Source organism: Ruegeria sp. PrR005 (assembly GCF_010500245.1).
GTDB classification, from domain to species: Bacteria; Pseudomonadota; Alphaproteobacteria; order Rhodobacterales; family Rhodobacteraceae; genus Ruegeria_B; species Ruegeria_B marisflavi.
In genome coordinates this window covers 1-43,756 of the sequence record NZ_JAAGOX010000017.1, presented here as the reverse complement: position 1 = coordinate 43,756, position 43,756 = coordinate 1, and the positions used below count along the sequence as shown (strand labels likewise).

Here is a 43,756-nt window from a genome sequence, read left to right as displayed (position 1 = left end):
CGGGGAAAGGTTCACATGGCTCAGTTCTCAGTGGAAATTATCCGCCGGCCCGGCTCACTTCTGGGTGGAAATCAACAATCTGACGTACAACATCACCGCCAGACGAATGATCTCTGGGCTGCTGTGGAAATATTTGAACAGATCACGTTTCGGCATGCCGAGAAGCCACGAGAGTGCCCTGCCCGTCTGAACCGGATTCCTTCTGACACCGCCGTCTGGAGCCGACAAGATCCTCAGCTGCTATAGTCCTCGACCAGCAGCGGCTGCATCGAATAGCTGACAGAAACCGGAGCCTGTCCGTCGACATAGCCAACCGTCTGAACCGAACTCTGGGCGACCATGGTCCCGGTGATCCATACCGGGGTGAAGAGACCGCTAACCTCGATGCCCTCGGGATACACGACATGGACGATCTGGTTGGCGGGCGGCGGCGGAGTATGGATACAGGCGCCGACTGTGGGCACGAGAAGAAACTCGACAACCTTGCGACCCTTAAATTCCAGAGGGAGAACATAGCCCGGCAGGCGGACGCTCATGCCAACAAGGTCTTCGTTCACCTCGGTGGCCGCAGCTTCACGTTCTTCCATGATCGCGAGGCGCGCGGCGAACAACCCGTCGACATCGAGACCGTCCTCGGCCAATTGTTTGCGCAACGCTTGCGCTTCGGCGCGAGCTTCAGCGTCATCACTCCGCTCCGCCCGTGCTTCGAACCGCAGGATCTGGCGCAAGCTGTCCATCTGGTCATCGGTGAGGTTCTCGAACGGGTTTTCAATCACGGTGGCCGGAGGTGCAAGCGTATCCCACGAGATTTCCTGAGGTTCAGTCGCCTGTACGTGACCCGGAGAAACGGCAAGCGAGAATATCAAGACGAAGCGGGCGAACATGGTCATGGAGGAATCCCCTTCATTTATCATAGCCGAACCGACAGCCCGTCGGCCAGCGTCATGCGGTAGACCCGGACGGCCGGGATGAGCGAGGCGAGGAGCCCGGCCCAGAAGATGACGAAAAGGGTGGCCAATTCGCGCGCACCGAAGACATTCAATCCCAACCTCAGACCGAAACGGGCAGACAGGATCGGGTCGGTCACGAACGTGGCCACCGTGAGCAGAACAAGGCCGATGATCAGCCCCGCCGCGGTGAGGATGGCAGCCTCGGCGACGATTAGCGCAAAGATACGGGTGGGCGTGGCGCCAACAGACCGCAGGATCGCGAATTCGCGGCGGCGGGTGTCGAGGGTCGCAGAGAGCATGACCACCATGCCAATCATCCCTGCCAAAGCCACGGCCCACGCCATCAGTCGCATCGCGCGCTCCGCTGTCCCGGTAATCCCCCAGAGCTCGGCGAGCGCGACCGCCGGGAGGACTGCGCTAAACGCATCGGAGGAGCGTTCGTTGATGGCCCGCTGCAGACCGAGTACATTTGTCCGATCGACCAGCCCAACGTAGACGGCATTGATCCGGTCCGGTTCGTGACTGTGTTTGACCTCCGTGCCTTCGTGTTCGCCGTGATCTTCATGATCGTCATGATCTTCATGATCGTCGGTGGGCATGGCGGCCGGGTCGAGGGGGTCGGCGGCAGGCGCATCTTCTTCCGCATGCAGAGCGTCGAACCCTTCGAGCGTGACGAAGACCATCCGGTCGACGGCGGTACCCGTCGGCGCGAGCACACCCGATATTGTGAAGGGCGCGTCGTCGTGCAGGTCGAAAGAAACCTCGCCCGAGCCGTGGGCGTTGACGATCACCGCACCGGGGGCATAGTCGAACCGCACCGCGACCTCGGCCCCGACCACGGCGGCATCCGCCCCGTCACCGGTAAGGATCGTGCCTGCGGCGAGGGAGAGAAGCTGACCGCCGGAGTGCCGGAAATGCTCGAAATACGATGCATCCGTCCCGATCACCGGATAGCCGCGATGATTGTCGCCCATCTGGATCGGGACCGCCCAGGCCACCTCGGGCCGATCTTCCAGCCACTCGAAGCTGTCCCATGTCATGCCCGTCCCGGTGCCGCCGACGCCGAAGACGGTGGCCATCAGGATCTGCACCGAATTGCCGCGCGGCGCCACGATCAGGTCGATCCCTGACGCGGAGTTGGCAAAGCTGTCGCGCGCGCCGTCCCGGAGCCGCTCAACACCGAGGATCAACGCGACGCTGAGGCTGATGGCCAGCACGGTCAGGCCGGCCACGAAGCGGCGGTTCCACAGGCTGCGCAGGCTGAACACTAGCATCAGGCCGCGCCCCCGTTGAGGGCGACGAAATCAACACTGCGGTCGAAATGATGCTCCAGGCTGCGGTCATGGCTGACGAAGAGCAGCGCGCTGCCCGCTTCGGCGCATTCCCTCGCCAGCAGATCGACAAAGACCGCCTTGGCCGCCTCATCGAGCGCCGAGGTCGGCTCGTCCGCCAGGATCAGGTCCGGCTTGCCGATCAGCGCGCGCGCGGCGGCAACCCGTTGTTGCTGGCCCACGCTGAGTTCGTTGGCTGGCTTGGATACCAGGGACGGATCCGACAGGCCCAATTCGTCGAGCAGATGTCGGGCCGTTCCCGCAGGATCCTCACCCGCGCGCGCAAGCCGACGCTTGGAAAATGTACAGGGCAGAAGGACGTTCTCGAGCGCGCTCAGCCACGGAATCAGATTGAACACCTGAAAGATCATGCCGATATGGTCCACCCGGAACCGATCCCGCGCACCGCCATTCAACGCGCCTACGTCGTTGTTCGCGACCAGGATAGCCCCCGGTGAAACATCCACCACGCCTGCGATAGCTGAGAGGAGCGTGGATTTTCCGCACCCGCTGGGGCCAAACAAGAAATTCCGCTCACCCTGAGCTAGCGACAGGTTTGGTATTCGCAGCGTCGCATTTTCCGACCCTGGCCAATTGAAAGTCAGGTTTTCGACGTGCAACGCCCTCATTCGATACACTCCCCTCGGTTATTTTGACACAGCCCCAACAGTGTTAAAATACTGCTCTCAAACGTACTCCGAAGACCGCGATGCCGTCAGAGCTCGGATCGCCGATCGGATTCACAACATATTGAACCTGAGGCGTGATCTGGAAGAAATCGTTCAGATCATAACGGTAAAACGCTTCCAGCGTGTACTGATTCAGCGAACTTCCAGGTGCACGTCCCCAATTCAATCCAAGGCCGGCTAAGTCCTTACCACCGCGTGCCTCGTATGCAGTCGCAAAGCTGATCGAACGATCCAGCGCAGTACCACCACCGTTTGCATAACCGACGCGGAACGTACGATGCCAGGAACCGGAACGGCCACTTGCGGCAAATGAGATGCCATGACCCTCCGGAACGCCGGCTGCAGTGCGTTCATCAACCTGCCAGACTGTAAGCTGCAAGAGCCGATCAAAGAGTGCCCCCCAATCAGGGGTCCAGCCGATTGCGAAATGCTTGAAGGTTTCGCCGGTCTCGAAAAGGTCTTTTGCGCTTCGACCTAGGTCAGATGGATCTCCATTTGCGTGTGCGAAACCAGCCAGAATGACCCAATTATTATCGACCCGCCACCTGAGTGCAGCGCCCAAACCCTGACTGGGGGCCGGAAAGGTTGATTGCTGCTGAAACTCAAGATTTGTAAACGCCGTCCAGGGGTTCGCCAGCCCATCGACATTCACATAGTCGGTGACATCGACCTGTCCGATCACGAAACTGCCGCGACCGCTCGCAAAGCGCTGGCGCCAATAGAAATTGGTCAAGACCCAGCCCGCATCGCTGAAGGTGGATGAGAACAGACCGGCATACCCAAGAGACGGCCCAAGCGCCTGTGTGGACATCCTGTTTCCGATGGCGGATCGGTTCTCGACCTTGAAAACCAACGTACCGTCGTTCGACGTGTTCTGACCCACGGCCCTCCATGTGCCATAGATGCGAAACGCATTCGAAGATGCGTCAGAAGGTTTTTTGCCGGAATTCGTGCCCAAGTATTGGATTTGATTGTCGATACCGAAGGAGACGCCGGTTCGAGCTTCGAAGTTCTTTCTCTGGGCGATTGCCCCCTCAAGGAGACCAGTTCTCTGACCCTCGGCCTCAGCCGCGAGTGTGCCAGCTACACTGAGGTGCGACTCGAATCCGAGGTTCTCCAAGCTTTGTGCATGCGGTTGCGCCGGATATGCGAAAAGCAACAAAAGAGAAAAAATCACCAGTCCCGCCCTGCTCCTGCAGGGACGAGGGCCGAGCAAAGACCCAGGTTGCGCAAAGATCATCTGTCAGCGCCCAAAGGAATTAAGTTGGTGAAACACATCCAGGCTTCGTTTCAGGCTGTTCATTCCGAACCCTGCACGACGGCCAAAGGATCGATACCGCCCTGCGCGCCTTGGCCGACCTCGACCTCCGCGACTGGTCCCTGCACGGTGATCCTGTAAGCAGACAAATTCCACATGCTGGTCATGCGCACGGTGCCATCCAACATGAATATTGTCTGATCTTTTGGGTCCGTAGACAAGGTGCCCATAACGCGGACTGGCACATACAGGTTCCTGGTTGGAAAACTTCCCTCATAACGGACGCGCACCAACTGGTTCGGCGGCGGTGCCGGTTTGTGACTGCATAGCCCGATCTCGGACACCAGGTAACCTACCGCAGCACCGTCCGGGTCGGTTTCAGCGGGTATCAGGAACCCATTCAGGACAACTTCGGCACTGTCAAAAGCAGGATTGGTTGCGAGCTTGGCGCGTTTTCGTTGAATTGCCACCTCCCAACGGGCCGCCAGCAGTTCCTCAATGTCATGGCCTTCTTGCGCCAGCGATCTGCGGGCCTCATTGACCTGAGCAGCAAGCCTGTTTCGCGTGTTGGTGTCAAACGTCTCGCTGTTCAATCGCTCTTGCAAGCGCACGACAGTGCGTAGGTCTTCCAGGTCCTTCAGTTCCATCTCGAGGAATGGATCTTCGAAGGCCAACGCGGCAGGATCCGGCAGTTGGTCGAAATCGATGGCGCGGGGATCGGCCAACATCGGCGTTGCGGCCAGAATGGCCGCCACAGTTGTCAAAAAGAACCGCATTCCAAACCTCTCAAACAAACAAGGCAGTTTCAATTGCCACCTTTCGGAGGAATACCCGGTGCCACATCCGGCATCCCGGTCGAGAATTCTCGGTTCCACGCCTCTTCCGAGACCGGCTCGAAACGCGGCTTGTCTTCAGGCTCGAAACGGATCGGTTGACCAGCGAAAACCTCTATCAGCTCATCGTCACGCACCGTCACCGCGCCGTTCACGATCACCGCCTTGAACCCAGTCGAGGGGACCGAGCCCTGTTCATAGGTCGCATTGTCGGCAACGGTTTCGGGGTCGAACACCACGATATCGGCAACCATGCCCTCCTGAATCCGGCCCCGCTCCTGCATGGCCTTCAGCCCCGTACGGCCCAGATGGTGCGCTGCGTTGTAGCTGAGGATCGACAAAAGCTGCATCATCGGTATGTCGTTTTCGCGCCCAAGGCGCAGTGTTGCAGCGCGCGCCCCGGCGCCGCGCGGATGCATGTTTCCCAACTTCTCAAATGGAGTATTCCAAGGCGCCATAAGAGGTTCCGCGAACATCGCATCGCTGGCCATTGTTGTCCCCCTGAGAGTCAACCATTTGACTGAGTCCTCTGGCGGAGTCTTGAACAACAGAATTTCCTGGGTCGGATTATCCTTCAGGACCTGATCGTATTTTTCCTGCGTATAGAAATCACCTGTAATCGGATCCTGCATCGTGTCTTCGTAGCGATGCCCCTGTCTTTCAACCCAGTTTTCGGGTTTGAGGAAGACTGCGTTCACCGTGGTCGATCCGGCGGAATAGGGGTAGATCTCGCCCCAGATATTATGGCCGTTTTCCTGAAGCCGCGCGATGAGTTCATGCGTGAGTCGCCAGCCGGGATTGTTGAAGTGCTGCAGTATTGCGGGCGCGTTCAGAGCCAATGCATTGGCAATGACTTCTTGCGCACCGACGTTTTCCAACACGTCGCCATCGGGTGTGAAACGCGTATGAACGGCAGTTTGGCGACCATATCGCGCGCCAACCTTCTGCACCTCGAACAACTCACGCGTGGTGACACCATCGCGCATGTATCCCAATGTCGATCCGATACCGAGCGCGCCAGCCTGAAGGCCTTCGTCGATGATCTGCAGAATCTTGTTACCAGCGTCGTAATCAGCCTTGTCCAAACTCCAACCCGATCCCTTGCGGGAGGTAAGCGCCGCCGCCGGCCCCAGCAGAAGGGTTTCCTCGTCGTCGAAACCGTCGAGCACGATGGCGCGGGCTTGTTCGTGGCTGGAGGCGCACCCGAAATTCGCCTGGTTCTTGCCTTCGCGTTCTTCGTACCACCGCGCGATGAATGTTCCTGCGCAGCCCTCCTCGAGGTCCATACTCGACGTCAGTCCGTCACGCAGGCCAAGCGCATAGCCCATCGGTTGTTGCCAGTGGAAATGGGTGTCGATAAAACCTGGTGCCACGATGTGTCCGGTTGCATCGATTTCTTCTTTTCCCGTCAGTGAATCCTTAGAAATCTCGACAATGCGACCGTCCTTGATGCCAACATTGGCGACACTGTCATACAGCGTTTCGGGGTCCATGACCCGACCATTCAGGATGACGAGATCGTATTCCTGGGCGTGAAGGGCGCTGGCCACAAATAACGCGGATGCAACAGCCGCCGCGGCAAAGGACGAATTCAGTTTCATTGGTATCTTTCGCTCTTCCTGGTGTCTTTCGGGGTTCTGTCTCACTGCGCCGGTTCCCTTCGGATCGGCTGTCCGTGCGGCGCGTCGAGGAGGAGGCTTCCGTCGCGAACGACAAAGCCGCCGTTCACGAGCACGGTCTGCACGCCGACGGCCGGTTGGTTGGCGTTCTCAAAGGTCGCGCGGTCCGCCACTGTCTTGGGATCGAACACCACGATATCGGCGTCCATACCCACCTGAAGCCGGCCCTTTCGGCGCATCTGTGGCACGAAGTCTTCCAAAGTCTGCGCCGGCATCAGAGACATCTTGCGGATCGCCTCGCTTAGCGACAGCACGCCGCGCTCACGCACGTATGAGCGCAGGATCTTGGCGAAGGTCCCGGCCGAGCGCGGATGGGCAAACACGTTGTCCGGCAGTGGCCACTCATCGCCGGTATAGGTCTGAATATTGCCGTCGTCGTCGAAATAGGACCAGAACGTCGCATCCGAAGCGATCAATGTGGCGGGATGCGTCACCGACATGTCAAGCATGGCGAGATCCTCGGACTTGCTTTCATCCAGGAAGTGCCAGGTGATGAAGGTGCCGGGCTTGTTGGCCTGGTAATCGGCGAGTTCGTCCTCGGTCATCCGGTCGGCGCCAAGCTGAAAATTCTCCGAGGTCGATTGCATTCGTTCCCGCCAGTCCGGCCCGGTGAACATGGCGGCGCCGACGACAGTGCTTGCCGCGCCGTAGGGATAGGCCTCGACGGTGATGTTGATGCCCTGCGCCATCGCCTCTTCCACGAGGGCCAGCGTTGCCTCGATGTCCGCCATCGAGGTACTGTTGATGTGGCAGATGTGCATATGCGCGCCGGTAATCGCCGCGTTGGAAATCAGTTCCTTCAGCGCCTCGAACGAGCTTTGCGGTTCAATGACGCTGGCATAGCGGACATGGGTGTAGGTCGCGACGCCGTATTCATTGGCCAGTTCGGCCAACGCGAAGTATTCTTTTTGACCATATCCAGGCGCGTATCCGGCGTTGACCCCGATACCCAGTCCGCCCTCCTTCAGCCCCTGTTCGACCAGCGACAGGATTCTCCCGGTCTGGACTGGGTCGGCGATGTCCATCTTCCAGCTGTTTTCGGCCTGGGCCTGTTGGAAGAATTCGACGGTTGCCAGCGGGTCAGTGTTGTCGAAGGTGGCAATCCGGCCATAGGTCCAGCCCGCCGCCGCACCGTAGTTGATCGGCAGGCTCTTGGCAGCCTGTCCGTCGTACCAGTCGCCGATTGGCAATACGCCGGATTCAAGCTCGAGCGCTGTCGTCACCCCCTGCATGGCCTGCATCCGATAGTCGCCGATGCTCTGCCCATGTGCATGCAGGTCGATGAAACCGGGAGATACGACATGACCCGTGGCATCGACCACGATATTGCCCTCAAGCGGGAATTCGCTGATCGCCGAGATACGGCCATCTTGGATCGCTACGTTGCGAATTGCATCCAAGCCCGTCTCAGGGTCTATCACACGACCGTTCATGATGACGATGTCGTTGGCCAGGGCCGCGCTGGCTGTGGCGACCAAGATGGCAAAGGCGCAGCTAGAGTGGAGTGCGTTTTTCAAGAACATAAGCGTTATCTGTCAATGTTGATGGGCTTCAAGAGTCGTGGCGTTCGCGTTAGACCATACATGTTTCCGACACACATTATCGTACCGCTGATGGACAGCTGCAGTTGATTTTCGTCCTCAAGAGATAATTAAATAGAAGCAATGCAAAAGCTTGCGTATCGCCGGGTCGAGTTTTCATACGTAGGACAGCTGAATGATTAATGATGGGATCGCATTCAACCGTGCACTGCAGCTTCAGCCGTTTCTTGAACTATTCGAACAGCTAGGCGGCAACACCGATCGAGTGCTCAGGGCCGCTCACCTCGAAAGCTTCGACCTCTCGGACCCCGCGACACTCATTACAGGCAATGCGCTTTACCGTGCGGAGCAGGAAATGGCTGATGCGCTCGGTGATCCCTACTTCGCGGCCCGCGCCGCAGCGGTGTTCGTGGAGGCTGGTCCAGTTTTTGTTCGAGAAAGCTTCAAAGCATCACGCACGCTGGCCGAGTTTCTTCCTCGTGCAATCCTCGAAATCGATCGGCAGATCAGCAATATCCACTATTCCCTTGAGATTAATGTGGATTTCACCGTGATCTTGGGCAAGAGAACTTTCAACCCGTCGGCACCGATCATTCAGGCCGATGCCGCACTCGCGAGTATTTGGGTAACCTTACTGAGATTGGCGGTCGCCCAAGAGTTCGACCGCTCGCGGATCTTGATCGTAGTGCAGGAAGACGCCGGCATTCCACCAGACCTTGTACCAAAGCCTTCGATCTTGAAACAAAAGTGGAACGGCGTAAAGATCCGATTTCCCACGGAATGGTTACAGCTGCCATTGGAATTGAACTGGAAAATCCCGTCTGCCAGGCGCGGAGAGTTCGATGATATATCCCGACGCGAGGCCATAAAAGTTTGGTTGGAAATCGCTTGTCACAAAGGGATCTGCGAAGGATCCTTTGGCTTGAAAGACCTTGCCCATCGCATCGATGTGCATCCAAAGAGCTTGCAGCGCACCTTCACTTGGCTGGGGACGTCGTTCCAGAAGACTCGAGACAATGTTCGAAAACAGAAGGCACTAGAGATCCTTGGCAGCGAGCGATCCATGAAGAACGAGGAAATCGCCGAAATGCTCGGGTTTTCGAACGCCCCAAGTTTCTCTCGAGCATTCAAGAGATGGACCGGCGTCACACCTACCGAGTTTCGGTTGAAGCTGTGATCGGAGCTGTCATTTGAAGACGTATATGGACCCCGCCAGATTGCAACGGCCTGGTTGGACGTGGTTCGTTGATCAAGCTTGCTGAAGTATACCCGAAGGAAGCTTCGCGTTGCAGATCTGTGACCTGATCACTCACCCCCCCGTCAGTTAGGGGTCGGTGGTTAAAGAACTGGCCCGACGGTTGCCAAAACGTTGTTCCAAAGCCGCTCATGCCAAGGCCAGCCCTGTACCTGTTCCAGGGTGACCGCCATGCTTGCGGCTATGTATAGCTTCTGGCGCGCACGCAGTTCGGCGGTTAGCGTGGCATCATGGAAAAGGATGTTGTTTTCGTAGTTCAGGTCGAAACTTCGCCGGTCCAAGTTCGCCGATCCGATCAGCGCTATCTCGCCGTCCACGGTCATGGATTTCGTGTGCTGAAGGCCGGGCTGAAATTTGTAGATCTTTACGCCCGCGGTCAGCAGATCCTCGTAATAGGACCGGCTCGTCGCCCCGACCGCGAAATCGTCGTTACGTGCCGGGAACACGATGGTCACATCGACACCCCGGTTGGCCGCGGCACAGAGTGCCGCCTGTATTGCCTCGGTCGGCACGTAGTAGGGCGTCGTGATGACAAGCTCTCGCAGTGCAGTGTACATGATGCTCTCGAACATCTCGGGCATCGCAGAATTTCGTACCGTCGACCCCGTCGCCACCACCTGTGCGGTGAAGCCAGGCGTTTGCGGGCCCAACGGCGCGTCGAGGACATCGCTAATGTCCTCGTCGAAGTTGGCCATCCAGTCGCTGACGAAGAGGTGCTGCGCCTGTCGTACCACTGGCCCCTCGAACCGCATGACCGCATCAACCCAAGGCGCGTATTTCGCCTTGGGCAGAAAGGCAGGGTCGGCGCAGTTCAGGCTGCCGCAATAGGTGACGCGGTTGTCTATCACGAGGATCTTGCGATGATCCCTAAGATCGACCCGGCCGTCGAAAACCCGCCAGAGCGGATTTCCGATCTGCAAAGCACGGGCCAGCTTCACGCCGGCATCGCCCATCGCCTTCCAATGCGGACTTCGGATCAGGTCCCGCGAGCCGAGATCGTCGACCATGGCGCGGCAAGTCACACCGCGCGCAGCCGCGCGCTTCAGTGCCTCGACCATCTTGCAGCCGTTACCGTCGGGTAACCAAATGTAGAACATCAGATGGACGTGGTCCCGAGCCCCGTCGATATCGGCGATCATCTCGTCGATCGCAGCATCGGAGTCTTTCATCAACCTGGCCCGGTTTCCGCCAACAGGGTCGTATCCGCTGATCGAGCGGCCAATGTTGAATAGCTGCGCGTATCGGTCCGGAACAGGGGGCGCGAGAACCTCGTTCTGCGCCGGTTTAGGTCCGCGCGGCTTCGGCAGTTCCCGAAGAATTCGTCTCAGCCGCTCGACACGCTTTTGGCCAATGCTCGTTTCGCCAAGGAAAAAGTAGGCGACGACGCCCGCGACCGGCAGCGCGAAAAGCACCGCTAACCATGCGACGCGCGCAGACGGATCACGGTGCGGCCGCAGAAGAACGCGCACCGCGCAGGCGAGCACCAAGGCGTAGTGCAGGGCGATCCAGATCATAGGTTCGTGCCTCCTCGCTTGCGCCAGACGCTGCAAATGCCGCCCCTGCGCGAATGCGCAACTTCTCTCAGCCGAAATCCGTCTGACGCCGCTGGTGGCCGAACTCCTCCGGAAGCGTGCCGGTCGCCCGCCACAGGGCCCGCGCGCCGGTGTTCAGCTTGCCAACGGTGACCTTGTCGGATCTCAGTTTCATGTCTTGTTCCCCGGTCAGGCCGCGTTGGCGGTGGGGTTGGTGACTGCTGCCTTGAGCGTGGCGCGGCGTTTGTCGGCGGCTTCGGCGTGGCGCTCGCGGACAGGACCGTAGCCGCGGATGTGTTCGGGCAGGTCGAGCAGTTCGGTCAGCGTAGCAGCAGTGGCGTCGGACCAGTTGGCCAGCGCGAAAGCGATGTCCGCTTCGTAGTCGGCGAGCAGCTTGCGGGCGAGCTTGGCTTCGGCATTGTTGCGGAACGGGTCCAGGAGCGTGCCGCGCAGCCTCCGGAACCGGTTCATCAGCCCGAAGAAGCGCATCGCCGTCTTGCCCTTGACCGCGCCCTTGACATGCTTGCCCGTCTTGGGATCGACGCCGCCATAGGGCCAGGCGCCGAAATAGAAGGTCAGTTCCATGTCGCCCTCGAAGGCCTCTTCAAGCTGCGCGCGGAACTCGGGCTTGCTGTAAAGCCGCGCCACTTCCCACTCGTCCTTCACGGCCATCAGCTTGTAGTAACCCCTGGCGACGGCGCGCTCTGCGGCAGCGCCCAGGCCCGCGGTCTTCACCCGGCCGAGCATGTCGGTGTAGCGCCTGGCAAAGGCCGCGTCCCTGTAGGCGGTCAGTTCCTTGACGCTGATGGCGATCACCTCCTCCAGCGGGGTCTCGCGACGGCTCTCCAGCAGGATCGGCGCGGCGTCGCCCGCCAGTTTCGCGGCGGCCTCGGGGTCGGCCATTGCAAGACGCCCAAGGTCGAAGGCGCGCCTGTTCTTCGCGACCGCGACGCCGTTCAGTTCGATCGCCCGGTGGATCGCCTCGAGCGAGAGCGGAATGCCGCCCTGCTGCCAGGCCGCGCCCATCAGCAGCATGTTGGCAAAGACCCGGTCGCCCATGACCTTTTCCGCCAGATGCTGGGCGTCCATGCTGCGCACCCCGTCCCCCAGGACGCGGGTCAGCCGTTCCAGCTGTTCGGCGCCGGAAAGCCGCCAATCGGGGTTCTTGGAGAACTCCGAGGTCGGCACCACCGTGATGTCGGTCACCGCGACCGACTTTCCCGGCGTCAGCTTGGACATCGCCTCGTCCCCGGCGGCGACGACAAGGTCGCAGCCGATCAGCGCATCCGCCTCGCCAGCGGCGATGCGGGTGGCGCGCATCTCGTCGGGCGAGAGCGCGATCTTGATGTGGCTGTGGACCGCGCCGTATTTCTGCGCCAGTCCGGTGATGTCGAGGTTCGACGAGTAATAGCCGTCGGCATGCGCCGCCACGGCCAGCGTCTGGCCCACGGTCACCACGCCCGCGCCGCCGATGCCCGAGACCAGGATCGACCACGACCCGTCAATGGCGCGGGGCGTCGGGGCAGGCAGGTGGCTGACGTCGATCTCGGCGCTGCTCGCCTTGGCCTTGCGCGGCTCAGCGCCGCTGATCGTCACGAAGGAGGGGCAGAAGCCCTCGACGCAGGAGAAGTCCTTGTTGCACGACGACTGGTTGATCACGCGCTTGCGGCCGAATTCGGTCTCCAGGGGTTCGATCGCCATGCAGCCCGACACGGTCGAGCAATCGCCGCAGCCCTCGCAGACGGCGGGGTTGATGAACACCCGCTTGTCGGGGTCGACCCTTTTGCCGCGCTTGCGCAGACGGCGGCGCTCGGTGGCGCAGGGCTGGTCATAGATCAGCACGGTGACACCGGGCAATTCGCGCAGTTCCTTTTGCACCAGTTCCAGCTCGGTGCGCGGATGCAGGGTGACACCGCCGCCAATGAAGGACTTGCCTTCGAACTTGTCGGTCTCGTCGGTCAGCAGCGCGATGCGCTCGATGCCCTCGGCCCTGAGCTGCGCGACCATCATCTCGGGAGTGATCTCGCCGTCATGCGGCTGACCGCCGGTCATCGAGACAAAGCCGTTGTGCAACAGCTTGTAGGTGATCGGCGCCTTGGCGGCGATAGCCGCGCGGATCGCCATCAGGCCGGAATGGAAATAGGTGCCGTCGCCCATGTTGGTAAAGACGTGTTTCTCGTCGGTGAAGGGGAACTGCCCCAGCCACATCGCGCCTTCGCCCCCCATGTGGCTAATCGAGTTGGTCTTGGTCGGATCGCGCATCACCGCCATGGTATGGCATCCGATCCCGGCCAGCGCCCGGCTGCCCCCCACGACTTGCGCCGAACGCCCGTGCGGGCAACCGGCGCAGAAGGACGGCGGGCGGATCGTGCCTCCAGCAAGCGCGGGCGGAGCATCCGGCCGGTTCGGCATGGAGATACCGCAATCGGGGTCGGTTTCGTTCGCCACCCGTACCAGGACGCGGGTGACCATATTCGGGTCGATCTCGCCCGTCATGGGAAAGGCGCAGTCATCCGTCGCCGCCGAATATGCATGACCGTGGAACGTCTTGCCGACGATACGGGGGGTGAGGCCCGAGCCGTAAAGGATCGACCTGATCTGGTCTTCCAGAAGGGCGCGTTTTTCCTCGACGACAAGGATCGTATCAAGCCCTTTGGCAAAGCTGCGGATTTCCGCGTCATCCAGCGGCCAGACCATGCCGAGCTTCAGTCGCCGCACGGCCATGTTGCCGATCTTGCCGTCGAGATACCCCAGGCTGGCCAGCGCCTGGTTCAGATCCTGCCAAGCCTTGCCGGCGGCCACAATGCCGATCCGGGCCGCGTCCGAACCGTCCTGACGGTTCAGCCCGTTGGCACGGGCATAGGCAAGGACCTTGCGCAACCGGACCTCCCACAAAAGGCGTTCCTGATCCAGGATCGGCACGAAGGGCTTGATCGAAGTGTCGGGACCGGTGTCGTCGGGCACGGTGATCCTGAGGCTGTCAGGCGCGATAAGGACTGATCCGCCCCCTTCGACCACATCGGTGACCAGCTTCATCCCCACCAGGGTCGAGCCATACCGGCTCAGCGCAATGCCATGCAGGCCCAGGTCCAGCACATCCTGCGCATTGGCGGGCGCCAGCAAGGGCATGCCCAGTGACGCAAAGTTCATGTCCGAATAGCAGGCCACCGTCGAAGACTTGGCTCCGTGGTCGTCCCCCACCAGCAGAAGCGTGCCGCCCTTGGGGTTGGTGCCCGCAAGGTTGGCATGGCGCAAAGGATCCATTGACCGGTCCATGCCCGGGGCCTTGCCGTACCAGATCGAGAACACGCCATCGACCTTGGCCCCGGGGAACAGACCCACCATCTGCGCCCCCCAGGTCGCGGTGGCGGCCAGATCCTCGTTCACACCGGGTTGGAAGTAGATGTTGTTTTCCTTCAGCATCTTGGCCGCCTGCCAGAGGTTCATGTCATAAGTGCCGACCGGAGAGCCGCGATAGCCCGAAATATAGCCGCCCGTGTTCAGCCCCGCCGCCACATCCCGCTTTCGCTGCTGGATCGGCAACCGCACCAGGGCCTGCATGCCGGTCATGTAAACCCAACCCTCCTCCTGATGCAGCCGGTCCTCCAGCGTCATTTCAAGGCGTTTTACAGAGAGGTGCTTGTTCATTGGTGCGTTCCTTTCGCAGCCGGGTCACGTGACAAGTTCCGTGATAGCAATTCGACGAACCGGAAGATTCATCCACGGCTTCAGATTGGGCCAAACCATTTGACCGTGTGTCTCAGTTTTTAGGGTTCCAGAATACCATTCCGAGCCATCTCATCCGACCGGTTCAATCGTCTTGCCCGGGTTCAGGATACTATCCGGATCCAGCACGTTGCGGATGGTTTGCATGAGGGAGATGGCCGATGAGGTTTTCCCCATTTCGAACCAGGGCAACTTGTCCATCCCTATGCCGTGCTCAGCCGAGATGCATCCATTCATCACCGTGACCCTATCATAGACGATATTACTGATGTCGGCCTTATGGGAGATCGTATCCTGACCGATACTCACGACGATATGCAGGTTGTTGTCGCCCATGTGCCCGAAGCGCGCAAATCGGGTTTTCGGCCATCGAGTGGTCAGTGTCGTCTCCAGTTCCTGGACACAAAGCTCCATCTTGGAAACCGGCAGCGAAACATCAAAAGCCAGGAAAGGAGACAAGTTTCGAATGATAGCATCTATGTCGTTGCGGATTGCCCACATGTCCCAGCGATCCGCTTCGGACGCGGCGATGGCCATATCCTCGACAAGGCCATCTTGATAAAGCGCGGCCATAGCGGTTTCAAAGGCTTCCGGATCGCGGGCGGTCCCTGCTTCGCTTTCGAACAGAAGATAGATGCCAGAGGCAACCGGGAGCGGAAGCCGCCCGGTCCTGTGACGTGTCGCTATTTCATAGAATTCCGGCCACATCACCTCGAATGCCGTCAGATCGTTGCCTAGTGCCGCTTCGACCCGGTTTCGCACCTCCAGGGACGAAGCAAAATCTGGAATGAGTGCGAAGGCGGTATTCACATTCGCCAGGTGCGGGCGGAGCCGCAATTGAGCGCGGGTAACGATGCCAAGCGTCCCTTCGGCACCGATGAACAGATGCTTGAGGTCGTAGCCGGTATTGTTCTTGATCATGGAGTTGGACAGATCGAGGATCTGACCCGAGGCGGTGACGACCTCCAAGCCCAGGACCTGCTCGCGCATCATGCCAAAGCGAAACGCTTTTTCTCCCCCGGCATTAGTCGAGATCAACCCGCCGACCGTTGCGCTGCCTCGGGAACCAAGGTCCATCGGGAAAGAGAGGCCTGCGTCTTCTGCGGCCTGTTGCAGGTTCTGCAACACCACCCCGGCCTGAACCGTCGCCACGCGGTTGACGGGATCGATGCTTTCGATCTGGTTCATCAGTTCCAGCGACAGGTACAATTCCTTGCCGGTATGGCGAAGGCCGCCGACCAGCCCCGTGCTGCCGCCCATCGGGATGACAGGCGTCTTGTAGGCAGAGCAGATTTCGAGGGCCTTGGCCAATTCCTCTGTATCGCGCGGACGCAGGATAGGGACAGGTGGCATTGCCTCGCCAGTGACCGAGATCAGACGACCCTCCGCATCTTCAGGCCCGACTATGCGGTCTTTGCCAATTTGTTTCGAAATGGTTTCGCAAACCGTTGTCCACATGGGTCAGCTTTTCTTGTCAGTCTCTGGGATCGCTGCGACAGCTTCGATCTCGACCAACGCACCGGGGATAGCCAGGGTAGAAGTAACTGTTGAACGTGCGGGGAAGGTATCGCCAAATTCCGCGCTGTAGGCGGCGTTAAACTCGGCGAAATTGGCCAGATCGGTCAGCCAGACGGTTGTCTTGGCAACATCGGCAAGCGTCGCTCCTGCCTCGGCCAGAACGGCTTTGAGGTTGGTGATTGCCTGACGGGTCTGCGCCCCGACGCCGCCATCGACAAGTTTGAAACTGGCATCCACGCCAAGCGCACCCGAGCAGAAGATCAGGTTTCCGACGCGGGTTGCCGGAACCAGTGGAACCTTGGCTCCGTTCGGCAGGACGGGGGGGAGACCGATGCGGTGAACTGTCATTGCTTGATCCTTCAGTTGAACGGGTTTTCGACCTTGGGCCAGAAGTTTCCATCGCGCTTTGTAAAAGGAATGATGGTCATGTCGGGTGTCACGGTGCCGGGGGTGCGCACATGGACCACCTGCGGGCTGATCCGCTCGAAATTCTGGTAGAAATGGTTGGTCGATTTCGGGATCAGGGCGCGCATCTGGGTGATGTCGATGCCCAGATCGGTATAGACCGAGGGCGAGAAATTCTGCGTTCGCAGCGAGGACACGACCAGGTGCACCCCGTCAGCGTCGAGCCAGACGCCGGTGCCCATGGGCATATCTGTCTCACCCAGCTTCTGTGTCATGTTCTCGCGGATGGCACGGACGGTCACATCCAGATCCACCGCCTCGCCGGATTCCTTGCAGATCTTGCCGCCCAGTCGCACCCGCATCCGCGCGCCGACACCGGCATCCTGGCACATGGTCACCAGCACCGGGTCCCAGAAGATGCCATGGGCAATATCCTTCATCCCGCGCCTGAGGATCTCTTGCAGGAAGAAGGTAGAATCCGCAGGCGCGCCGCCGCCGGCATTGTCCCCCATGTCCGCAAGCGCGATCGGGCCATGGTTCGAGGCGGCAACGATGTCCAGCGCCTCGGAGATATCGGGGTAGTCCATCCGCAACCCATCGCGGATATTCCAAAGCTTGTCCGCAAACTCCTTGGCCACGCGCGCGGCCTTGTCTGCATCTCCATCTGCGATCACCAGCGTCCTCGCACCCACGTCGGCGACATCGGCCCAGGGGAAGCCATGGGTGAGCGATACCGACAGGATACCATCCTTGCCCTCGGCGTCCTTCATGGCCTGCACATAGGTCTTGGAAGGCTCTTTCATGGTCTCGATGATCGTCAGCATCCGGCAGTCCTGCGCCCGCATCACCGGCTTGGTCTTGCCCTCGGCGGCGTCGGCGGCCATCACGAACAGCTCGCGCGCGCGCTCGGGCGCATCGACATGCGGGTATTCCTTGAAGTTGATGATCAACGTCGCGTTGTCCAGCATCGTCTGGGTGAGATGGTTGTGCGGGTCAAGCTCCAGCCCGATCACCTTGTCCGGCCCCATGACCGCGCGGGCACGCGCCATCATGTCTCCTTCGCAATCGTCATAGCCGTCGGCGACCATGGCGCCGTGCATCGACATCAACAGGACATCGGGTTGAGACCGTTCAATATCGGCGAGGATCTCGTCGCGGAAACCTTCGTAGACCGCGCGCACAGTCGGGCCCGCCGGCTGCGCAGCAGCAGTCAGGCTTTCGATGACCTCCCAGCCTTTTTCCTCTGCCATACGCCGCCATTCGTGCAGGGGCGCGCTGAACAACATGGCAGGCTGGCGCGTCGCCTCACGGGAGACCATGCCGGCCTCGAAAGCGAGCCGGCCAGTAGGCATCGGTGAAAACGTATTGGTTTCGGTTGCAAGGCAGGCAATAAGCAGTTTCACGGCAGTCAGTCCTCGGTCTTATGCTAGGCGATCAGGCGAAGGGGTTCTCGACCCTGGGCCAGAAGTTTCCGTTGCGCTTGGTGAAAGGAATATTCGGGATGTCCGGCGTAACCGCACCGGGCGATCCGACATGGATTACCTGCGCGCTGACGCGGTCGAAATTCTGGTAGAAATGGTTCGTGGACTTCGGGACCATGATCCGCAGGCGCCCGATATCCAACCCGAGATCGGAGAAGACCGATGGCGAATAACACTGCCCGCGCTTGGACGACAGGATTAGGTGAACACCATCGGCCTCCAGCCAAACGCCCGTGCCCATCGACATCGACATTTCATTTACCGTCTGAAACATGTCCTCGCGAATGCCGCGCACGGTAACGTCGAGATCTATCGCCTCGCCCGACTCGGCGCATATCTTGCCACCGATCCGAACCCGCATTTGGGCGCCGACGCCCGCGTCCTGGCACATGGCTACAAGCACGGGATCCCAGAATTGTGCGAGGCCAACATCCTTTGTCCCGCGCCTCAGGATTTCCTTTAGAAAGTAGGTGGAATCCGAGGGTGCGCCGCCCCCTGCATTGTCACCCATGTCCGCCAATGTGACTGGAAACTCGTTGGCTGCTTCGGCCATGTCGAGCGCGGTGGAAAAATCCGGGTAGTCCAGACGCAGACCATCGCGGATATCCCAAAGCCGAGCGGCGAATTCTTCGGCGACACTTGCCGCCTTGTCCGCATCACCGTCGGCGATCACCAGTGTCTTGGACCCGACATCGGCCACGTCCCCCCAGGGAAATCCGTGCGTGAGCGAAACCGACAGGATGCCATCCTTACCCTCGGCGTCTTTCATCGCCTGCACATAGGATTTGCCCGGTTCCGTCAGGGTGCGGATGATGGTCAGCATTCGACAGTCATGCGCGCGCATCACTGGGCGGGTCTTTCCTTCGGCGGCGTCAGCAGCCATGTTGAACAGCTCGACCGCGCGGTCCGCCGGGTCGATATGGGGATATTCCTTGTAGTTGACGATCAGGGTCGCGTTGTCGAGCATGGCCCGGGTCAGGTGATTGTGGGGATCGAGCTCGAGCCCGATCACCTTGTCTCTGCCCATGATGGCCCGCGCGCGCTGCATCATGTCACCTTCGCAATCGTCATAGCCCTCGGCCATCATCGCCCCGTGCATGTTGATCAGGAAGATGTCCGGACTTTGCGCTTCGAGGTCGCGCAGGATCTCATCGCGAAATTCTTCATAGACGGCGCGGGTCGTCAGCCCCGCGGGCTGTGCCGCCGCGGTCAGGCTTTCGGCGACCTCCCAGCCCCGTTCCTGCGCCATACGGCGCCAGACATGCAGCGACACATTGTGCATGCGCGGCTCTACCTTGCTTCCTTCGCGCGTTAGAAGCTGTGCTTCGAAGGCAAGACGTCCGGTCGGGATCGGCGAGAAACTGTTGGTTTCCGTGGTCAGCGCCGCAATCATCAGCTTCATGTCATGTCTCTTTCGGCTGCATCAGTGCTGTCGACAGATTTGCCAGCAAGTGAAGCATGATCAGGCCAAAGCCGATTGGAATGGCCATTGCGAAAACGGACATCGGTAAGTCGAGGGTTTCCGCCGTGACCCGCGCGTTCCGAGCGATATACCCCGAGGCAATCTTTCCGTTCAGCCCGTAGAGGCTGTACCAAAGGATCGGCGCGACAAAGATGAACGCGCCGATCGCACGCACCACCGCATAGACGCGGCCCACCCCGTCAGTACGCTCTCGCGCGGCGGGAAACAGCGACGGATCGACCTGGAACCGGAAGGCACAGGATGCGCCGAGCAATCCGGCCCAGACCATGAGGTAGCGTGCAAGCTCCTCTGTCCAGGCCGGCGGTTGATCGAGAAGATAGCGCGCGGCGGCCTGCCATCCCGCGATCAGCACCAGCGAAGCCACCGCCAGCACCGCCCCCCAAAGCGCAACGCGGTTCAGGAATGCCGAAATGCGATCAAGCCAGGAAATCGCCGCACGCATCGTATTATTCTCCGATCGCAGCCTGCCAGGCGGCCAACGCGCCTTCGGGCAGGGGCACCATGTTGTGCAGGGGCGCGCTCAGTGCCTTGAATTCGGTCCAGGCTTCAGGGGTCAGTTCGGTCACCTCGATGCCGGCTTCGCGCAGCTTGTCCATCTCGGCCGACCGGGTCGCGAGCCACGCACGGTTGGCCTCGGTGGCGGCCTTGGCAGCGTCCATCACGATCGCCTGCTGTTCGGCGGACAGCCCCTGGTACCAGTCCTCGGACACGATGATGGTGCGGCTTCCCAATCCGACCTTGGCGTTGGTGAAATACTTGATGAACCCGGTATGCCCGAACATGATCGGAACCATCGGCGGGTTGATGTAGCCATCCGCGATGCCGGTCTGAAGAGCGTTGGGCACTTCGTCCCATGCCACGATGGTGCCGTTGGTGCCCCAGAGCTTGTAGACGCCGATCTGGTTTTCATCCAGAGCCCGCATCCGCAGATCGGCGAGATCAGCCGCCTTTTCTACAGGGTGTTTGGTGTTGAAGATCCCGGCGGCAGACCCCAGCGCGGCCATGCCGATGACGCGCACGCCTTGCGGAACTGTACCTGCGTTGATCTTGTCCATCATGCCGTTGGCAAGACCGCGATCGAGGCTTTCCCAATCCGGGAAGAGATAGGGCAGCGTGGTCGGAATGAGGTGCCCGTCCAGGGCGCCGACGCCCTTGGTGTCGGACAGGGACACTTCGAGCAGCCCTTGCTGCACCTGGTCCATCTTCTCGGCCTCGCCACCAAGCGCACCGCGCTCATATTCCACGGCTTCCATACCATTGGCATTGAGGTATTCCGAGAACGCATTCGCCCAGACATAGGATCCGGAGTTTTCCAGGTCCTTGGCTGAATCGAGCGCGATTTTGATCTCTGCGGAAACGGGGCCGGCGATTGCCAGGGTCAGCGTGAGGCAGGCGGGCCCCACAAGTTTCATGAACGACATTCTAGTTCCTCCTCTTTTTCCCCCTGCTTTCGGGGAATTTGTTTTCAGTTCCACAATCCAAACGCGCGCGGCAGGTAGAGGCTGATCTCGGGGACGAAGACCAACACCCCCAGCACCAGAATTTCGACCAGCACGAACGGGATGACAGCGCGGGCCAGGGTCCAGTAGTTCAGCCCCGTGACCGTCGAGACGATCAGCAGGCAGCCGCCCATCGGTGGCGACACCAGGCCAATGGTCAGGTTGAAGCAGATCACGATGCCCAGATGCACGGGGTCTGCCCCGTTGGCCAAGGCGACCGGCGCTACAAGTGGAACCAGCAGGGCCAGCGCCATGGGGATGTCCAGAAACATGCCCGCCAAGATGAAGAGCAGATTCATCGCCAGCATGAAGCCGACAGGTCCCAGTCCCAGATCGGTGATCAGGGCCGAGATCGCCTGCGGCACCTTTTCCAGCGATGCCAGATGGCCAAAAGCGGCGATGGCGCACAGAACCACAAAAATGGAGCCCGTCAGCATCGCGGTGCGGCGGAGACTTTCGACCACGTCCTCGAGTTTCAGCCCCTCGTAGAAGATGGCGGCCAGGGCAGCGACGATGACGGCGACGGCGGCGGCCTCTGTCGGCGTCATCCAGCCCAGAACGATCCCGCCCACGATGATCAGGGGCAGCAAGAGCGCAGGCAAGGCCCGGGCGATTGCAGGCAGGATCGGCGGCGCCTCTCCCTTTTCGATACGGGGATGGTCGTCGCGCACCGCGTAGTACCCGTTGAGGGCAAACAGAGCGCAGGCAAGCAAAAGGCCGGGAAGGATGCCGGCCACGAAAAGGGCGGCCACCGAGGTCTGCATGATCGCGCCATAGAAGATCAGGATGATCGACGGGGGAACGATCGGGCCAATGATCGAAGAGGCCGCGGTGATCGCCCCGGCATAGAGGCGTGTATAGCCGCGTTGTTCCATTGCGGGCACAAGGGTGTTCGACAGCGAGGCGGCGTCGGCAACCGCCGAACCGCTGATCCCGGCAAAGAACACGGAGGTCATGATGTTTACATGCCCCAGTCCCCCGCGAATGCGCCCGACCATGGCCATGGAAACATCGATCAGCGCCTTGGTCACGCCGCCCCGGTTCATCAACTCGCCTGCAAGGATGAAAAGTGGCATCGACAACAATGCGAAAACGCTGATCTGCGAGAAGACCTTTTGCGGCAGAATGGCAAGGTAGCGGGCGTTTTCGGTCATCAGGAACGAGACGACCGCCGTGGCCCCGACCACATAGGCCAGACCCAATCCCGATGCGAGCAGGACCGCGAGCAGTATCGGAGCCAGCCAGATCATGCTCCGATCCCTTTGCGCCCGGGCCGGATGTCATTCGGTTTCAGGTTTTCAGCTTGAATGTGTCCGGGGATGCCTCGACCCGTCACCTCGGCCGCGGCCAGTTGTGCAAGCGCCGGAGCAGACTGGATCCCATATCCGCCCTGTCCGGCCAGCCAATAGAAGCCGTCGACCTGGCGCGAAAAACCGACGACCGGGCATTTGTCCGCTACGAAGCTGCGCAAACCGGCCCAGGAGTTCTCGATCCGTCGCACCGAGATGTCAAAGGCGCGTTCGATCCGGTCGACGCAGATCGCGATATCCATCTCGTCAGGCTGCACATCGCAAGGCGGTTCGGGGTCTTCATTTGCAGGCGAAACCAGAAGTTTGCCTGCGTCCGGTTTCAGGTAGAACTGCTCGTCGACATCAACCACAAGGGGCAATCCATGCACGTCGCACCCTTGGGGTGCCGCGATCATCAAGGCCGAGCGACGTTTGGGGACAAGGCCGATACGCTCGGCCCCGGCCAGCCTGCCCACTTCGTCGGCCCATGCCCCGGCGGCATTGATGACGACACGCGCCGTTACTTCGGAGCTCCCGGTCTGGATCTTCCAGCCGTCCCCGGTTTTCCCAAGCGCAGTGACCGGAGCACGGGTCAGCAAGGTGCCTCCGCTGGCCTTGAAGCGCCGCAGGTAGCCCTGATGCAATGCGGCCACGTCTATCTCTGAGGTTCCGTTGTCCCACAAGGCCCCTGCAGCATAACCGTCGCGCAAAAGCGGAAGACGGGCTTGAAGGTCCTCGGCGTCGATGCGCGTGACGGTGGATGCATCGACCAGTTCGTGCTGCATTGCTTCGAGACTGTCCTTCTGATCCTCGCGCGCCACAAAGGCCGCGGCGATCGGCTTGAGAAGCTCCCGGTCGGTGAACCCCTCCGGCGGGTTCTGGAAAAACTCCAGCGAAGCCCGCGTCAGCGCGCGGATCGGCTGCGGACCATAGATGGGCGCGTAGACCGCTGCGGATCGGCCGGTCGTATGGTAGCCCGGCTGGCTTTCCTGTTCGATAAGAACGACCCGCCCCGATGCAGCGAGTTCCGCCGCGACCGAGGCCCCGGCGATGCCCGCGCCAATGACGGCAAAATCGCAATCTGATGACGAATTCGGCACGCTTCACAGTCCCAGGGTCGGTTTCATTTTCAATTTCGGTAGCAAGACGCTACAATATTTTCCAATCGGAAAACAACGGAAATTTTCCAATAGGAAAAAATGCAGAAAATTCTGAACGATCTCAAGCCCAGTCCCACCGCGACCGAAACCAGCCTAGGGGCCCGTGTCCGGCAAATCAGGAAGACACGGAAATGGACCTTGAAAGAACTGTCCGATCGAACCGGCCTTGCAATTTCAACGATTTCCAAGATGGAACGTGGCGAGATTTCATTGACTTATGATCGCTTCATGCGGCTTGCCCAAGGGCTCGGGCTGGACGTGGGCGAGTTGTTCGATGCCGAGGCGGAAGGTTTCGCGCATGGGACAATCACGGTCACACGCGCGGGCGAAGCACCGATCCATCGTTCCGCCACATACGACTATGACATGCTGGCGTCAGACGTGAGCGGCAAGCACATGGTGCCCATGGTCGGGCGAATCAAGGCGCATAGTTTCGCGGCCTTCGAAGACTTCATCTCTCACCCTGGCGAAGAGTTCATCTATGTGCTCGCAGGAGAGGTCACCGTTTTCCTCAAGGGGCGAGATACGATCACCCTCAGGCAAGGCGACAGCATCTATTTCGACAGCGGTATCGGCCATGCATATGTCTCGGTCGGAGATCAGGATGCAATGGTTTTGGGTGTGTGTTGGAAGCCGACGTGAACCAACGGGAAAAGTGTCACTTGTGGACAAATATGGACCCCACCTGATTGCAACTGCCTGAACCTGGCCGCCGCTCGCTTGCGTCATATCGCGGGAACCCAATGGTCCACCCGCAAGTACGTGAATATGACCCCGCTATTTGCGGATCAAACCCAAGGAGCCGTCGTCGCGTGAAAAACGAAAGTGCGAAAAATCTTTGACAGTACCCGTATATCCGGCTTTCTTGTGCGGCCCGATATTTCGTCTCCGCGCGCCCCGATGGGTTTCTGCGTGCTCCCGCGTCAACGGCTCCAAGGCATGGGTATTGGCCTTGCCGGTGAGCTAATGGGATGAACTGCCTTCCCACCAAACCGCTGCTACCGTGGCGGGCATAGGTGGAGAGAGGAGCATCAAATGGACATCAAGGTTCTGGGCATTGATTTGGGCAAGACCGTTTGCAGTCTTGCCGGGCTGGATGAAGCCGGAGCGGTCGTGTCGGACAGGACGCGCTTGATCAACCAGGGCCGCGGTTTTCTGATGGAGCGCGGCATCCGGGTAGGAACCGGGTGCCATGTCTTTCAAAAGGAGCTGGCGAGATTGGCCGTAGAGGGCGCGGCCGATCTTTCACCCCGAATGCGCCTGCTCGTGACTGATATGGCGTCCGAACTGGATGTGATCAATGATCGGGTCACAGCCATCGATGCCGAGATCAAGGCGCTGGCCAGAACGGACGCTGACATGCAGAGACTGATGGAGATCCCCGGTATAGGTCCGACGATTGCGACAGCACTCGTAGCAGCTGTCGGCACTGGCAGCTCCTTTGGCAAAGGTCGTGATCTTGCCGCATGGCTTGGTCTGGTGCCGCGGCAGGTCACGACAGGTGGCAAGGCCAAGCTGATCGGCATCTCCAAGCACGGCAATCGATATTTGCGTAAGCTCTTCATCCACGGAGCCCGAACGGTGCTGCATCTCGTGCGTGACAGGACGTCACCAATGACGGCATGGGCAGACGCTCTGAAAGAGCGAACGCATGTGAACGTCGCGGCGGTCGCCATGGCCAACAAGATGGCACGTATTGCCTGGGCTGTGCTGACGAAGGGTGAGAGATATCGGCCGAATGCGATGAGCGGCCTGTAGTCGGGCAGACGCGCAACCGGACAAAAGAAACTGTGAGCGAGGAGGAGATGGACCAACGACCGATCGGCGTCTTGTCAGTCTGATGGGGAGCATGGCCCCCGAAGTGCCGATGAGCTAACGAGACACAGGACGCGCGACTTCCCATCTTGGTCAGGGGCAAATCGAACGGTCCCGAAGAAAGACCGAATACATAGAAGCAGGGTCAGCGGCGCATCGACAAAACACTTGCAGGGGAAGGCAGTTCATACATACTCCCCAACTCTTGTACAGATTTCCGGGTTGTTTAAGCTACGGCCTTCACCTGCTGATCGGTTTCAATGCGGTTAAAGTAGACCACGGCGGGCGGTTGACCGCCATGGGCAGACGCAACAAGCCCCCACGCATGGGGCCTCGCCGAATGTTGACCAGGCGTTGACAAGAAATTGGAACAACAAAAGCCGAGCGTTGTGCTCGGCTTTGAAGTATCTGATATTTTTTGATAAATTGGTTGCGGGAGGGCGCAACCGCCGTTCCAGAACCGAATTGCGGTGCCTAGTTTGACAATTTCGGCCCTTTCCTGACTTTCATCACAGGCCGCGACGCCGCGATGCAGCTCTCGCGTTCCGGCCGTTCATGCATCGCGCAGCATTTTTTCGACGGCAATGACCGGGTTGCGGACAAACCGGCCTGATGCTGATGCAGCGACACCGACCTCGTGGCGCCGGGATGAGCTTTGCGAGTTTTCTGAGGTTCTGGGTGGTGGCTGCGAGATGGAACTCGTCGCGGGCGCCGCATGGATCTCGCAATCGGAGACGCCCGAGGCCGAGGATGCTTTTGAGGTGGGCAAAGAGCATCTCGACCTTCTTCCGGAGCTTGCAGGAGACTGCGTATTTGGTGGTCTGGGGCGCCGTACCGATAAGAATCGCACTCCAAAATTCAAGTTTTCATTGAAGAAAATCTATTAGGTAATCCATCTGCCCAACCGCCTGTGCGTAACACTCGTCGAAACGAATACAATTCTCGACCGCCTGTAACAGCGCGTCGTTGAGCTGACCGTCGACAGTTTCCGAATAGAAGCCTGCCGCCGCCATCAACTCTTGTACCTTCCGAATGATCTCAGACCTTGCCAATTGCACGGAACCGCGGAAATCGGCAGAGGCACCGTCTAGATCCCCGAGTAAGCGTCTGACGGTTCCACGTTGTAGATAGACCCAGGATCGGTTGCCCTGATCTGCGGGCAATCCAACCTCGAACGCCATCTCGCAACTGGTTAAGGCGGAGTCGTTCTGCCCGCGAAGACGCAGAAACAGGCAGCGGTTGGCGTGATACAAGCTTTTCTCGGGATCGATGCGAAGCGCACGATTGATGTCGAGTAATGCAAGGTAGGTGTCGTCACCTTTAGCGTGAAGAATCGCTCGATTGTTCAACGCCACCGCAAAAACGCCATCCCGCAAATCGATAGCCTCGGTGTAGTGCGCTAATGCGTCCTCCGGATTGTCGTCACCCGCCTCCCTTCGCGCCAACTCGAACAAGGCCGAGGATAGTGCCCTTTTTAGCTGCAGATTCTCGGGATCCTTCCATAACAGATCGCGTCCAAGCTCCACCGCTGCGACGAAATCTCCAGCAACCGATAACTCGTCAATCCGTTCGACCGGATGCGTGATTCCCAATCCCGTCGCCAAGGTCGCGATATCCGGATGAAAGGGATACAGGATCGATAGAAATTCGTACTCTGCGCGTGCCTGTTCCAGATCTGACGTCATAAGGTGCATTATCCTTTCGCGGCTTTCGGCCAATACGAACGGTGCATGTCCAGTCTCAATGGCCTTGGTCAACGCTTCGGTCAGGTCCGAGTCCGGGGCACCCGCAGTCAAATAGCCAAGATAGACCAGATCATTGCGTAGCATCTCTCGATATTCTTGTTCGATGGCAATCGCACGGTCATAAGCATCACGCGCCCGCGTATGTTCTCCTATTAGAATGTAAGCGTTTCCAAGAGTATCGAGGTACGCACTTCGGGGTTCGATCTCTATGGCCCGCTCGGCTAGAAAGATCGCACGTTCGGGTTTACGATACTCCGGCAGACCCGCCGCTGCGTAGACCCATGCTAGATTACCCAGCGCCCATCGATATTCGGGCGCCCTGGCGATGGCCTCCTCCAGTTTCCTGATCGCTTCGGCATAGCGCCCGTTTTTGAATTCGTCCCAACCATCCTGCGCAAGGTCTCTGACCTCTTGGGGAATTTTTGGTTCTGGCGTCTCAATCGCGGGTCCCGGCGACGGCATCACACTTGGCCGCTCCGGCTCAATCCTCCCTGCGAGTAGCCCGGAAAGGTAGCCGATTCTGGTGTCCTCCGGTGCGATTTCACGCAGCCGACCAAGGTAACGTTCAGCTTCTGCATCCCGGCCCAGTAGGAATGCTAGTTCCGCACGGGCTGCAAGATAGTCTGGGGCATTCTTTGAGAAGGTCCAGTTTTCCCCCGGCGCCGCATCACCTTCAACGAAGGTTCGGTCCGCATAGGTGGTCCGTCCCACGCGGAAGCTTTTCCCCTCCCAGCCGCGGGCATTCGCATCCAGCATGGCGCGCAATGCGTCTAAGCGGTCCGAAAACGGCGGGTGCGTATTGAAATAATCCTCGAGCGCGGTGCTAAGCGAGGCGATGATCTCGCCCTCAGGCCCGCGGCTGGCTTCACTTTCCTGCCCGTACTCCTCCCGTAGATAGAACCGGCGGAATGTATCGAACACATTGAGCGGGCTGTAGCCCGCCTGCGCGGTCAGCAGCATACCGTAGCGGTCGGCCTCCGCCTCTTCAACCTCGCTATACCCCAGAAGCAGAAAACGCTCACCCAAGGCGATGATGGCGCCGATATCGCCCAATCCCAGTCTTTCAAGTATCATCTGGTTCTGAACCAGATTGACGCAATGATAGAGGTCGATATGCGCAATCTCGTGCCCGAGGATCCCGGCCAGTTCGGCCTCGCTCTCCATCTCATCGAGCATGCCGGTGGTGATAAAGACATGGCCACCCAGGATCGCCCAGGCATTCGAATATTGAGCGTCGACGATGTGGAAGGTCCATGGAATGTCCGATCGCCGCGTTTGGGCGGCAACTTTCGCTCCGACGGCGGCCACATATTCCTGATCGCCAACGCCGCTTGGAGTGGTCGAATAAACGCCCGCGATCTCATCGCCGAACTCGATTTCCAACTCGGTGGATATGCGGATGGTCCTTACGACGCTGTCCACATCACGTATGACATCGCCCCAGATTCCCATCAGGGCATCGAGATCGACCTTGTACCGCGTCGGGCTCGTGGCCAGCATCACGGCGGATAAAACGAACAGCCCCGCCAGAAGCAAGCGATAGAGATTCCTGTGTAGTGCCGCCATCACAGATACCTCCCCAGAACGTCCCGAAACCTGCTGTAGCCCAGCGATGCCAGAAGCAGAACGAGGCCCAGCACAATGAAGGAGAACACGCGGTAGATGGTTTCCACCCCCTCAAGGTCAACGAAAACGACCTTGAGCAGCACGACCATCAGCAGCAGCAGGCCGAAAAGGCGTAGGCTGCGTTCGTTCAGCGCGAAGCCGATCACGATCAGGAACAGCGCCGAAACCGCCCAGCCGATCGACACCAGGTCGATGGTCATCTCGTAGTAGATCAGCAACGTCAGCTGTACCGCGAACAGCATCGAGATTACCGTGCGCGCATGCCGGTCGGCAAAGGCGAGCATCCGCAGCAGGCTGTTGTTGCGCGCCGCGGGCGGTAGCCCCTCGAATCCGCGCGGGATCAGCACCACCACGATCAGCAACGCCACCAGCGACGGTAGCGTGGTGACCACCCGTTCGGACATGCCCCACAAAGTGCCTTCGAGTTGCGCGTTGGTTGCCCAGGCGCGAGCAAAGACAAGCGCCGCGATCACGTAGGACTGGTGGCGGAACGACAGGTCCGGCATCCGCGTGCCCAGCATGGCAAATAAAAGGATCAGCACCGACCAAATCGCCACGGCGAATTCCCGTCCGACCTCGAACCTTGCCAAGAGCACTAGAAGCCCCGCCCCGATCCACGAGAACACCGCTGAAGGCGCCAGCCGCAGCCCGTCGCCCCACCCGTCAAGGCGCAGCGCGCGCATGTAATAGACCAGCGCAATCACCGCCCCCACCGTGACGAGGCGGTGCGATAGGCCAAAGGTCTCACCCGGTACGGTGAAGTTGGCGAAGAACAGGCGGATCACCGCAGCGAGGATCAGGACCTGCGCCAGCCGCGACAAGGCCGCGCGCTCGATCCTGCCAGCCAGTTCGATCAGCACCCAGGCCATTGCAGCCCATGCCACCGCCACCGCGACGGAGGGCAGTTCCTTCCACAGCATCAGCGCTACGAGCAAGGTGCCCAAATGCAGCGCCATGTGCGACCGGGCCGCTTGGTGCAAGGGCGAAACGGCCGGGGATTTCCGTGCCACCGCGTGCAGGCCGTATAGCCCGGCGGCACTGATCGACATGGCCAGCCAGTTCAGCGCCGCGCCTGCCGCACCCGCCGCGATCATCTCGTAGACGTTAAGCAGTACACCAAGTCCGAAGGCCGCCAGTCCCATGCCCACCGAGACCAGCGCGCCATAGGCGTGCGACAGCCGGCGCGCGGCGAGAGCGGCTCCGACAGCCCAGAGCGCCAGTGCCGCCGTCACCCATTCAGCGGGCAGCAGGGTCCATACGGCCGCGGCATAAAGCAGGCCGCCACCTAAAAGCGGTGCCGACGCAAAGTCGATCTCTTGCGCTTCGGCACCCGCGGGCACGGCGACGCGCCAGGCGCCCAGGTGGAACAGCACTGCTACCAGCAAGGTCATCCACCAGGGCGACCCGTCCGCCTCGAGCAGGAACAGTGCGCTCTGCAGCAAGCCGCACACCAGCCAGGCTGCTCCGAGCAACAAATAGCTGACCACCCGCGCGTCACTGCGCGCCAGGCGTTGACCGGCCTCGAGCACGACAAGCGCCCAGAGTGCCCAGGCCACCGGCACCCAGATCTGGGGCAGCCAATCGTAGGTCGCTGCCGCATAGTACAGGACGCCCAGCAGCAGCGGCGCGATGGCCAAGCCCTTGTCGGTGCGGGCCGTGTTGGCGGCGGGGAAGTGGATACGCACCGCCGCCACATGGTACAGCGCGGCAAGGATCATCACATGGGTCCAGGGTGCGGGCGCCATCCGGCCGATGTCCAGCACCGCCAGCTGCGCTCCCATGTGCACCGCGGCGGCACCCATCAACAGGTAGCCCCATGCGCGCATGCTCGACTGGCGCAGGCGCTGCCCGGCCTCGATGACCAGCAGCCCCCAGGCCGCCCAGACCAGCGGAACAAGATTGCTCGTCAGCGCCTGATTGGTTGCAAAGCCAAATAGGACCAGCCCGGCAGCCAGTGGCAAGGTCACCCAAGGTTGCTCGGATTTGGTCAGCGGCTTGGCCGGGAACAACATTCGCAGCGTCTGCCCGTGCAGCAGAGCGGCCGAAAGCAGCGTCCATTGCCACGAAGCGGCGGGCCAGCCCTGCGAAACGAATTCGGGCTGAACCCAGATCCCCAAAACACTGCCGGCGGCGAGTAAGATGTAGGACTCCGCCCGCACTTCCCACCACGCCAGGCGCTGTCCGGCCTCCGACAGGACCATGGCCCACAGGATCCACGCAAGCGCGGCATAGGGCGGGTCCATCCAGTGCCAGGCCGCCGCGGCGGCAAACAAGGTGGCGAAGGCCGGCGCCACCCAGGTTGCGCTGTCCTCCCAACCCTTGGTCTTCGCCGCAGGCCCGCGCATCCGCAGACCGATGGTATAGGCCAGCGCCGCCGCGGTCAGCAAAACCGTCCGCACGCCAGCGATTTGCTCGGTCGCCGGGAACACGATATTCCATATCACCAGCACCACACCGCCCGCCAGAGCCAGTAGATAGCCCTGATGGCGCAGATAGAGGCGGTTTGTTTGGGTGCCGGATTCGATTAGCCCCATGCCTAGTACCAGCATGATCAGGCCGGCCACGTGATCGGGCGCTGCTGACCACACGCACAGCCCCAGCACCAGCGGCACCGCAATCACAGCAACCTGCCCCATCAGCGCATCGAGCTGCGTCGTACCTGTTTCGCTATCGGTCTTCAGATACGCAATAATGCGCTCGAACAGGACCACCGGCGCCAATCCCAGCACCAAGAACAGCCAGCTTTCCGGCAGCTCGTCAGGCGCCAGGTTGACCGAGGCGGCCACGGCCAGCGCAAGCAGGCTCAGCACATAGGCCAGTGCACGGTAAAGCTGGATGCGGGTGCGGCGTGCGATCTCCCAGACCACCAACGCGCCAAGGGTCCAATAAGGGGCCAGCCAGTTCCACGACCAGCCTTCGGAGTCGATGGCCAGTGGCAGCGCCACGGCGAAAAGCACAATCGCGATAGTCCCGTTCAGGCGCGATAGGATCGGACGCTGCAACCGGTCATCGACAATGGCCGTGGCGATGTAGGCCACGACCGCGGGTGGCGCGAGGTAATGCAGGTTGCCCGGCAGGTAGACCTGCATCTGCCAGGTGGCCAACCCCAGGAAGCCCACCATGTTGATGATCGAGGTTGCAAAGTCCAGCATCTTGGCCTGGGCCGTTTCGGCGCGATGGGCAATAGCGGTGGCGCAGTAGACGGCCCAGTAGACCGCGAGAATAGCGATGTTTGCCCAGAAGGCCGTGGACGCCTCCAATCCGCCCAGGACCAGTGTGGCTTCATCGGGGCTAGCGGCTAGTCCGGTAGCCCAGAGCCAGCGGGCGTGGGTGGCATAGGTGGCGATGGCGATGACAACACCCAACCGCCGCCAATCCGTCCGGTGCACGACGAAGGGGATGGTCACCGCCAGCACCGCCGTCGCCACAAGGGAATAGATCGACAGCGGGCTGAGATGCAGTGCAAGGAAGGCCAGCCCATAGGCCAGCCCGGTGACCGACTGCCGCCCATAGGCAAAAGACTGCACGATAATCCCCGCCGCGACGGCCAGTAGCACCACCATGGCGAGATACGCGTTCTCGATGATCTTCGCGGCCTCGACGTTGTAGGCGGCGAAAGCGGCGAAATAGAGAAGTCCCCACCCCCCGCCGATAAGCGTGAATGCGAAGACCTGATACCGCTCCCTGCGGCGCAAGAAAGCCCCGCACCCCATAAGGACGATGGCGACGCTCACACCAATCATGATCTTCCCGGCCGGCGTAACCAGCAAGAGGCTCTGCTGGATCAGGAGAACCAGGCCCACGACAAGTATGATGATGCCGAGGATGTTGAGCCAGTTCTGGCCGATGCGCGTCTCCCAGTCACCCTCACCGGCGCCGAGGCGCTGGGCGAGCGCGGCTTTGGTTGAACGGAACCGGGTCGGGCGGGCCGGTTCCTGTGACACCGGTGGCCGAGCAGTTGCGGCGGGCGTCCACGGCTTAGGTTTCGTCTCCGGTTCTCTCTCTTTCGTGATCTCAGGAGGCGGTGCAGGGACTTTGAGATCCTTTGCCTGTGCTTCCTCTTCCGGCTCGGATGGCGCCGTGCCGGTTGGCAGTTCTGCGCTCTCAACCTTGTCTGATTCTTCGCGCTTCGCCGAAATCGCCTCGCTCACTGCCACTGGATCCTGAACAGGCCCGATAAGGGCGGCTGCGATTACGGGTTTTTCTTCGAGGGGGATTTCCTCGGGAGCCGTTTGGGGTTCGGGCTCGGCAATGACGTCTTTCGGCGCTTTGGGACGTTCTTCGGGCGAGGTAAACACAGGCGGCTCCGGGGACTCGAGTGTTTCGGCATCAGCTGTGTCCGGAAGTATGGTTGTGGCAAGATCGTCTTGCGCCGTTGCTGGTTCGGTTGGCGGCACCTGTTCGGAGCGAAGTTTCCTGCGCAGACTGGTCCGTTCGGTCTGGAGTTCGTCGGCGCGGGTTTCAAGACGATCAATGCTGTCTGATAGGGCTTTGTTGGCCACGCTGAGGCGATTCACTTCCCGATTGAGACGCCGAGTGCGAAAAAAGCTCACCCACGCAAGAACGGGTGCAACAATCAAAGCAATACCGAGAGGTATCAGAATAAGGCCAAGCAACACTTCCATCTGTTAAGATTTACACTGACACCCGCGGAAGACCTTGATGCACGTCAACCGTGTCGCTTGGGGAGCAAGCCCGTCAGTTTCCTGCCCCAAGTTGCCATTGAGGCGAACGCAGCGACTTCGCAGCGGTGGGAATGCTGCGCGTGCACGAACTGTTCTTTGGGCGCTTCCGGTATGGGCTCGAAGCGGCCCAATGCGACCGCGGCACGCACCTTGGCTCAGACCGCAGGAAACCGGCCGTTCGCCACAAACGCCAAGCCATTGATCTTTGGCCTTGCCCGTGGCACCCGAGACATTCACGCTTCGGCAGGCGACGTTAATGTCAAACACCGCGAATACGGGCTCAGAGCCCAATGTGACCGAGCGAGCTGCTGCAGCATTTCGCAGCCGCAGCGAAATCGCGCGGGAAAGACCGGCCCTATGCGGACTCTCAACGTGGTGACATTATGCTGCGGTCGCAGCCCTCTTTCCGGACCTTCACCGCGACCGCGAAATCTCGACGTTTGCCTTCTGGTCAGGCCCGGCAACTGTTGGATCGGATCGACGATGAATCTGTCCGCGTCTAAACGACTAAGTGATCCTGGCGAGAAAGCTTTCGAGGACTCCCAAGCTGTCAGGGTCACCGCGCCGGCAGGCGACTGCAAAGTCGATGAACGCTACTTCATGGTCGATCAGAAGTTGGGCTTCCACTGCGTCACAAGGCGGCGCAAGTTGGGCGACCTGCTCGAACTCGTCGAGAAACGCGGGGTAATCAGTGACGATAAGGTCAAGAAAATCGGGCCAGCTCATGATCCGCATCGTCTCGGCCTCGGCCCGTCCCTCGGCGCGTAAACTTTCGGGGTCGCGAATTTGCAACCCGTTCCGGCGGATTGCAGACTCGGTGGCGGCGATCATGGCACGTTCGATCTTGGCCATGAGGAGAAACGCCTGCCGCGCCACGCCGTCGTGGTAGCCGGCGAGCGCTTCGAAGAGGCCTTCACCCATGTATTCCTCTTCGAACATGGCCCGCAGTCCCGTCGCATAATCGGTGATGTGTCGTGCGGTCTGGGCCATGGCTAGCTCTCCAATTGGCTGCAAGGGTGGTGTCGCGCCCACCCGGTTTGGACGGGCGCGAGAAGGTCACTTAAGGACGTCGGTCCAGATCCTGGTGTAGATGTCCTGCACTTCAGGATCACAGATCCGCATGTTTACGGTGTTGGCCCGCGCATGTTCGGCAATCGTCAGCTCCGGCGCGCCTTTCATGTCTTCCGGCATGAACTCTTCCGACCCCGCGATGCCGTTGGCATAGCGCGCGAAGGCCGAGATCAGCGCCGCATTCTCGGGGTCCATGATGAAGTTCTGGAAAAGTTTTGCGTTCTCGACATTCTGCGCCTCTTTCAGGACGACGACGTTGTCCGACCAGGTCGCAACACCTTCCTTCGGATGAACATAGGTGATGGCCGGATTTTCCAGCCGCTGACGCATGGCCGAGCCGTTCCAGTCGATGGTCGCCGCAAAATCGCCGGCCAGCATCAGCTCGATCGTGCCATATTCCATAGCCGCCCAGTGCTGCTTGGCATTGACCAGCGTTGCATGCGCTTTCTTGAGGATTTCCTCGTCGGCGCTGCACAACTCGCCGCCATTATAGGCGATGGCGCCGAAGATGATGTCGCTCATTTCGGGCACGACGTTGACCTTGCCCTGAAGCTCCGCCGGCGGATCGAAGGCGATGGCCCAACTGTCGAGCGGCCCTTTGTAGACGTCAGTATTGACCGCGATCCCGATCGTGCCGTGCTGCCAGGGCGCAGAGTATTTCCGGCCCGGGTCGAAATCGGGATCTGCCCAATCCGGCGCGATGTTCTTGCCGTTTTCCATCTGGCCGGGGTTGGTTTCGAGCAGCAGCCCCTCGGCGATCCAGATCGGCAGATGGCTTTGCGAGGGCACGGCGATGTCAAAGCCGGTATTGCCCAGCCGCGCCTTGGCCAGCGCGGTTTCGTTCGAATCGTAATCCGTCATCGTTACCTTTACGTCATAGGTTTTCTCGAACTTCTCGATCAGTTCGGGGTTGGTATAGTCGCCCCAGTTGTAGATGTTCAGCACGCCCTCGGCATGGGCGGCGGTGGTCGTGGCAAAAAGCGCCACCATAAGTCCTGACAGTTTCATGGGTACCTCCCTGGTTAGTATGTCAGTTCGTTTTCAATTCCGTCTTTTGCTGGCAAAGAAGAAAAGCGTCACGACCAGCACCGAGAACAACAGGAGCACGACCGAGATGGCATTCACCTCGGGCGTGATCGAACGGCGGAGCTGGCCGAGCATGTAGGTCGGCAGCGTGTCCTGCCCGGCGGATTTCACGAATTCGGTAATGACGACATCATCGAGCGAGATGACGAAAGACAGCATCAGGCCTGCAAGGATACCCGGCCAAAGGAGCGGCAGCGTCACGTACCGGAAGGTGTTCCAGCGGGTGGCGTAAAGATCGGCCGCCGCGGTTTCCAGCGTCAGGTCCATGTTCTCCAGCCGCGCGCGGATCGGCAGATAGGCGAAAGGCACGCAGAATGCCGTATGGGCGGCGATCAGATAGCCGATGCCCGTATAGCCGATCCAGCCCTTGACCTGCGAAAAGACGATCAGAAGTGCGACCGCCGTCACGATCTCGGGGATCATCAGAGGTGCGTTCAGAAGCGCATACTTGAAGGTCAGGCCGGGATATGGCCGGGTCCGTGTGGTCGCCAACGCTGCCATGGTGGCAACGAGGGTCGCGATGACGGCGGCCACGGAAGCGACGTGGAACGACCGAAGCGTCGCATCGACGACCTGCTTGTTCTGCGCTGCCTCATGGAACCAACGCAGCGAAACGCCTTCGAAATGGCTGAGGCTGGAGGCGGAGTTGAACGCGAAGATGACCAGAACGAAGATCGGCAGGTAAAGCGCTGCGAAACAGGCGATTGCCATGGCGGTAAAGCCGCGCTGGCGCTTGACGGAAAACGGCTTAGCCATGGTGCCCCCCCGTCTTGTCGGCGTTTCGGACGTAGACGATCAGCGCGGCCATCACCACGGCCATGAGCGAGATCGACAGCGCCGACCCCAGGGGCCAGTTCCGGCCCTGTCCGAACTGCAGCTCGATCAGGTTGCCGATCATCAGGTTCTTGCCGCCGCCCAGCACGTTCGGCGTAACATAGGCGCCGAGCGAGGGGATGAAGACGAGGATGCAGCCTGCGACGATGCCCGGCTTTACCAGCGGGATGATGACCAGCCGCAGCACCCGGAACGGGGTCGCGTAGAGGTCATAGCCCGCCTCGACAATGCGAAAGTCGAGCTTCTCCATGCTGGCATAAAGCGGCAGAACCATCAGCGGCAGATAGACATAGACCATACCGGCCAGGATCGCGCCGTCGGTATAGAGCATCCGGATCGGTTCCCCGATCAACCCGAGCTTGAGCAGGACCGTGTTGATAGTGCCGTCGTTGCGGATGATCTGAAGGATGGCGAAAGTGCGGATCAGGAGGTTCGTCCAGAACGGGATCGTGATGAGGAACAGCCAAAGCTCGCGCGTGTTCGGGGGGCGCGTGGCGATGAAATAGGCGGTCGGGAAACCGAAAATCAGCGTCAGCAAAGTCGTTTCCAGCGACAACCGTATCGAACGCCAGAAGATCGCCAGGTGGGCGTCGGCGATCGACAACGTATCGTCGAACAATCCGCGCTGCATGACCACGCCGATCCAGGCCTCGGGCGAAAACTCCGGCAGGACACCGCCATAGGGGCCCGCCTTCAGGAAAGAATAGAGCAGAACCACCAGAAGTGGGCCGGTTGCCGCGAGAAGAACGATGAGAAGTGCGGGCGACGACAGAAGCCAGCGACGCGTGAGCGTCCGGCGATAGTCTGCCCTGATCGCGGACTGGCTCATGCCCCGGCCCTCAGGATACGCGCGGCGTCGGCGGCCACGGCGATACTCACCTCGCTGCCGACGGCAAACTCGCTGCTCAGCCGGGGTCGGTTCTGCTGACGGGTCACGAAGACCGACCCATCCGGCAGACGGACGTGGAAATGCGTATCCGTGCCGAAATAGACCACGTTCTCCAGTGTGCCTTTGGTCACGGCGCTGCCTGTGGCGGGCACGGCGACGACCTCTGCATGTTCGGGGCGCACCACGATGGTCACATCGTCGCCAACACCCACACCGGCTGCGGTCGCAGAAATCGCAGCGCCGCCTTCCAGCATGACCTCGGCGGTTTCTTCTGCAATCTTGCGCACGCGGCCAGTCAGGAAATTCGTCTCTCCGATGAACTCGGCAACAAACCGGTCGGCTGGCGCATCGTAGATGTCCCGTGGGCTACCGACCTGAAGGACCTGACCCTTCGACATCACCGCGATACGGTCCGACATCGTCAGCGCCTCTTCCTGGTCATGGGTCACGAAAATGAAGGTGATGCCCGTCTCGTGCTGCATCCGCTTCAGTTCGAGCTGCATCTCCTTGCGCAGCTTGTAGTCGAGCGCGGAAAGCGGCTCGTCGAGCAGAAGAACCTTGGGCTGCGGTGCAAGCGCGCGGGCAAGCGCCACGCGCTGCTGCTGGCCGCCTGAGATCTCGCTTGTGCGGCGCCCGGCCATCGGCTCCATCTTCACAAGCCGCAGCATCTCGATCACCCGCTCGGATACCTCAGCCTTCGACTTTCCCAGCATGCGCAAGCCGAAGCCGATATTGTCGGCCACCGTCATATGCGGGAAGAGCGCGTAATTCTGGAAGACCGTGTTGATCGGGCGGCGGAAGGGCGGCATGTCGGCGATATTCTCGCCGTGCAGCAGAATCTCGCCATCGGTCGGGAACTCGAATCCTGCGATCATCCGCAGAAGCGTGGTCTTGCCACAGCCGGATGGCCCGAGAAGCGTGAAGAACTCGTTTTCACGAATGCTGATATTGACCCTGGCCACGGCGGTGAAGGTGGTATCGCCCTGGCCGAACACCTTGCTGACATCGCGGATGCCGATTGCTTCGTTCATGTGGTCAGGCCCTCCTTCTTGGCCCATGTGCCGTCCTGACAACAGGTCATGCGCGCACGCGTTCGCTTTTCGGATCGTAGAAGGGCGCAAGCGACAGCGTTGCCATAACGCGCCGGTCGTTCACCTCGACCTCGAATGATTTCGTTTTCAGGTAGTCGGACGTCACGCCGTCCTCATGTTCGACAATGGCGAGCCCGACTGAGGCACCCAGTGTGTGGCCAAAGGTGCCGGCGCGGACATAGCCCACCGGAACACCATCCGCGAAAAGCGGCTCTGACCCGAGCAGCAGCGGCTCCGGGTCATCGAGCTTCAGCGCGACCAGCCGTTTCGGCAAGGCGCCCGCCGCCTTCTGTTCGGCCAGACGGTCGCGACCGATGAAGTCCTTGCCCATATCGACGACAAAGCCGAGGCCCATTTCCAGCGGCGTATCGGTATTGTCGATATCGACGCCAAAATCACGGTAGCCCTTTTCCAACCGCAGGCTTTCCAGCGCCATCAGCCCACAGAGAGTGCAGGGTACTCCTTGCGCCTCTATTCCCGTCACCAACGCATCAAAGACGTTCAGGCTCTGCTCTGACGGGATGTAAAGTTCATAGCCGAGTTCACCCATATAGGTGACGCGGACGATGCGGAGGCGGGCATAGCCGATCTCGACGAAGGCCGAGCTGCGGAAGGGCAGCGCCTCGGTCGAAAGGTCCGCACCGGTGATCCCCGCCAGCAGATCGCGCGACCGGGGGCCCTGCAACGACAGGATCGTATAGGCCGACGTCACATCGGTGACGGCGCAGAACTCGCCCGGCCCGGTATAACGTTTCAGCCACGACGGCGTGATGCGCTGCAGCACATCGCCGGTAACCAGCAGGAACTCGTCCTCGCCCGTCCGGGTGATCGTCAGGTCCGAGATGATGCCACCCTGCGGGTTCAGCCACTGCGTATAGATGTTTGCGCCGATGGGAACCGAGACCGAATTGGCACTGACCCGGTTCAGAACCTTCTCGGCGTCGCGGCCCTGGACCACGAACTTGCCCATGAAGGTCTTGTCGAACAGCCCGACGCTTTCGCGCGTCGCACGGTGTTCGGCGGCGGAGAGGTGAAACCACTCTTGCCGGCCGAATTCGTATTTCACGTCTGGCTTCAGTCCGTTTGGCGCGAACCAGAAGGGCATCTCCCAGCCCGAGAGCGAAACGAAATAGGCGCCCTCTTCAGCGTACCGGTCATGCAGCGGCAACCGCCGCGCGGCCCGGGCCTGCTTGTGCTTGAAATTTGGCAGCGAGGCATTGGTGAAACTGTAGGCCAGCGCATCCGGCAGCCGGTCGAGCAGATAGTGGCGCACCGCTTCATGCGCGCCCGTGCGCGCAGGGGTCAGGCCGGTCATGTCCTGGCTGGCATTGCCGTGCGCGATCTCTTCGGCCAGAAGCGCGCCGACACCGCCACCCGAAAGAATGCCGAGCGAGTTCAGGCCGGTGCCAAGGTAAAGCCCCTGAACCTCGGGGCATTCGCCAACAAGGAACTTGCCGTCGGGCGTGAAGCTTTCGGGGCCGCAGAAAAAGGTCTTCAGCCCCGCAGACTGCATCGCCGGGAAGCGGCGGAAGGCATGTTCCAGATGCGGCGTCATCCGGTCCCAGTCTGGCGCCAGGGTGGAAAAACTCGCATCCCCGGGAATGCCGGTGGGGTGCCACGGCGCGCCATCGGGCTCAAAAAGGCCAAAGAGCAGCCCGCCGCCTTCCTCGCGGACATAGGCGTAACTTTCGGGGTCTTCGACCACCGGCAGGTCGCGGTGGACGCCCTCCATCGGCTCGGTCAACAGGTAGTAGTGCTCCATTGCCTGCAGGGGCACCGGCACCCCGATCTTCGCGCCAATCTGGCGCGACCACATACCCGCGGCCAGGACGACCGTGTCGGCTCTGATCGTGCCCAGCGGCGTGACTACGCCGCTGACCCGACCGCGCTCGACAAGGATGTCATCGACCGGGCATCCCTCGACAATCCGCACGCCGCGCTTTCGCGCCCCGGCCGCCATTGCCATGGTCACGTCGACCGGATTGGCGCGGCCATCCTCTGGCGACCAGATCGCCGACAGCATTCCCTCGGTCTCGATCAGCGGGAACATTTCCCGGACCTCGGCGGGCGACACCTCGTGCTTCACGTGCCCCATGAGGCGCATGAAGTTCATCTCGCGCCGCTGCGCCTCGCGCCGGGCCCTGGTCGTGGCGATGTGCAAATGACCGCATTGATGGAAGCCGGTCGAAACGCCGGTTTCCGCCTCAAGCCGCCGATAGAGGTCGCGCGAGTGGCGAAAGATCCAGCTGAGCGTTTCGGTCGACATGCCGGCCGAGGCGATCAACCCCGCAGCGTGCCAGGTCGTGCCGGATGTGAGCTTGTCCCGTTCGAGGACGACGATATCGGTCCAGCCCTGTTCGGCGAGGTGGTAGGCTGTGGATGTACCAATGACACCACCGCCGATAACAACGGCCTGGGCATGGGAAGGAAGAGTCTGCCGCATCGTCTGTCCGCGAATCAAGGTTTGATCAAAAGCATCGATTGACTCGGCGACAAAAGCAAGCAATGATTGAATAACCATTCAGTGGAAGCAAATTAATGAATAAATCAGATAGTGTTAGGAAGAGAAGAACTGCTCCTCCGGAAGAGCGTAGAAAGCAATTGATCGAGGCGACGATCACCTCGATCAGCCGCTATGGGATCTCGGGCACGACGCTTACGACCGTGACGGGGATTGCGGATTTGTCGCTTGGCCTGGTGAATTTTCACTTCAAGTCCAAGGACGCGCTCTTGGTCGAAACTCTGAACTATCTCGCTGCCGAACTGCGCGACCGCTGGCAGGAAACCGCGCGGCGGCCAGATCTTGCGCCACATGAGAAACTCTCCGCGATCGTCGAGGCGCATTTCGAGGGCGGCATCAGCAATCGCCGCAAGCTCGCCGTCTGGTTCGCCTTTTTCGGCGAGACAAAGCAGCGAAAATCCTACCGCGAATGTACGGCCGCGCTCGACATGGAGCGGCTGGACACGTCGACTGAACTGTGCCGCGCTCTCATCAGCCAGGGCGGATATGACGACGTGAACCCCGAAGGAATCGGCGAAGCGCTGGAAGCGCTCTTCGACGGATTCTGGCTGAACATCCTGATGTATCCGGCGCGTTTCACCAATGACGACGCCAAGGCGCAGATCTACGCCTATCTTGCGGGCCAGTTCCCGCGCCACTTCACCGCCGCCGGGACGCGAAAGGGTGTTTGAACCATGCCGCGCGATCCGCGTTTCGACATCCTGTTCCAGCCGCTGAAGATCGGTCCGGTCACCGCGCCGAACCGGTTCTGGCAGGTGCCGCATTGCACCGGGATGGGGTTTTCCCTGCCGCAGACGCTGGCAACGATGCGCGGGGTGAAGGCCGAGGGCGGCTGGGGCGTGGTCAATACAGAGTATTGTTCGATACATCCGACCTCCGACGACACGCCCGCACCCTATGCCACGCTTTGGGATGAGGGCGATATCCGCAACATGGCGGCGATGACCGAGGCCGTGCATGCCCATGGCGCACTCGCGGGGGTGGAGCTTTGGCACGGCGGATGGCGGGCGGGGAACGTCCTTTCCCGCGAGGCGCCTCTGGGGCCGGAAAGCATGCTGGCCGCGAGGGTGCCCTGGCAAAGCCAACGCATGGACCGGCAGGATATCCGCAACCTGAGAGACTGGCATCGGGCGGCGGCGCTCAGGGCGAAGCAGGCCGATTTCGACGTGGTCTATGTCTATGCCGCCCACACCTATCTGCTGACCCAGTTCCTTGATTCCTCGACCAATCCGCGCACAGACGACTACGGTGGCGAGTTTGCCGACCGCGCCCGGCTGGTGCGCGAACTGGTCGAGGACACGCGCGAGGCGGTGGGCGACCGCTGCGCCGTGGCGATCCGGATCGAGGTGACCGATGAGGACGGCAAGGGGGGCGAGGAACGCGCAGGGTTTCTGGCCGAGCTTGCCCCGCTGGTCGATGTCTTCGACGTGACGATCCCCGATTACGGCACGGAAATGGGCCCCTCGCGTTTCGTCAAGGAAGCGGTGCTCGAGGACCATATCGCCCATGTGAAGGCCGCGACCGGCAAGCCGGTTGTCACGGTTGGTCGCTTCACCAGCCCCGAGACGATGTTGAGCCTGATCCGGCGCGGCGTGCAGGATTTCATTGGTGCCGCCCGCCCCTCGATCGCCGATCCCTTCCTGCCCGCGAAGATCCGCGAGGGGCGGCTGGCCGAGATCCGCGAATGCATCGGCTGCAACATCTGCTATGCCCATGACGGGCTTGGCGCGCCGATCCGCTGCACCCAGAACCCGACAATGGGCGAAGAGTGGCGGCGCGGCTGGCACCCCGAGCGGGTGCCGGCGCTGATCGGCAAAGTGGAGCCTGTGTTGGTCGTGGGCGCTGGCCCGGCGGGGCTTGAGGCCGCGCTGACGCTCGGGCGGCGCGGCGCGCAGGTGATGCTGGCCGAGGCGGGTAACGAGCCGGGCGGGCGGGTGACGCTGGAATCGCGCCTGCCGGGGCTGACCGAATGGGCGCGGGTGCGCGACTGGCGGCTGCACCAGATCAGCCAGATGCCGAACGTGGAACTTTACCTCGCCTCCGAGATGGATCGGGCGACCGTGCTGGAAACCGGGGCGCGGCACGTCTTCGTCGCGACCGGCAGCCTCTGGCGTGCCGACGGGCGCGGGCGCAGCCATCCGCGCGGGGTGGCAAGTTTCTCCGACCCGCGCACAATGACGCCCGAGGCGATCCTGAACGGTGCGCGACCCAAAGGCCCCGTGGTGATCTTCGATGACGAGGAATATCACATCGCCGCGGGGCTTGCGGACCTGCTGGCGAGCGAAGGGCTGGACATCACCTATGTCACTCCGGCGGGCCGGGTCGCGGACTGGTCCGCCTACACGGTCGAACAATCCCGCCTTCAGTCCCGTCTGATCGAACGCGGTGTCACCATCCTGACCGACACGGTCGTCACCGGGCTGGTCCCCGGCACTGCGGAACTGGCCTGCGCCTACACCGGGCGCAGCAGCAGGATTGCCTGCGAGGGATTCGTTCCCGTCACCTCGCGCGAACAACAAGACAGTCTTTGGACCAAGCTCAAGGATGCCGGCCTCACTTCGCTTCATCGCATCGGCGACGCCCGCGCCCCCGGTCTGATCGCCCATGCGGTTCACGACGGGCACAGGTTTGCGCGCGAACATCTGGAGCCGCCGGACGCAGTTGAGGTGCGCAGAGAAAGACCCATCTGTTGATTTCCACCCAGAAGTGAGCCGGGCCGGCGGATAATTTCCACTGAGAACTGAGCCATGTGAACCTTTCCCCG

At 60.8% G+C, this 43,756-nt stretch carries 31 protein-coding genes and 2 pseudogenes; 5 read left to right on the top strand and 28 right to left on the bottom strand.

Features of this window, described 5'->3' with window-relative positions; genetic code table 11:
- Window positions 1–66: 66 nt before the first annotated feature.
- The 8 genes and pseudogenes from G0P99_RS24765 to G0P99_RS11825 all read right to left on the bottom strand — a co-directional run.
- Window positions 67–156: pseudogene (locus G0P99_RS24765) on the bottom strand (IS6 family transposase); the annotation flags it as partial.
- Between the two features lie 77 nt (window positions 157–233).
- On the bottom strand, window positions 234–890 hold the full coding sequence (locus G0P99_RS11855) for a DUF3299 domain-containing protein (protein ID WP_239059791.1): 657 nt from the start codon (window positions 888–890) through the stop codon (window positions 234–236).
- A 20-nt stretch (window positions 891–910) separates the two neighbouring features.
- Window positions 911–2,224, bottom strand: coding sequence for an ABC transporter permease (locus G0P99_RS11850; protein WP_164130015.1), 1,314 nt, complete (start codon window positions 2,222–2,224; stop codon window positions 911–913).
- Entirely contained in the window at window positions 2,224–2,910 is a 687-nt protein-coding gene (locus G0P99_RS11845) for an ABC transporter ATP-binding protein (protein WP_164130013.1), read from the bottom strand. Before G0P99_RS11845 ends, G0P99_RS11850 begins: the two co-directional genes overlap by 1 nt.
- Window positions 2,911–2,953: 43 nt before the next feature.
- Complete coding sequence (locus tag G0P99_RS11840; RefSeq protein WP_164130011.1) at window positions 2,954–4,147, bottom strand: carbohydrate porin; 1,194 nt, start codon at window positions 4,145–4,147, stop codon at window positions 2,954–2,956.
- A 122-nt stretch (window positions 4,148–4,269) separates the two neighbouring features.
- Complete coding sequence (locus G0P99_RS11835; RefSeq protein ID WP_164130010.1) at window positions 4,270–5,004, bottom strand: DUF3299 domain-containing protein; 735 nt, start codon at window positions 5,002–5,004, stop codon at window positions 4,270–4,272.
- 29 nt (window positions 5,005–5,033) lie between these two features.
- Window positions 5,034–6,662: an aminoacylase gene (locus G0P99_RS11830; RefSeq protein ID WP_239059789.1), complete on the bottom strand. Its 1,629-nt coding sequence runs from the start codon at window positions 6,660–6,662 to the stop codon at window positions 5,034–5,036.
- A 41-nt stretch (window positions 6,663–6,703) separates the two neighbouring features.
- Complete coding sequence (locus G0P99_RS11825; RefSeq protein ID WP_164130008.1) at window positions 6,704–8,263, bottom strand: amidohydrolase family protein; 1,560 nt, start codon at window positions 8,261–8,263, stop codon at window positions 6,704–6,706.
- Window positions 8,264–8,456: 193 nt separating this feature from the next.
- Between G0P99_RS11825 and G0P99_RS11820 the strand changes: the two genes are divergently transcribed.
- A complete protein-coding gene (locus G0P99_RS11820; RefSeq protein WP_164130006.1) occupies window positions 8,457–9,458 on the top strand; it encodes a helix-turn-helix domain-containing protein in 1,002 nt (333 codons plus the stop codon).
- A gap of 161 nt (window positions 9,459–9,619) precedes the next feature.
- Here G0P99_RS11820 and cls read toward each other — a convergent pair whose 3' ends face one another.
- From cls to G0P99_RS11770, 11 genes are all read right to left on the bottom strand, one after another.
- Window positions 9,620–11,050 carry a cardiolipin synthase gene (gene cls, locus G0P99_RS11815; protein WP_164130004.1) on the bottom strand — a complete coding sequence of 477 codons (1,431 nt, stop codon included), beginning with the start codon at window positions 11,048–11,050 and terminating at the stop codon, window positions 9,620–9,622.
- 67 nt (window positions 11,051–11,117) lie between these two features.
- Window positions 11,118–11,243 carry a hypothetical protein gene (locus tag G0P99_RS24945; RefSeq protein ID WP_255455781.1) on the bottom strand — a complete coding sequence of 42 codons (126 nt, stop codon included), beginning with the start codon at window positions 11,241–11,243 and terminating at the stop codon, window positions 11,118–11,120.
- Window positions 11,244–11,257: 14 nt separating this feature from the next.
- A complete protein-coding gene (locus G0P99_RS11810; RefSeq protein WP_164130002.1) occupies window positions 11,258–14,716 on the bottom strand; it encodes an indolepyruvate ferredoxin oxidoreductase family protein in 3,459 nt (1,152 codons plus the stop codon).
- Window positions 14,717–14,866: 150 nt separating this feature from the next.
- On the bottom strand, window positions 14,867–16,252 hold the full coding sequence (locus G0P99_RS11805; protein ID WP_164130000.1) for an FAD-binding oxidoreductase: 1,386 nt from the start codon (window positions 16,250–16,252) through the stop codon (window positions 14,867–14,869).
- A 3-nt stretch (window positions 16,253–16,255) separates the two neighbouring features.
- Window positions 16,256–16,660: a RidA family protein gene (locus tag G0P99_RS11800; RefSeq protein WP_164129998.1), complete on the bottom strand. Its 405-nt coding sequence runs from the start codon at window positions 16,658–16,660 to the stop codon at window positions 16,256–16,258.
- A gap of 11 nt (window positions 16,661–16,671) precedes the next feature.
- Window positions 16,672–18,120: a M81 family metallopeptidase gene (locus tag G0P99_RS11795; RefSeq protein WP_164129996.1), complete on the bottom strand. Its 1,449-nt coding sequence runs from the start codon at window positions 18,118–18,120 to the stop codon at window positions 16,672–16,674.
- 31 nt (window positions 18,121–18,151) lie between these two features.
- A complete protein-coding gene (locus G0P99_RS11790) occupies window positions 18,152–19,600 on the bottom strand; it encodes a M81 family metallopeptidase (protein WP_164129994.1) in 1,449 nt (482 codons plus the stop codon).
- Window position 19,601: 1 nt separating this feature from the next.
- Window positions 19,602–20,123, bottom strand: a complete 522-nt coding sequence (locus G0P99_RS11785; protein WP_164129992.1) for a TRAP transporter small permease — start codon at window positions 20,121–20,123, stop codon at window positions 19,602–19,604.
- 4 nt (window positions 20,124–20,127) lie between these two features.
- A complete protein-coding gene (locus G0P99_RS11780) occupies window positions 20,128–21,102 on the bottom strand; it encodes a TRAP transporter substrate-binding protein (RefSeq protein ID WP_239059788.1) in 975 nt (324 codons plus the stop codon).
- Between the two features lie 44 nt (window positions 21,103–21,146).
- Window positions 21,147–22,430, bottom strand: a complete 1,284-nt coding sequence (locus tag G0P99_RS11775; RefSeq protein WP_164129990.1) for a TRAP transporter large permease — start codon at window positions 22,428–22,430, stop codon at window positions 21,147–21,149.
- A complete protein-coding gene (locus G0P99_RS11770; protein WP_164129988.1) occupies window positions 22,427–23,569 on the bottom strand; it encodes an FAD-dependent oxidoreductase in 1,143 nt (380 codons plus the stop codon). Before G0P99_RS11770 ends, G0P99_RS11775 begins: the two co-directional genes overlap by 4 nt.
- Window positions 23,570–23,668: 99 nt before the next feature.
- On the opposite strand from G0P99_RS11770, the gene G0P99_RS11765 reads away from it, so the two are divergent.
- Both G0P99_RS11765 and G0P99_RS11760 read left to right on the top strand, forming a co-directional pair.
- Entirely contained in the window at window positions 23,669–24,271 is a 603-nt protein-coding gene (locus G0P99_RS11765; protein ID WP_164129986.1) for a helix-turn-helix domain-containing protein, read from the top strand.
- 393 nt (window positions 24,272–24,664) lie between these two features.
- A complete protein-coding gene (locus tag G0P99_RS11760) occupies window positions 24,665–25,387 on the top strand; it encodes an IS110 family transposase (protein ID WP_164129983.1) in 723 nt (240 codons plus the stop codon).
- Window positions 25,388–26,088: 701 nt separating this feature from the next.
- Here the strand turns inward: G0P99_RS11760 and G0P99_RS11755 are convergent.
- From G0P99_RS11755 to G0P99_RS11715, 9 genes and pseudogenes are all read right to left on the bottom strand, one after another.
- Window positions 26,089–26,241 (bottom strand): annotated as a pseudogene (locus tag G0P99_RS11755) (IS5/IS1182 family transposase); the annotation flags it as partial.
- Window positions 26,242–26,310: 69 nt separating this feature from the next.
- Window positions 26,311–28,755 (bottom strand): M48 family metalloprotease, encoded by a 2,445-nt coding sequence (locus G0P99_RS11750; protein WP_164129981.1) that lies wholly within the window; start codon window positions 28,753–28,755, stop codon window positions 26,311–26,313.
- Window positions 28,755–32,759: a DUF2339 domain-containing protein gene (locus G0P99_RS11745; RefSeq protein ID WP_164129979.1), complete on the bottom strand. Its 4,005-nt coding sequence runs from the start codon at window positions 32,757–32,759 to the stop codon at window positions 28,755–28,757. The genes G0P99_RS11750 and G0P99_RS11745 overlap by 1 nt, the downstream gene beginning before the upstream one ends.
- Window positions 32,760–34,007: 1,248 nt before the next feature.
- Window positions 34,008–34,490 (bottom strand): hypothetical protein, encoded by a 483-nt coding sequence (locus G0P99_RS11740; protein ID WP_164129977.1) that lies wholly within the window; start codon window positions 34,488–34,490, stop codon window positions 34,008–34,010.
- A gap of 66 nt (window positions 34,491–34,556) precedes the next feature.
- Window positions 34,557–35,579: an extracellular solute-binding protein gene (locus tag G0P99_RS11735; RefSeq protein ID WP_164129975.1), complete on the bottom strand. Its 1,023-nt coding sequence runs from the start codon at window positions 35,577–35,579 to the stop codon at window positions 34,557–34,559.
- Between the two features lie 33 nt (window positions 35,580–35,612).
- Complete coding sequence (locus tag G0P99_RS11730; protein WP_164129973.1) at window positions 35,613–36,413, bottom strand: ABC transporter permease; 801 nt, start codon at window positions 36,411–36,413, stop codon at window positions 35,613–35,615.
- Window positions 36,406–37,320 carry an ABC transporter permease gene (locus G0P99_RS11725; RefSeq protein ID WP_164129971.1) on the bottom strand — a complete coding sequence of 305 codons (915 nt, stop codon included), beginning with the start codon at window positions 37,318–37,320 and terminating at the stop codon, window positions 36,406–36,408. The genes G0P99_RS11730 and G0P99_RS11725 overlap by 8 nt, the downstream gene beginning before the upstream one ends.
- A complete protein-coding gene (locus G0P99_RS11720; protein ID WP_203583079.1) occupies window positions 37,317–38,411 on the bottom strand; it encodes an ABC transporter ATP-binding protein in 1,095 nt (364 codons plus the stop codon). The genes G0P99_RS11725 and G0P99_RS11720 overlap by 4 nt, the downstream gene beginning before the upstream one ends.
- Window positions 38,412–38,457: 46 nt before the next feature.
- Window positions 38,458–40,914, bottom strand: a complete 2,457-nt coding sequence (locus G0P99_RS11715; protein WP_164129967.1) for an FAD-dependent oxidoreductase — start codon at window positions 40,912–40,914, stop codon at window positions 38,458–38,460.
- 158 nt (window positions 40,915–41,072) lie between these two features.
- Between G0P99_RS11715 and G0P99_RS11710 the strand changes: the two genes are divergently transcribed.
- Both G0P99_RS11710 and G0P99_RS11705 read left to right on the top strand, forming a co-directional pair.
- Window positions 41,073–41,663 (top strand): TetR/AcrR family transcriptional regulator, encoded by a 591-nt coding sequence (locus G0P99_RS11710; RefSeq protein WP_239059785.1) that lies wholly within the window; start codon window positions 41,073–41,075, stop codon window positions 41,661–41,663.
- A gap of 3 nt (window positions 41,664–41,666) precedes the next feature.
- Window positions 41,667–43,685, top strand: a complete 2,019-nt coding sequence (locus G0P99_RS11705) for an FAD-dependent oxidoreductase (protein ID WP_164129963.1) — start codon at window positions 41,667–41,669, stop codon at window positions 43,683–43,685.
- Window positions 43,686–43,756 lie beyond the last annotated feature (71 nt).

Bases quoted from the DNA above. Each gene is read 5' to 3' on its own strand.
- G0P99_RS11855 (WP_239059791.1), bottom strand. From the start codon at position 890: ATGACCATGTTCGCCCGCTTCGTCTTGATATTCTCGCTTGCCGTTTCT.
- G0P99_RS11850 (WP_164130015.1), bottom strand. From the start codon at position 2,224: ATGCTAGTGTTCAGCCTGCGCAGCCTGTGGAACCGCCGCTTCGTGGCC.
- G0P99_RS11845 (WP_164130013.1), bottom strand. From the start codon at position 2,910: ATGAGGGCGTTGCACGTCGAAAACCTGACTTTCAATTGGCCAGGGTCG.
- G0P99_RS11835 (WP_164130010.1), bottom strand. From the start codon at position 5,004: ATGCGGTTCTTTTTGACAACTGTGGCGGCCATTCTGGCCGCAACGCCG.
- G0P99_RS11830 (WP_239059789.1), bottom strand. From the start codon at position 6,662: ATGAAACTGAATTCGTCCTTTGCCGCGGCGGCTGTTGCATCCGCGTTA.
- G0P99_RS11825 (WP_164130008.1), bottom strand. From the start codon at position 8,263: ATGTTCTTGAAAAACGCACTCCACTCTAGCTGCGCCTTTGCCATCTTG.
- G0P99_RS11820 (WP_164130006.1), top strand. From the start codon at position 8,457: ATGATTAATGATGGGATCGCATTCAACCGTGCACTGCAGCTTCAGCCG.
- cls (WP_164130004.1), bottom strand. From the start codon at position 11,050: ATGATCTGGATCGCCCTGCACTACGCCTTGGTGCTCGCCTGCGCGGTG.
- G0P99_RS24945 (WP_255455781.1), bottom strand. From the start codon at position 11,243: ATGAAACTGAGATCCGACAAGGTCACCGTTGGCAAGCTGAACACCGGC.
- G0P99_RS11810 (WP_164130002.1), bottom strand. From the start codon at position 14,716: ATGAACAAGCACCTCTCTGTAAAACGCCTTGAAATGACGCTGGAGGAC.
- G0P99_RS11805 (WP_164130000.1), bottom strand. From the start codon at position 16,252: ATGTGGACAACGGTTTGCGAAACCATTTCGAAACAAATTGGCAAAGAC.
- G0P99_RS11800 (WP_164129998.1), bottom strand. From the start codon at position 16,660: ATGACAGTTCACCGCATCGGTCTCCCCCCCGTCCTGCCGAACGGAGCC.
- G0P99_RS11790 (WP_164129994.1), bottom strand. From the start codon at position 19,600: ATGAAGCTGATGATTGCGGCGCTGACCACGGAAACCAACAGTTTCTCG.
- G0P99_RS11785 (WP_164129992.1), bottom strand. From the start codon at position 20,123: ATGCGTGCGGCGATTTCCTGGCTTGATCGCATTTCGGCATTCCTGAAC.
- G0P99_RS11780 (WP_239059788.1), bottom strand. From the start codon at position 21,102: ATGTCGTTCATGAAACTTGTGGGGCCCGCCTGCCTCACGCTGACCCTG.
- G0P99_RS11775 (WP_164129990.1), bottom strand. From the start codon at position 22,430: ATGATCTGGCTGGCTCCGATACTGCTCGCGGTCCTGCTCGCATCGGGA.
- G0P99_RS11765 (WP_164129986.1), top strand. From the start codon at position 23,669: ATGCAGAAAATTCTGAACGATCTCAAGCCCAGTCCCACCGCGACCGAA.
- G0P99_RS11760 (WP_164129983.1), top strand. From the start codon at position 24,665: ATGGACATCAAGGTTCTGGGCATTGATTTGGGCAAGACCGTTTGCAGT.
- G0P99_RS11750 (WP_164129981.1), bottom strand. From the start codon at position 28,755: ATGGCGGCACTACACAGGAATCTCTATCGCTTGCTTCTGGCGGGGCTG.
- G0P99_RS11740 (WP_164129977.1), bottom strand. From the start codon at position 34,490: ATGGCCCAGACCGCACGACACATCACCGATTATGCGACGGGACTGCGG.
- G0P99_RS11735 (WP_164129975.1), bottom strand. From the start codon at position 35,579: ATGAAACTGTCAGGACTTATGGTGGCGCTTTTTGCCACGACCACCGCC.
- G0P99_RS11730 (WP_164129973.1), bottom strand. From the start codon at position 36,413: ATGGCTAAGCCGTTTTCCGTCAAGCGCCAGCGCGGCTTTACCGCCATG.
- G0P99_RS11725 (WP_164129971.1), bottom strand. From the start codon at position 37,320: ATGAGCCAGTCCGCGATCAGGGCAGACTATCGCCGGACGCTCACGCGT.
- G0P99_RS11720 (WP_203583079.1), bottom strand. From the start codon at position 38,411: ATGAACGAAGCAATCGGCATCCGCGATGTCAGCAAGGTGTTCGGCCAG.
- G0P99_RS11715 (WP_164129967.1), bottom strand. From the start codon at position 40,914: ATGCGGCAGACTCTTCCTTCCCATGCCCAGGCCGTTGTTATCGGCGGT.
- G0P99_RS11705 (WP_164129963.1), top strand. From the start codon at position 41,667: ATGCCGCGCGATCCGCGTTTCGACATCCTGTTCCAGCCGCTGAAGATC.